Genomic DNA, 57,671 nt, shown 5'->3' on the forward strand with positions numbered 1-57,671 from the left:
TTGAAGAAACGTTTGGCTGCAGCCTTGTCACGCCGCTTCTGCAACAGGATCTCGAGTTCGGCACCATGCTCATCGACGGCCCGCCACAGCAGGTATGGCTCACCGCGCAGCGTCACGAACATCTCATCGAGATGCCAGGTGCTGCCCGGTTTGCGGCGCGCAGCCTTGACGCGATGCGCCAAGCCCACGCCGAACTTGTCGCACCATCGGCGGATCGTCTCGTAGCTCACCACCACGCCGCGTTCGAACAGCAATTCCTCGATATCGCGCAGGCTCAGTTGGAAGCGGAAATACCAACGCACCGCGCAGCTGATGACTGCGGCGGGAAAGCGGTGACCGTGATAGAGCGAGTTCGTCTTTTTCATCGCGACATCTTACGCGACCGCCACGGTAACGTGACAACGCCCCGATGGCGCATCGCGTCATGAAATGTCACGTCATTTCCATCTGCACTCCTGATGATAATGCAGGCCTCGACATCTCAATACCCATCAGTTTCCGCAACCATTCACCCAGTTTCGCGTGTTTGCGGATGTCGCTCACTAACCATCGGCTTACACAGGACTAAAACGCGCAACCAGTTGCTTGACGTAGGTCTCATCGACGCGCCAGCTCTTGCCCACAGGCCGTTTGCCTTTGCGGAATGCTTTTTCAAGCCCCGGCAGCAGCTTGATAACCCACCGGTGCACGCTCGAATGATCCACCTCGATACCCCGCTCGGCCATCATTTCCTCGAGGTTACGTAGGCTCAGTGAGTACGCCACGTACCACCGCACGCACAGCAGGATCACGTCCAACGGGTAGTGCAGCCGCTTCAGTACCTTGCCAATGCCAGTGGGCAGCGTCTTGCGCGGCGTTTTCGTCTTTGCCATGATGCTTATCATGCGTTGCGGTCGACGGATTTTACTTGACCGCGTTAATGCGACAAAACCCAGCGCTTCGTCCATCGTCACGTACCCAGTCTTACGCGGCGATCAAGGCAGCGGTCGTGCACTATACGGCTTCCCATGCGTTGACACTCGCGCCGGATCGGATTCGTGTCAACTCGGTTGCGCCAGGCTCGATCGAATTTCCCGGCGGCTCGTGGGAACAGCGCAAGAAATCCGATCCCAAGCTGTATGAGGGGATATTGCGTTCGGTTCCGTTCGGCAGGCTGGGGACGCCAGGTGAGGTCGCCAGCGCGGTGCTGTTTCTCGCCAGTTCGCACGCGGGCTGGATCACCGGCCAGACCTTGGTGGTCGATGACGGGCAGGTATTGACGTAACCGCAAATACGCAGACTGGGACGGCCACGGGTTCGCCGCGAAACGCAGCACTCCTGCTGCGAGCAGCACAAGCAGCGGAACCCGTGTTTGCAGTTCCATCGTGCAGCTCGATTGCAAAGCAGACAAGCACCGACTCCGAAACCATGCGCTGTGTTGCACCTGGTTGCGTGCTCAACTCTGCACGGTAAATCACCTGCTGCCTGCAGCAGTGGACTGCACCCGACTCTCATCTGCCAACCGCGACACTCCAAAGCAGACGTTAGCACAAGAACAGGTTCCACTTGGTACGCCGACTTATGACGAGCTCGCTTTCGCCGGTTGAGTAAATGCCAGTTTGCAGGTTGGCCACTTACAGGGCGTGGATCCCAGCAGAATCCAGGTGCATCAGCGTGCGTTCCAAGGCGGGACGTTACCTACGTAAGTATGAGTCGGGTCCCTGCGAAAAGAAGCTCGCAACCCTATAATCATCAGCCGTCCCACTGTTCACAGGCTACCTCATGATCAAGTTTTTACTACCAACCTGCGCCCAACCCCGCCAAGGTTGCATTGTTCCTGGAAGAGAGCGGACTACCGTATGAACTGGTGCCTGTCGACATCCGTAAGGGCGAGCAGCACGCCCCGGCCTTCACGGCGATCAACCCGAACGCGAAGACGCCCGCACTGGTCGATGGCGATGCGACCGTCTTCGACAGTAACGCCATTCTGCTCTACCTAGCCGAAAAGACGGGTCGGTTTCTACCGGTGAACACCCCCGAGGCGCGGTCGAAAATGTACTCGTGGCTAATGTTCGTAGCCACCGGCATTGGTCCTTACTCGGGCCAGGCGGTGCATTTCAAACACTATGCGCCGGAGCCTTTGGACTACGCGGTCAACCGCTACGACTTCGAGGCGTGGCGCCACTGGAGCATCATCGATGCGCAGTTGGCCCAGCATCGCTACATGCTCGGAGACGAATACACTCTGGTGGACATGGCCGTGTGGGGGTGGGCGCGGGCCGTGCCCTTCGTTCTGGGGGCGGATGCGTGGGAAAAGCTGCCGCATGTCAAGGGTGTGCTCGACGAAATCAACACTCGACCAGCGGCGCAGCGCGCCGAAGCGCTCAAGGCGCGTCATGCGTTTAAGGCCGAAATGGACGACGAGGCACGCAAGTCGATGTTTCCCCAGAACGCACGCATTGGCGCCTGAGCCTACTGGAACTCACGCGATCGTCGACAATGCGGCCACGCGCTGCGCGTTTTAGCGCCGGTAGCCTGGTGGCTGCCGACTTATTGCGACACCCATTAGCCGACCGAAGTCAAGGCACAAATTTACTCACCGCCCGATTGCAGTGGCGATGGTATTTTTTCACCACTGCAATCGGGCGGAATTCTTTCTGTAACCTGCCATGCTGTCTGCCGATCGTAGTCGCATCCGTTTTCTCCAAACTGGTTGCGAACCGGATTGCATCAGACACCCATCGAGATCAAGCATGCCGTGATGTAACTAACGGCTGCCCTGGCGGCCATTGCCGCCCCAGAGAAACGTTGGTGCCAGACGAGGTCCAATGGGTTTCGCAGAACCGTGGCTGTTGCTTGCGCAACGCCAGTCAATGGCGGCTCATCGCCTGGGCGACCCGGTCATCCGCAAACAGTCGGTGGGGCAAAGGGAAGACCCAATCAAAACCATGGCTTTCCACCAGTCGCAATACTGGGCTCGTTCCCCTTGCACCACCTTTTAGCCAAAGCAGCGGGTTACCTCAAATGACTTGTGCTCCCGAAGCATGTGATAGCAGGCGCGCGCCAGTTTGTGCGCCAGCGCCTTGATCGCCACAATCCCGTTTCGCGCGCGTTTCTTGCGCTCGTAAAAGCGCCTGGCTTCCGGGCACGAGCGCATCGCGAAGTTGGCCGCCTCGACAAACGCCCACGCCAGATATTTGTGGCCGTTCTTCGTATTGCCTTCGCCTTTCTTCCTGCTGTTGCTTTCACGCCGGCTGTCTACGCAGCGGCAGTACGAACTGAAATTGCCAACCTTGGTGAATCGGGAGATGGTCCCGGTTTCCAGCATGATCGTGGTTGCGAGAACCGGGCCAATGCCCGGCACCGTGTTCAGCAACGCGTAATCCGGGCACAGTTTCACCCGCTCCATGAGTCGCTTTTCGATGATCCCGATTTCCTCCTGCAAGGTTTGCATGACCGCGAGATTGGCTTGCATCGCGAGCGTCACGTCAGATGCAAAACCGAATCCATTCACCTGCATCTCATCCAGGCGCTTAACCCGCTCACCTTGCATCTGCCCACCAGTATGGCGTGAGAACAGATTCTCAATCGCGAGGATCTGGGCCGTACGACACTGCACCAGTTGGATCCGCTTGCGAGAGAGGTCACGCACCGGATGTTCTTCTGCTGGATAAATGTAGCCTTCAGGCAATAGTCCCAGACGCAGCAGTTGTGCGAGATGGGCGGCATCGGTGAAGTCACCACTGTATTTCAGTCCCTCGTACTGCCTGATTGCCGCGGGGTTGGCCAGATGCACCCGGTAGCCATCGTTCATCAACTGATCCACTAGCCAGTACAGTTATACGTTGCTTCGATGACCACGCCCACCAGATCTTCGCGGTGCGGCGCCAGCGCCGCCCGGATCTGCACCGGATCGTTCGGCAACCGTCGCTGGTAGACAACCCGGTCAGCGTCATCGCTGACGACGACCACACTGTTGTTCGAGTGCAGGTCGATTCCACTAAACTTGTCCATGCCGGCCTCCTGTGCGTCACGTCGGTGTTCGCACCCTGACTGTACGCCGGCCGTTCGATTCGAACGGAGGGAGGTCGGCTATATGATTATCAAAACCGGCATTATTCCAGGCTCAGATTCCAGCACTTCCGCTTATCGCCCTGTCCGAATTCCTGGCGCCACCTCTGTCAGGGGCGACTGCAAGTATCTGTACCGCGCGGTGAACAAGACCGGCAAGACCATCGCGAAACGGCTGCCACGCAGCGTCACTCCGAGAAGCTCATCAGCGGCGATGGTGAATGCGAAGCGGTGACCATCGACGGAAGCGGCGCGACGCCATTGCGCGCATCGGGCACCGCCGCATTTATCTCTCGGGCCGTCCTTTCACGAACGCGATGCTTCGCGCTCAAGTCACACAAAATACGAACAATCGTTTCTATAGGTGTTCCGGGACCAAAAATCGCCGCTACCCCGTGGTCGAATAGCTGCCGATGGTGGGCGTGCGCCACGATGCCACCGACTACGACGGGAATGCCAAGTCCCCTTGAGGCAAGTTCGGTGAGTAGTTGCGGCACGACCGTCAGGTGCGCCCCCGCCATCGTCGATATGCCCAGAATTTCGCATTCGCATTGCACCGTCCGCTCGACGATCTCCGAGACTGATTCAAACAATTGCCCTTCCCTCACGTCGAAACCGGCATCCGACAACCCGCCCGCTACGATCTTCATGCCGCGATCATGACCGTCCTGACCGATCTTCGCGATCAGAATGCGCGGGCGTTTGCGCAACTCCCCGGTCAGCGCCTGCACATCGCTACACGCGCGAGCCCACTGCGGATCATTGCGTCTCTCGTTGCCATAGTGCCCTGTGCTATTCGTGCGCGGTGGCATGTAACGCGGCCATACCGCTTCGAGCGCGCGCGTGCATTCGCCGACGGTCGCGCGCAAGCGAATACATTCGACCGTCGCCGCCAGCAGATTCCCTTGCCCGTTGCGTGCCGTCTGGGCGAGCCTCGCAAGACTTGCAGCCACGTCCCGATCATTCCTCTGGCCACGCACCGCCTGGATCCGAAGTGCTTGCAGCTGACGCACGTGCCGGTTATCGACCTCGAGACACTCGGGTGCGACGTCCGACGATTCATCGCGAAAGCAATTTTCTCCGACAATCCGCGTGCCGCCCGAATCGATCCGCGCCTGCGTTTTCGCCGCGCAAGCGCGGATCCGCTGCTGTACCCAGCCGGAATGAATCGCCGCGAGCACACCGCCGTGCGCGTCCATTTCGGCCATCGCGGCCTCCGTTTTCGCAACGATATCCGCAGTCAGCGACTCCATCATGTATGAGCCGGCCCACGGATCCACGACATCGCACAAGCCCATCTCGTGTTGCAGGATCAATTGGGTGTCGCGCGCCAGCCGCGACGACGCCGCCGACGGCAGCGCGAGCGCCTCGTCATACGCGTTGGTGTGCAAGGATTGCGTACCGCCGAATACCGCCGCCATCGCCTCGACCGCCGTGCGGACGATGTTGTTTTGCGGGCGATGCGCGCTGAGCGACCATCCCGAAGTCTGACAATGCATCCGCAGCGCTAGCGCTTTTGTCGAACGCGCGCCCAACCCGCTTGCAATGCGTGACCAGACGATGCGCGCCGCCCGCAGCTTCGCAACCTCCACGAAGAAATCCGTGCCGACACCGAAAAAGAAACTGAGTTGAGCACACACGTCGTCTGGTGTGCGACCGCGTCGGGATAGCGTCGTCACATATTCGCGCGCATTGGCGAATGTCAGCGCCAGTTCGAGAACGGGATCCGCACCGGCTTCCTGGAAGTGATAGCCGGACACCGATAACGCATTGAAACGCGGCATCCGTGCAGCGAGATAATCGGCGACGTCGGCAACGATCCGCATCGAAGGTTCGGGCGCATGAATCCACGTGTTGCGGACCATGTACTCCTTCAAGATGTCGTTCTGGATCGTACCGCTAAGTGCGTCGGCACTGACACCGCTCTCCTGCGCCGCGACGATGAACGCGGCAAGCACCGGAAGCACGGCGCCATTCATGGTCATCGACACCGACACGCGATCGAGCGGAATGCCTGCGAACAGCCGCGCCACGTCTTCGACGGTGTCGATTGCAACGCCCGCCATACCGACATCGGCAAGCGCCTCTGCATCGGTCGAATCGTAGCCGCGTTGAGTCGGCAGATCGAACGCAACCGACAGGCCTTGCGCGCCGTCCTGCAACGCTGCACGAAACGCCAGATTCGAATCCGCGGCGTCCGCATAGCCCGTGTATTGACGAATCGTCCACGGCTTGTGCGTGTACATCGACGGGTAAGGTCCGCGCACAAACGGCGCATTGCCGGGCAAGCTATCGAGGTGGTCTATACCCGAGAGATCGGCGGAGCTGTAAAGCTGCCTGAGCGGCACGGTACGTGGCTTCTCCTGTGGGCTCATCCTCTCCTCCAACGCTTCTTCGTCAAGACATCCGCAATCTTTTGACCGTCGCTCAGACGCTTCACTTCGCACCGGTGAGCCAGGTCATCGGAATCGACCGAACCTTCAACGAAAGTCACTTCAAGCGCATCGCCGACATTGATATTGCCGTGATAGAACACGTCGCGACTGACCGTAACGGGCGGTTTGGGAAAGCGATACCTCTGCCACTCGGCGCGATCGACAAACGAAGCGAAGCTAGCGAAATAGAGAAAGTCCGCACCATTGAAATCGTTATTGGGGCAAGGCAAAAACTCGACCGCCTCGGGAAGCTTCAAAGTGGTCATCCTCGCACTCGTCTCGCAACGGCCTCCACCTTTACGAAAGCGCTTGCCCGCCTCGGTCATCTCAAGCGCTTCTTCTGGCACAGACATGATGTCACCTGCCAGTTCCTTGAATGCCGCGCGTACCACGGAGCGGTTGTTGCCCGCTTCGGTGCGATTGACGAAGGTCGACATCATCGACAGCGTCGCCACGGTTTGCTGCGCATCGACGATCCGGTGCCGGCTGAAGTGACGCACGGGACCGACGCGACATAGTTCTGTGTCAATGCTGAAGTCATCGTTTTCGTCGATACCGTCAAGCGATTGCGCACGCAAGCTGAGCGCGGTAAACGCGGCATAGGATCGAACTCCATCGTCGGCGATGAACTCAGGCACCGCGCGGCCCGTGTCCAGTGCTAACGCTTCCCAATGAAGGTGTCCGCACTCCTTTAGCAGCCAGCTTTCCGACAAGCCGGTCAGGCTCAATTGCGGCATACCGGCGCGGTATCTTGCTGAGGACTGCTGCATCGGCTTATGCTGCGAGCGCTGCCGCGCTCGCTGAGCCGACTGCCACCCCGCGGGCAGCACAGATCGCATCAACAATATGTTGCGCATCGCGAGAGATGCCCGAGAAGCGCCCGGAACCCCACGTATGCAGCCACGGCAGGCCAACAAAATAAAGCCCAGGCAGGGCAGTGATGCCACGCGAATGCGCCGGATAGCCGCGTCCGTTGAACACGGGCGCGTCGAGCCACGCAAAGTCCGGCGTAAAGCCAATACACCAGATCACCGACGTGATGCCGCTCGCCGCGAGATCGAGCGTCGTGCGTTCGCTGCGCGGTCGCCATACAGGTTCGTAACGCGTGCCGGCGGGCGCGTCGATGCCATTCCTTTCGATGTAGCCGTCGATGCTCGCGTTGATGCGGTTATACGTATCGTCCGCGTCGTCGAGATTCGCGCCAAGGTTCGGTGTAAAGCGCAACTGCCCGTCGCGCAAATCTTCGAGACGGCCGTACAGTTCCATGCCCTCGGCGGCGAACTTCCGCAGATCGATATCACGTCCGCCGTCACGACCGGTTACGTAGTGATTGGTGTTGTCACGCACGCCTTCGCGTAATGGATGCTGCTCAACGGGCATATCGTAGTAACGCATATCCGCGAGCCAGTCCACCACATCGCGCCCGCGATAGAAACGCGCGCAGCGGGGCGCCTCACCCACCGCGAGCACCACTTTCTTTCCGGCGAGATGCAGGTCTTCCGCGATCTGCGCCCCCGATTGTCCCGAGCCGACGACCAGCACCGCTCCCTCCGGCAACGCCTGCGGGTTGCAGTATTCGGACGACTGAAGCTGCACGATGCCAGCGGGCAGACGCTCTGCCATGCGCGGCACGATCGGTGTGTGATAGCCGCCCGACGCGACCACCACATGATCCGCCGTGAACGCACCCGCCGACGTATTCACCGCATAGCGGCCATCGATTCCACGCGTCACGCGTTGCACGACCGTGTGTTCGAGCACGGGGGCATCGAGCTTCGCAACGAACCTGTCAAGGTACGCGATGATCTCGTCCTTCTTCATGAAGCCGTGCGGATCGTCGCCTTCATACGGATGCCCCGGCAACTCGCATTGCCAGTTCGGCGTGACGAGACAGAATGCATCCCAGCGCTGGTTGCGCCACGTATGCGTGACGGTGTTCTTTTCGAACACCAGATGATCGATACCGGCTTGCTTCAGGTAATAGCTAATCGACAATCCTGCCTGACCGCCGCCGATCACCAGCACGCTGTAATGGCCGCCTCCGGAGATTCGTTGCTGCGGGATTGCTGGGCTTGACATGACTTGCTCCTCCAGGAAAATGTCGATGATTGATTGAGCGGTTGAGCGAGCGGGACGCAACGTCAGCCGAGCGCGAGCACGGTCACCGTGGCATCCGGCTGCGCAGCGAAGCGCGCGGCGTGCGCTTCGATTTGTGCGAGCTGATCCATTGCGGAAGAACAGGCGAAGCCGAATTTCTCGCGTACCCGTTCCGAGCCGATATGGAGCGCTTCGCGCGAGCGCCGCACAAAATCGTCGACGGGGTAGCGCGTGCCCGGCGTGAAAAAGTCGCTGACGACGGTCGACGGCGAATAGCAGTTCGCTTCGGTGCCGTCGGGCCATTGAATGCGGAAGTGCATGACTGGCATCACAGGTCCTCAGTGGTGTTGCACGGCTGGTTCGCAAGCCAGTGCTGATAGATGTCGAGATGACGGCGCGCGCTCGTCAGCCAGCTGAACCGGCCAAGCAATGCGGGCACCGCATCGACGAAATCGGTTGCGTTATTTGGTCGATCCAGCGCATCGCGCAACGCGCACGCAATCGATGCGGCGTCGTCCGGATCGGCCCAATGGCACAGCGTGTCGTTGAGGTATTCGGTGAACGGCGCGATGCGTGAGACGACTACCGGCCTGCCCGATGCCAACGCTTCCAGCACAACGAGGCCGAACCCTTCGCGCAGCGACACCATCGCGACCGCGTCGGCGCAACGCAATAGCGCGGGAATGAGCGCATCGTCGATCGGCCCTGAGACGAGAACCGGTTCGCCCTCACCGACCGCGAGACCCAGCGACGCCGCCCGCGAAAAAAATTCACGCGCGTACGCGTTGTGATCGAGCAAACTCGCGCCGCCCGCGATCACGAGTTGCGCAATGGGGTGCGTCGCACGCACTTGTGCAAATGCATCGAGCAGCATCCTCGTGTTCTTGCGCGCTTCGATACCGCCGAGCGCGAGCACGACCGGCGCGCCGACGAGCCCGAGCTTCACGCGCAATGCGGGCCCTTCGCCAGGCATCGCTGCGGTCGCGCTAAAGCGCTGTACATCCACGCCGTTTGGCACCGTTAGAGCGTCGACGTGATAGACGTCGCGCATCTGACGGGTCCACGTGTCGCTCACGCAAAGCACGGTGTCCGCATCGCGCCACGCTCGCGTTTGCCACTGCGCGAGCTTCGGGTCCGTGAAGTGGTCGAGATGATGGACCGTGCGCACGAAGCCGCGAATCGCGCCTTCTTCCTTCAGTTCGGCCAGTGCGTTGCCGCTGATGCTGTCCTGCGCGTGCAGCACTTCAAATGCGTCTGCATCGTGCTCGCGATGCGATCGCATGAAGGCGCGTTTCAACGCTTGAATCCGCGCACCGACCATGTCGACGGTATTCGTTTCCGGTTCAGTCACCGGCGCGAGCACGACATTGCATGGAGATTCACGAAACATCACGTCGCCGTCGGCGGCCGGCGCGAAGATCGTCACGTGATGACCGTGCATATGGAGCGCCTGTGCGAGTTCAAGCGTATGCACAACGCCGCCGCGCGGATTGACCGAATGCGTGAACAGCGCGATACGCAACGACGCGCCGTTCATGATGCGAGATCTCTGGCCAGGGCCGGGACTGCGGTGCCGGCGCCGATGAATGCGCCATCGCGGAAGTCCCACAACAACGCGGACTCATCCCGCTGCTGGAGCACGACTTCGTGCGACACATCGACGATGCCGATTTGCATGCAAGCGAGCGAACGGGCGGCAAAGCGCGCGACCACCTGCTCGACATGCGCCTCGCGTACCGACAGCAGGAATCCGTAGCTCGGAAACGCGCTGAGCCAGCGCTCGAAATCGACGCCGTCCGGACGCGGAATCGCATCGAGGTCGATGCGCGCGCCGACCTTCGAGCATTCCAGCAACATCAGCGCCGTGCCGAGCGTACCCGCCATGCTGATGTCTTTGGCTGCATCGCACAGACCGTCTTCCGCGAGTGACGGCAGCAGTTCCAGGTCAGCGCGCAAGCGTTCGGCAGGCGAGCCGACCGACGCATTCCAGAAAGGATGCGGATCTTCGAAACGCCCACGCAGATCGACCGCCATCAACAGACGATCGCCGGGACGGGCATGAAAGCTCGACAACAAAGCCTGCGCACGGCCAACGATAGACACCGCGAGTTGCGACGTCGCGCTGCGCGTATTCGTATGTCCGCCAACCACCGGCACGCGATACACGACCGATGCCGCCGCCATGCCCGCCAGTACCTGATCGGCCGAATCAATGCCGTCGCTCCACAACGCGTCGACGACTGCGAGCGGACGGCCGCCCATCGCGTAGATATCGCTGACGTTGACCATCACGCTGCTGTAGCCCGCAAACCATGGCATCGTCGCAACGAAGTCCGTGACCATGCCTTCGATTGCAAAGAGCAGGTAGCCGTCGCCATCGCGAATCGCCGCGCAATCGTCGCCGACGCCCACCGCCTGCGCGAGGTCGTCGGTGCCGCGCGGCAGGCGGCTCGCCAGTGACGCGACCACGCCCGCGATATCCGTCTTGTGCTGAAAGCCACGGCTTGCGTGCAATCGTTCGACGAGGCGCTGCACATCAATCGCGTTCGCACCGCTCATGACGCTCTCCGATACGGCAACACGAAACCGCTCTCGGGCGTCGCGCACGGCGGATACGCGTCGAGTTGCGCCTGCATCAGATGATGCGAACGTCCGAACAACGTCTCTTCCTGGATCGTGTCCCAGCGCAACCGCTTGAACAGCGGCACGTTCTGGCTCTGCACGTGCGCAAAAAAACTCTCGCATCCGAGTGCATGCGCACTGCTCACTGCCAGCCGGATCAGTGAGGAGCCGATCTTGCCGTACGAGCGGAACGCCGCATGGACGGCCAACCGCGAACCGACCCACACGCCAGGCTCGCTCTCGTGAATGCGCACGGTGCCCACCACCTGTTCCGGCATGCCGGCGACACAACTCAGCGCGACGAGCAGATGCGCATGCGTGTCGATCTCGTCGCGATCGTCGGCGACAAAAATGCCCTGCTCGACGCAAAACACCGCACGGCGCAACTTGTACGCTTCGGCAGCTTCCCACGGGAGCGTCGTCCACTTGATGCGAAACTCGCTCGGCGTATAGGCGGCGTCGAGCGTCAAGGTATCGGTTGCGTCGCAGAACATGAATCACTCCTCGTACGAAGACAGCGACGAACACGCACCGCACTTGCCGCAACCGGCTTTGATATCCGCTGAGCGCATCCCAGCCTCGGCGAGCATCACGCCGATCGGCGCGAGCACCGAACGCATGAACTCTGGCGTCGGCGCCGGGTGATCTTCGAGCGGCGTACCGCTGATTGGCACGAAGGGCACGACAAACGGATATACGCCAAGGTTGATCAGTTCGCGCGCCATCGCGACGATCGCGTCGGCCGTATCGCCGAGACCCGCGAGTATGTACGTGCTGACCTGGCCGCGTCCGAACACGGCCACCGCCGCCTCGAACGCTTCCATATAACGCGACAGCGGCACGCTCGCCTTGCCGGGCATCACACGCTCGCGCACTTCGGGCGTGACCACTTCGAGATGCATCCCAAGCGTATCGATGCCGCTCGCTTTCATGCGTTCGAACCAGCGGTCGTCATCGGGTGGCTCGCACTGCGCCTGGATCGGCAGATCGACAGCCGCCTTGATCGCGAATGCACTGTCGCACAGAATTTGCGCGCCGCGATCGGAAGTCGCAGGCGTGCCGGTCGTCAGTACCATATGCTTGACGCCATCGAGCAGGACCGCGGCACGCGCGACTTCCCCGAGTTGCTCGGGCGTCTTGCGCGCAATCGTGCGACCCGCCGCGAGCGACTGCCCTATTGCGCAGAACTTGCATGTTTTGCGACGGCTTTCGTAACGGATGCAGGTTTGCAGCACCGTAGTCGCGAGCACATCCTTGCTATGCAGCGTGGCGATATGCGAATACGGCACACCGTCGAATGTCTGCAACGCGTAGAAGCGCGGTGGCTTCGGGAAGCTGATATTCGCAATCGGGATCGTGCCGCGCATCAGCGTGCTGGTGCCGCTGAGATCCGGTTGCGCCGCAACGAACGGCGAATTCCACGCGGTGCTGGTATGCACGGGCACCATGATCGTCACGCCGTCGACAGTGACCGCCTTGTGGTCCGACGGACCGGCGCCGCCGCGCCGGCTCGCAGCGCCCGCATGCGGATCGACGAGACGCAGTCCCGTCGACTGCAATTCAGTCATCAATTGCCGGCTCGCTGCCGACACATTCTCGCGTGCGCTCATGGAAGGCTCCTGTAGTGGCGTGGAAGGCGTCGTCGGCCGGGGCCATCGACGTGACGGGCAATGCGGGCGAATCATTGATCGCAAGACGCAGCAGTTCGGGCCGCGCATAGTGACCGACCGAATCCATCATGCGTTTGCGTTTTGTGATCAGCGACATGTCGAGATCGGCGATCACCATGCCCTCGCCTTCGCGCCACGGCTCGCAGAGATGCTGGCCTTCCGGCGACACGATGGCAGTCATGCAGCCGCCGCGCAGCGCCTTTTGCAGCTTGGGATCGCTCGTCACGGAGTCGATCTGTGCATCGGTCAGCCAGCCAGTCGAGTTGACGACGAAGCAGCCCGATTCCAGCGCGTGATGGCGGATCGTTACTTCAATCTGCTCGGCGAAAATCGGCCCGACCAGCGAGCCGGGGAATTGCGCGCAATGAATCTCTTCGTGCTGGGTCATCAGTGCATAACGGGCAAGCGGATTGTAGTGTTCCCAGCACGCAAGCGCGCCGACCCGTGCAATGGCCGTTTGCGCGACCTTGAGGTCGGCCGCGTCGCCCTGCCCCCAGATCATGCGTTCATGAAACGTGGGCGTGATCTTTCGGCGCTTCAGCACGAGCCGCCCATCCACGTCGAAGATCAGTTGCGTGTTGTACAGGCTGCCGTGATCGCGCTCGTTGACGCCGAGCACCACCACCATCCCGTGCATTCGCGCACGCTCCGCGACCGCATGCGTGACCGGCCCTGGCACGACGACCGCTTCGTCGTAGAGCCGCATATGATCCGCACCCGACGCAACCGGTGGCCGCACGAAAGAAAAGTACGGGTAGTACGGCACGAACGTCTCGGGAAAGACGATCAGCTGCACGCCTGTGCCGGCAGCTTCGTCGATCGCCGCGCAGACCTTGTCGAGCGTGCCGGCAGCACGTTCGAGGTCCGGCGCGATCTGAACGGCAGCGGCGCGAATGACGCGTTTATCGGACATGATGATGGGCTTCCCTGACTCGGTCAGACGGTCCAGGTGTGGATGACCAGCGCGTTCTCCTTGCGATGGAGTAGCTGGATGTCGAGCACGTCGAGCGGACTGATTGGACGGATGCCTTCGATCAGCGACGCTTCGCCGTGGCCGTACAGCGCCTGCAGCGCGAAGCGGCATGCATAGACCTTGCCGCCTTCCTCCATGAACTTGATCAACTGCTTGTTGAAGTTCAGGTGACCCGGAAACGCTTCGTCGCCGAGCGTCGGGAAACCGCGTTGCAAACCCAGCGTGACGCCCGGGCCATACAGCAGCACCGACGTATCGAAGCCTTTGCGCTTGAGGCGCGTGGCCTGAAGCAGATTCACAAAGCCGATCGAACCTTCGAACGCGACCGTATGGAAGGTCACAAGCGCTTTCTCGCCCGGCTCGGCCTTGACGTCCTCGAAGACTTTCTCCTCGTAGTCGACCAGATAATCGCCGTTCTTATGAAGGGGTTGATTGACTGCTGGCATGGCACTCTCCGGTTTATCGCGTCAGTTGAAAATGATTTCCGATCAATGGGTGTATCGGCGATGGCATTAACGCAACGGCTATGCCAATCAGCGGCCCGAAAAATGCAATCATCTTCCGATCAATCAAACGGAAATTATCAGAGACGCCCCAAAAAAAATTTCGGACAGCGGTCTGGCAGGCGCTTCAGTCAACCACGAGAGTTTGGTAACGCGTTGATCGGGCACGCTATCCGAGCATTTTTCGCATCTTGATAGTGCATGCATCGCCGAAAGAGTGCACTGCCACGATCAATGCGATCAAAGGAATATTTGGATGCGATCTTGATTACCTTTTGCAGATACAGCGTGGTACTGTGAATCAAGGAATTTACATGGGCACGTCATCGTGAATACATTGATGCATCACTGGCTCAAACGGCTCGAAGAAAGCCGCAAACCGGCCTATCTGGTAATACCGGATCTGATCGAAGAAGACGTCGAGAGTGGTCGGTTGCGCCCGCGCGACCGTTTGCCCGGTTTGCGCGATCTCGCGGGCGCACTGCGACTGAACTACACGACCGTCGCGCGTGCGTATGCGGAGGCGCGCAAGCGCGGCCTGCTCGACGCTCGCGCGGGCAGCGGCACATTCGTGCGAGGTCGCACGCCGACCTTGCCGCTCACGGCGGGCAGCAGCGTCGAGATGTCCATGAACATGCCGCCCGAACCGCCCGAGCTTGCCGCGCGGCTGCGCGAGTCCACCGCGAAGTTGATGCTGAGCGCGGACCCGTATCGTCTGTTGCGGTACCAGGACTTCGGCGGCACGGCGGCGGATCGCGCAGCGGGTCGCAACTGGCTTCGGCAACGCGTGCCGGATTGTAAGGATGACCGAACGTTGGTGTGCCCCGGCATTCATAGCGTGCTGGTCGCGCTGGTGTCGCAACTGGCGCGCCCCGGTGAGACCATCTGTCTCGACTCGCTCGCGTATCCCGGCATCAAGGCGATTGCATCGCAACTCGGCGTACGTTTGCAGGCTTTGCCGCGGGACTACGAAGGGCCGTTGCCGCATGCGCTCGAAGCGCTCTGCAAAGCGGAAACGCCGCGCGCGTTCTACTGCAATCCGACGCTGCAAAATCCAAGCACACTGACGCTTTCCGTGCAGCGTCGTGAAGCGCTCGCGGACGTCGCGTTGCGCTATAGCGTGCCGATCATCGAAGACGACGCGTACGCGATGCTGCCGCAAGACGCGCCGATGTCGCTCGCTTCGCTTGCGCCCGAGCTGACGTACTACGTGACGGGGATGTCCAAGAGTTTTGGTGCGGGTTTGCGCGTGGCGTATCTGTGCGCCCCGACCCTGCGGCAGACGCAGCGGATTGCAGGTGCGTTACGGGCGACGACCGTGATGCCGAACCCCTACACGATGCTGCTCGCGACACAATGGATCAACGACGGCACCGCAACCGACATGCTGCGCGCGATCCGCGCCGAAGCCCATGCGCGGCAGGAGATTGCAGCGCAAGTGCTCGCGGACTGGCAGTACGAAGCGCACCCGGACGGCTTCCATTTGTGGCTGCCGATTCCGACGCAATGCAACTGGAGCGCGTCCGAACTGGCATTGCAGCTGCGCAATCAGGGCATTGCGGCAGTCGCGGGCGCGGCGTTTTCGACGGACGGCAATCCGCCGAATGCGATCCGCCTCTGCATTGGTGGGCCGCAGAACCGCGACGATTGCCGCGACGGGCTGCAACGGGTCGCCGATACACTAGAAGACCCGCATCATCTGCATATGCCGATGATGTGATCCGAACGCTGACGGCGTTCGTCGAACAAGTTGCGCTGAATGCGCCCGTCTCTCGCCATAGTTGTTAAAGTTTGAAAGCGCATTCTCGAAGACTCATATCCGACCCCTGATCTCACCGAAGCGCAACGCTTGATCGCGCAAATGGGTCGGACGGCAATTGAAAGGGTCGTGTCGCGATAAGATTGGCAAGGCAAGAAGACAAGGAGTCCTTACGCCACCAACGAATAGAACTGATCGGCGGCGGTTCGGGGGACGCCGCTGTCCTTCATCTGGCCTTTCCTGATCATATGCATCGTCTCAATGCCTGACAGGATGATGCGGGCACACCGGAAAGGTATTGTCACGTTTTTGATGTGCGGCCGAACGAAACCGCGGCGCGAGGATGACGAACTCACGCGGCGAGACGTCCGAGCATCGAGACGCGCGTCACCCTTTCCCAAGCCTCGAAGGCTTGGGTGCGTACCTCTCGCTTCTGTTGCGCATTCGTGTGATATCGGCAGTGCATGAACAGGTTGCCCACCTGATCATGGACCGAAGCGAATCTTTGCAGTTGACGCACTGACTTGAAGCGGCGCATCACTTTCTCGCGTACCCGCGTTGGCTGGTGCGAGTTCTCCGCCCGGTTGTTCAATCCTTTGTGCTGGCGGTGTTCGACGTTCAGCCCCAGATCCCTGTTCGCTGCGGCGTAGCTCTTGAGCTTGTCAGTGATCAGTACACGCGGAGCGCGCCCGCGTTTCTTGAGCAGTTGCGCATGAGCCGCTTGGCCGCACACCTGTCGCGCCGGCTTTGCACCAGCACATCGAGCACCGCGCCGTGCTGGTCCACCGCACGCCACAACCAGTGCTTCTTGCCGTTGATGCTGACCACCACTTCGTCGAGGTGCCACTTATCCCCGCGGGCCAACGCGGTAGAGCGAATACGCCGGGCAATGCCCAGGCCAAACTTCACCGACCAGCGCCGCACCGTCTCGTAGGTCAGATCGACGCCGCGCGCGGCCAGCAGTTCTTCGACCATGCGCAGGCTTAATGGCAAACGGTAGTACAACCACACCGCGTAGCCGATCACGTCAGGCGGGAATCGGTAGCCGGCATAAGAAATGGTGTCGGTGGCAGGTGCGTCGTGCTGCAGGGCGGCTCGTTTCATATCCGAGATTGTCGCCGGTTCTCCGTCAACCTACCAACAACGTGACAGTACCCAGGTGAACGCTGTGACCGGGGCCTTGCGCGCGGTGTACACGGAAAGCGGAGGAAGCGGTTTGAATGTCACTCTCGAGCGTCCAACAGGTGACGCTTTAGTTTGGGGTTGCAACGAGCATGTAGCCAAGGCCCCACACTGTGCGGATATGTCGCGGCGAGGTTGCCTCTGTCTCAATCACCTGTCGTAAGCGAAGAACTTGCACGTCAACGCTGCGGGTGCTGGCCTCATATTGCGACCCGCGCGCGCGCTCTATCAGATTTGCGCGGCTCACTGGACGGTTTGGCGTCTCCGCAAGCGCACACAGAAGACGCATTTCAGCTGCGCCGAGTTGGACGACGCCTGCTTCGTCCGACATCAATTCTCCACGCCGAACGTCCAGCCTGAAGGCGCCGAACCGCAAGCATTTCGACTCGCCTGCAAGCAGCATCTCGCCCCGCACGTTTTGCAGGCGCACCTGAAACTGCTGCCGACGTAACATCGCCCGAACCCGCGCTACCAGCTCGCTCGGCAGAAACGGTTTCGCGAGATAGTCGTCGGCGCCAATCTCCAAACCTACGACCTTGTCCACGGGATCGCCACGCGCTGTTAGCATGAGGATGGGGATTGTCTCTCTCCGAGCACGCAACCGACGGCAGATGGACAGGCCGTCTTCGCCTGGCATCATGATATCGAGAATCAACAGGTCGAACGGGTAGCGCTCGATCAAGACGTCCAACTCAACGCCTGTCTTCACCGCGCGCACCGAGAAACCTTGTGCCGTCAGAAAGCGTTGCAGCATATTGCGGATTTCAACATCATCGTCAAGCACGATGATGCGACCGGTTGGCAGATCATCTGACATATGATTAAGCAGACACCTCTAATAAAGCCTGCCTTTTAGTTCCTGTTTCGGATGCTACGCGGCGAACCGCTTAGCTTTGCTACAGCGTCACGTACCACGGTAGGCGGCGACAATCTCGTCGAAGTGAGCTGCGCCAGGCGACCTGCCAGCCTGCGGTTGCGCCTGCGCTGCTTACCACTCCGCTCGACGTCGGCCGCGATACGGTGCACCTCAGACAGTGCCAATGATGCCTCCTTTAGTAAGAAAACGGACTTGCAACCCGCTCACGCCTAACGCCTTCGCATGCCTCTGCATGCCACAGGAAGTTCCGTATGGTTCGACGAACGGAATATACAAGGATCTCCGTACTGGATGTGTTGGAAAGGTATGTCAAAAGATGTCATCGATTGTGCTGGCCACAACACCGACTGGCGAAAGCCCACGACCGCCCGGCGCCACCGTACGTACCAGGCATGCCATCCTGACTGCTCATATTACTGCTGTCGTTCGTGGTCAGCTGGAAAGCGCGTGCACCCGTGCGTTTGCGGACAGAAAACAGGCCCCGTCGATGACATTCCTTGACATGATTTGCTAACACCTGGCGTTATGAAATTCGCCTACATTGCTTCGATCGATCGTCTGCTGCAGCTTCTGCGATGCGCTCGCATTGCGGCTAGTCGCGGCCCCGTTCAATACTCCTTTGTGAGCGTTATCCTCTTCCTATGCCAGCTCAGATTCTTCTAATCGACGACGACGCCGAATTGTGTGACGCGACTCGCCGCTACCTGGTAAGGTGGGGTTTCGACGTGTCAGTGCTACATGACGCGCGTTCGCTCGAATACCGGCTCAAACACGAACGCCCGGACCTGATAGTGCTCGATCTTATGATGCCGGGCGTCGACGGTTTGACGGCACTGCGCAGGTTGCGCGCATCAGGCGACGACATTCCCGTCTTGATGCTCACCGCCCGCGCCAACGAAGAGGACCGCATCGCTGGCCTTGAATTGGGCGCCGATGACTATCTCGGGAAACCGTTTAACCCGCGTGAGCTGGTAGCACGGATTCAGTCGGTGCTGCGGCGCCTGGCCGCCGTTCCCGATGCGGCCATTCCCCAACGAAGGCAGCCTTACTCATTCGGCGCGCTCACGCTGGACTTTCAGTCGCGCACGCTGAATAGGGGCGAGGCGTCTCTTACGCTATCTTCCAGTGAGTTCGCGCTGCTGCAGATTTTCGTTAATTCTCCCATGTGCACACTCAGCCGCGAGCGTCTTCTGAAGTCACTTCATGGCCCGGAGTCCGAGACCCCCGATCGCAACATCGACGTTCAGGTCTGGCGTCTGCGTCGCATCGTGGAAACTGACCCGTCCACACCACGATTCATCCAGACCGTTCGCGGCTGCGGATACGTCTTCGTGCCGGACCTCGAAGAGCATGCTGCCGGCACATCGGCCCACCATTCGCACAACTGAGGTCTCTGGTTGCCCTCCTGCTGCTGTTGCGCCTTTCGCGGAATATGCGCTGATTGCTTTTCGGGCGCGACCAGTCGCAAAACTGCTTTACGGTAGCAGTGGCCACGTGGCGAGCATCGCGAACGCCATGGCAAGGGTAGTCGAAGATACGTTGAGCGCCGGCTCACTGACTCACTCAGATATACACGTTTTTGAGCGGCCGCTATCCGTGAGCTGGGCGCAGTTGCTTATCGCCCGTACGGCGAGCTTCGGACAGGATGCAAGGCGGCCGCTATGCATCCCGCCCGCCCACGGGGCGGACATGCATAGACTCAGGTCAATAGTACCCGGGAGCGACGATCAGTGGCGGTCGAGGGACCATAACCAGTGGCCGGGGCATTATTGGACGACCCACCGGAACGACTACACAGCCGCCAAGCACCGCGGCACTCATGCAAAAACCGGCAGCAAGCATAAAACGACGAAGAACACGCGCATTAAGCATTATTTCAACTCCTTTCAATTGAGACTCAGCGACTGGCATTAGGGATGCGTTCAGGCGTTCCCGCTGGGCGCGACGAGCACGCGGGGATTGATTTCGGTGCGCCAGGCGCGCAGAACTTCCAGCTATCGGCTTGCGCATGGCGGGTTGCTAGCGTCGGGGTTGCCGGAGCGCGCAGCAGCCCCATCATTCGACCTGATGAGGCGACCCGATTGGGCACATTTCAATACACGGTTAAACCGGTCGGGGGGTATTGAAGCTTGCCTTGCAAGCGCTTACTGCTGATGCTGCGCGGCGAACTGCTCGATCTGCTCAAGCGTCACGTACCCTTGATGCGTAGTATCGATCTCATCGAAATGGGCTGCGACGCGCGGCATACCTGCCTCCGCCTGTTCTTTCGTGAGCTTGCCGTCATGAGTGGCGTTCGCGGCAGTGAAGCGCGCTTCCAGCATCTGCTGCATGCTGCTCTGCGCGAACGCAGACGACACAGCGAACATTGCAGCCAGAATAATGAATAAACGTTTCATCAAAAACTCCTTTAAGAAAATGATTGACGTGCAGGGAATAGCCAGGGGACAAAGCTCGACCCAAGGTTTCCAGGCGGGAGATTCCAGGTCAAGCCATGCCACGACCATATGAGAGAAATCAGTACGGCGCGTAGTAGTAAGGTGGGGGGGCGCCATAGATTACGGCGCGGGGCGGCACGGGGCGTACGGGCACGACGATCGCTGCCGCACGAGGTGTTTCGATCGTATCGCCCTTTGCCGTGATGCATTGGGCGTACGCGTTGTCGTACTGCTGCTGCAACGACGCTTCGGTCTGATTGTGCTGCGCCGAGCCCGTCATGCTGCCGAGCAGCAGTCCGGCACCCGCACCGATTGCGGCGCCGGCACCGGCGTTGCCCGCCCCGGCGCCGATCAGAGCCCCGGCCGCAGCGCCTCCAGCTGTGCCGACGGCAGTAGCAGCAAGTCCGGAGGTTGCCGCCTGATGCGAGGCCGCCGCCGGATTCACGACCTGCGTCGCGTACGTGCGGCAGCTATAGTCGTCCTGCTGGAACTGGTTGAGGGTCTTACCGTTCGCTGGGACCGCCATGACGGTAGGCGCACTCGGCGGCGTAACCGCACACCCCGCCATGCCCAACTCAGCAGCGAGGCAGACAAGCAGTGGCGCGATACGAGTCGATGTCAGATTCTGGTTCATTGATGATCCTCTCACGATGATGCAGCGCGAAGTAAGCGCTCAGAAGTGGTAAGCAGCGCCCACCGATCCAAATACAGCCGCGCGTCGTTCAACGATCGGACTGTTCGCAGCATCGCCGAGCAGGGAACCGACGCCGAAGGCGCTTTGCAGTGACCACTGCTGGTTCAGCCGATGATCCCAGTCGACCTTGAGGTCGACTCGCGAAAAGCCAGCTGAGGGGTGATACGGCGAGAGGCCGGCCGTACTGGACGCAGCCTGCTCGCTGTCGATACCGAACCACGTCTGCTGCGAAGGTCCGTTGGACCACACGGCGTCGGCGGACACCGACACCCGGTCAACGGGCTTCTGGACCAGCGCATAGGACGTGCTCAGCGTGACGCGATTGCCATAGCCGGCATGCGCGGACTGAAGGAAGCGGAGACCGGCGCTCGCTGGACCATAATGCCAGCGCGCGAACGCACCGAAGTCGAAGGACGTTGGGATATCTCCGGTGCCGTTGAGCACCGCCGCATCGTCCTGGTTGCGGCCCGGCTGAACACCGATCAGCAGGCCCACCGCAACACTGGGCCACAACGGGTAGGCAATGCCGCCCGTGAACCCCTGCACGAAGATTGCCCCCTTCCATAACGACAGCGTGGGCAACGGCAGTGCGCGATAGGACTTGCTGCCTTCATAGTCGGGCAATGCGGTCACGTTGATGCCCACGCTATTGCCCGGCGACGACTGCGCCAACGCCGGTGAGTAAGGCAGGCACGCGCTGGCGATGACAGCGAGCGCGCCCAGCCACCGTCGTGCGCGGCCTCGCTTGGAAACCGCGGCGACAGAGCGATAGTCATGCATGTTCAAGCACATCCGCCGATGGTTGTCGGGCGAACCGCAACGCCCACGCTGATATCAATCGCCAGGGAACCCGCAGGCGCCGTGCCGACAGCCATAGAAATTGCCGCACTGGCAGCAGACACGAGAACGATTTGAAATTTCACTGCACACTCTCCATGTGATGGATCCGCCCCACTGGCGAACCCCGCATGACACAGCCGCCAATGTAGAGAACCTGTGCGCTACATGTTGTTAGAAATGTGTTGCATGTCATGTCGTGTCAAGTCACGTCGCGGAAAAGCGATACCGCACGAGTGGGACGTAACAGGGCCTTTGCACGCAGTTCGAGACGCGGACTTTGAAAAATGGTCGCGGGCGCGACCGGACGCTGGAGCGCGCAGATCGGCAGACGACGTTACAACGGCGCGCCCGCCATCATGGCATCGGGGCATGGCTCTTCGACGACGTCCAGCCGCCGCCGAGGTTCTTCACCAGCCCAACGTCGCTTTTCGCCAGTGCCCCCTGCGTGTCGTTCAGGTTCTGTCTGGCCGTCAGTAGCGTCACTTGCTGAGTCAAATCGGACTGCTCGCTCGCGGTTCCGGCCGTCAGTTGCGCGGCGACGCTCTCCAGCAACTGCCGGTTGCGCTGGTAAATGTCGGCAAACGCGTGCTCCTGCTGGCGCAGATGGTTCAATGACGACAGGCTGTCTTCCACGTTCTGGAACGCCGTGAGCACGGCTTCGCGGTAAGATGCGACATCTTCGTCATAGGTCGCCTCCGCCTTGTGCACGGCGGCCACGCGGGCACCACCGTCAAACAGCGTGGCGGCAAGTGAGGGGCCGAGCGACCACATCCGGGTCGGCAATGAGAACAGCGTCGCGAAGGTGTTGTGTTGCACGAGACCCTGTGCCGATAGATCGAGGTCGGGAAAGAATGCGGCCTTCTCTACCCCGATGAGGGCGTTCGCAGCAGCAGCGGTGCGTTCCGCGCTGACCACGTCAGGCCGTCTTTCCAGCAACGCAGACGGCAGCACGGATGGCACCTCGGGCTCGCGAAACACATAGTCGAGGCGCGGTGCAATCGACAACGAAGCCGGCGGCACACCCGTGAGCGCCGCGATTGCGTGCTCGTCCTGCTCGCGCGAGGTCTGTGAAATTTGCAGGTTCGCGACAACCGCCTCCTGCGTGTCCTGCGCATACAGCAGATCGACTTGCGACGCAGTCCCCTGTGCCAGCGCTGCGCGCGTGATCGCGAGAATGCGCCCGTTGACCGCCTCCTGCTGCCGCAACAGGTCGATGTCGATATCAAGCTGGCGGATGTCGAAATAGTCGGTCGCCAGCGTCGCGGCAATCGACAAGCGCTCGCCGGCAAGCGTCGCATCCGCGCTCTGCGCGTTTGCCTTGCCCGACTCGATCTGCCGGCGCACGCCGCCCCACAGATCGACTTCCCAACTCGCCTCGGCCTTCGCGTATTGGTTCGTTGTGCTTGAGCTGTGCGAGGCCGACGCGTCGACACCGAGCGTCGGAAACAGGCTCGCCCGGTCTGCAGCGACGGTGGCCTGCGCGAGCCGATAGGCGGCCGCCGCGCCTGCAATCGACTGATTCGACTGCAGCGCTGCGTCGACGAGCCGGGACAGCTCGGGATCGTCGTAGGCGTCCCACCACCGGCTTGAGAGTGATGCCTGCGGATTGGGCGTCGCAAGTCGCCACTGTGTGCCCACTTCCTTGAACTGCGTTGGAATCGCTACGGCCGGCCGGTGATAGTCCGGGCCGACCGCGCAGCCCGAAAGCCAAAGCGTGGCACCGAGCGCGCAGACGCAGCAGCGCATGCCGACCGACACGGCCGACAGGAATCCGATGGGCGATTTCATGCGTGTTTCCTTCGGCGCCGCAACCGCTGCGACGCCCGATCGAGCCAGAGATAGATGACAGGGGTGGTATAGAGCGTGATGACCTGGCTGAACACCAGGCCGCCGATGATCGAGATGCCAAGCGGCTTGCGGAATTCGGACCCATAGCCCGAGCCCAGCACGAGCGGCAGCGCGCCGAAAATTGCGGCGACCGTCGTCATCATGATCGGACGGAAACGGATCAGGCCCGCGCGCACGATCGCCTCCTCCGGCGGCAGTGCATGCTGACGCCCTTCGGCAATCGCGAAGTCGATCATCATGATCGCGTTCTTCTTCACGATGCCGATCAGCATCAGCACGCCGATCAACGCGATGATCGACAGCTCCGTATGAGTGAGCAGCAGCGCGATCAAAGCGCCGACGCCCGCAGAAGGCAGCGTCGAGAGAATCGTCAAAGGATGAACCAGGTTCTCGTACAGCATGCCGAGCACGACGTACACCGACAACAGTGCGGCGAGGATCAGCAGCGGCTCGCTCGCCATCGACTCACGAAACGCTGCTGCCGTGCCGGCGAACGCGCCGGAGATACTCGCCGGCATTCTGAGCGCAGCGACGGCCTGACTGATCTGCTGCGTCACGGGTCCGATCGATGCACCGGGGCGCAGGTTGAACGATACGGTAATGGCGGGGAACGTAGCCTGGTGATTGATCGAAATGGCGCTGGGGTCGGTCGAGAACCGGGCCATCGCGGCGAGCGGCACCAGCGCAGAACCGTTCGCCTGGGCCGCGGCCGACGGCGTGGCAGCGCTTGCCCCGGTTGCCCCTCCGGCGGCGGTCGTTGACGCGCCGCTCGTGGCGAGCGCCGGGCTCGCCGGAACATAGATGTCCTTCAGTACCGATGTACTTGTCCAGTACTCGGGTGCCACCTCCATCACGACGTGATATTGATTGGCGCTCCCGTAGATGGCCGAGACCTGCCGTTCGCCGAACGCGTCATAAAGCGCCTCGTCGATATCTTTGAAGCTCACGCCCATTCGCGCGGCGGAGTCGCGGTCGACGTCGATGCCGACCTGCATGCTCTTGTCCTGCTGGTCGGTGTTGATGTCGGCCAGCGCCGGCATCTTGTGCATCTGCGCGACTAACTTCGGCACCCATTGATCGAGTGTCGCCTGGTCGTCCGCGGTAAGGGTGTACTGGTACTGCGCGGCGCTCTGTCGGCCACCGGCCGCGAGGTCCTGCAACGACTGCAGATAGAGCTGTGTCCCCGGCGTATCGGCAAGCCGTCGGCGCACCTGAGCGATCACCTGATCAGCCGTCGCGCGACGCTCACCCAGGGGCTTGAGCGTGACGAACAGCAGTGCGTTGTTGAGCGCGTTCGCTCCCCCCACGAAGCCACCCACGAACGCGACGTTCGGATTCTCCTGCACCGCCTTGTTGACCATCTGGAACTGATGCTGCATCTCGTGCCAGGAGATGCTTTGCGACGCCTGCAGCGTGCCAAGCAGCAGCCCCGTGTCTTCCTCCGGGAAGAAGCCTTTCGGAACCACGGTGAACAGCCAGAGGTTCAGCACGAACACCAGCACCGTCACGCCACCCATCAATAGCGGATGCCGGATGACCCAGCGCAACGACGTGCCGTACAGGCGGGAAAATCCGCTCTCGTGATGGTCGTCGCCCTTCCCGGCTTGCTGTCCTCCGCGCAGGAAAATGCTCGTCAGCATCGGCGTGACCGTGAGCGAAATCAGCATCGACATCACGATCGCGACGGAAAGCGACACCGAGAATTCACGCAGCAGCCGGCCCATCAGGCCACCCATGAACAGCAGCGGGACGAATACCGCGATCAGCGAAACGCTGATCGAAAACACCGTGAAGCCCACCTCCTGCGCCCCCGCGAGCGCCGCCTCAACAGGGTTCTTGCCGCGCTCCAGGTGCCGCATGATGTTTTCGACGACGACGATTGCGTCGTCGACCACGAAGCCGGTCGAAATGGTCAAGGCCATCAGCGAGAGGTTGTTCAAGCTATAGCCAAGGAAATACATGACCCCGAATGTACCCAGCAGCGACAGTGGTACGACGATCGCCGGAATGAGCGTCGCGCGCCAGCTGCGGAAGAACGCGAACGTGACGGCCGTCACGAGCACGATCGATACAAGCAGGGTGATCTCGACGTCGAGCAGCGAGCCGCGAATCGTCTTCGTGCGGTCCACCGAAATCGCCAGCTTGATGGTCGACAGGATCGCCGCCTCGAGCGCTGGCAGTTCGGCCTTCACGTTGTCGACGGCGTCGATCACGTTCGCGCCCGGTTGCTTATAGAGGACCAGCAACACGGCCGGCTTGCCGTTCGACAGGCCGTAGTTCTCCAACTTCTCGACATCCTGACGTACATAGCCGAGGTCCGACACACGCACGATGTTGCCGTTGTTCTGCCTGACGATCAGCCGTCCGTAGTCGGCGGGCGAATACAGCATGTCGTTCGCGCCGATCGAATAGTTCTGTCCGCTCGCCGACATCGATCCCTTGGGCAAATCGACATTCGCATTCCCGATCGTGCTGCGGATCTGCTCCAGACTGATGCCGTAGTGGCTCACCCGCTCTGGATTCAGTTCAACCCGCACCGCCGGCAGCGCAGCACCGCCCACCACCACGTTGCCGACGCCGGTTGTCTGCATCAGCTTCTGTTGCAGCACCGTCGACGCCGCGTCGTAAAGCTGCGCTGGCGTGGCCGTGTCGGAGGTCAGACTGATCACGAGGATGGGCGAATCCGCGGGATTGACCTTGCGATACGTCGGGCTGCCGTCCATGTTCGGCGACAGGTTGGTTTTCGCCGCGTTGATCGCCGCCTGCACGTCGCGTGCCGCGCCGTCGATATTCCGGCTCAGGTCGAACTGCAACGTGATCTGCGTTTGCCCGCGCGAGCTGACCGACGTCATCTGGGCCAGGCCCGCAATATGGCCGAACTGCCGCTCGAGCGGCGTCGTGACCGAGGTGGCCACGGTCGTCGGATCGGCGCCGGGCAGTTGCCCCTGCACCAGGATCGTAGGAAAGTCGATTTCAGGCAGTGGCGCGACCGGCAGCAGCCTGAATGCCAGGATACCGAACAGCGCAAGGGCGACCGCCAGCAACGTCGTCGCGATGGGCCGCCTGACGAATGGGCCAGACAGGTTCATTGCACATACTCCGTTGCGATCGGCTCGTCCGCGGCAAAGCGTCTTTCCAGACGATGCATTGCCAGATAGATCACCGGCGTCGAGAACAAGGTCAGCAACTGGCTGACGCACAGGCCGCCGATAATCGCGATGCCGAGTGGATGCCTCAACTCGGAGCCCATGCCGGAGCCGAACGCGAGCGGCAGTGCGCCGAACAGCGACGCCATCGTCGTCATCAGGATGGGACGGAAGCGCTGTTCAGCCGCACGCCGGATCGCATCGTGTGCGGACAGGCCGTGGTTCCGCTGCCCTTCCAGCGCGAAGTCGATCATCATGATCGCGTTCTTCATCACGATGCCGATCAGCAGCACGATACCGATCAGGCCCATGATGTCGAACTGCGTCCCGGCCATCAGCAGCGCCAGCAGCGCGCCAAGCGCCGCCGATGGGAGCGTGGACAGGATCGTGACGGGATGAATGAAGCTCTCGTACAGGATGCCGAGCATCAGATACACCACGATCACGGCAGCGGCGACAAGATACCCTTCGCTCGCCAGCGACGACTGAAAGGTCGCGGCCGAGCCTTCCAGCGACACCTGGACGGACTGCGGCAACCCTATCTGTTCCTTGACCCGCTCAAGACGGGCGATCGCAGTGCCGAGGCTGTATCCGGGAGCGAGATTGAATGACACGTCCGCATAGGGGAACTGGCCCTTGCGATCAATCCTCAGCGGCGCGGGCATTACCTTCATCGTCGCCATCGACGCGAGCGGCGCGAGGCTGCCCGACGACGTATCGACATAGAGTCCTGAAAGCAGATGCGCAAGGTCGTCGGCGTTGTTTCTCGCGACCAGTACGACGTGATACTGGTTCAGCTGCGTGTAGATCGTCGACACCTGGCGCTGACCAAACGCGTCGTACAGCACGTCGTCGATCGCCTGCGGCGTGATGCCAAGGCGCGACGCGGTATCGCGGTCGAACGTGAGTTGCACCTGATTGCCTGACTGCATCGCCTCACTCTGCACGTCGGCAAACGCCGGATCGCGGCGCAACGCGCCAACCAACTCGCCAATCCAGCGAGTAAGCAGCGCCGGATCGGTCGACTGTACGCCGAGACGGTAGCTCGTCGTTGAGACGGTGTCGTCGAGCGTCAGATCCTGCACCGGATGCAGAAACAGGCGCACGCCCGCGAGGTCCGCGGTGTCATCGGTCAGGCGGCGGATCACCTCGTCGATGCGCGCTCGCTCGCCCTTGTCTTTCAGATTGATCAACAGCGTGCCCTGATTGATCGTCGGTCTCGTCTGGTCGATGCCGACAAACGACGAGAGACTTGCGACTGCCGGATCGCGTGCGATCAGGTCGACGACCTGCTGCTGTTGGCCGATCATGCGCTGGAACGAAATGGTCGGTGCGGCCTGCACGACACCTTCGATCAGACCTGTGTCCTGCTCGGGAAAGAAGCCCTTCGGCATCAGCATCAGCACGACGAACGTCAGCGTGGCCGTCAACACCACCGATGCGATCGTCAGGCGCCGATGTGACAACACCCAGTCGAGACCGCGTATGTACCTGCTGTTGAGCCGGTCGAAGAAATCGACCCGATGCGAGTGTGGCCGCGCTTTTAACATGCGCGAGCACATCATCGGCGTAAGCGTCAGCGACACCAACGCCGACAGGACGATCGCAACCGACAGCGTCAGCGCGAACTCACGGAACAGGCGCCCGACCACGTCACCCATGAACAGCAACGGGATCATGACCGCAATCAGCGACACGGACAACGAGACGATCGTAAAGCCGATCTCCTTCGCACCCTTGATCGCGGCCCTCAGGGGCGTTTCCCCGGCCTCGATGTAGCGCGTAATGTTCTCGATCATTACGATCGCGTCGTCGACGACAAAGCCTGTCGCGACGGTCAGCGACATCAACGTGAGGTTATTCAGCGAAAAGCCGAGCCCGTACGCGAGCGCGAGTGTGCCGGCCAGCGAAAGCGGCACGGTGACTGCGGGAATCACGGTAGCGGGCACATTGCGCAGGAATACGAATATCACCATCACGACGAGCGCCACGGCGATTGCCAACTCCGTTTCGACGTCGGCAACCGACGCGCGGATCGTCTTTGTGCGATCCGTCAGCACGGCGACCTTCACCGATGCGGGCAAGCTCGCCCGCAGTTGCGGCAACAGCTTCTGCACGCTATCGACCACATCGATCACGTTGGCGCCCGGCTGCCGCTGGATGTTCAGCACGATAGACGGCGTGCTGTTGGTCCACGCCGCCTGTTGCAAATTCTCGGCGCTGTCGATCGATTTGGCGATCTGCGCCAGCCGAACCGGTGCGCCTTGCCGGTACGCGATGATCAGGTCGCGATAGTCCGCCGCCGATTGCAGCTGGTCGTTCGCGCCGATCGAGTACGACTGGTACTTTCCGTCGAGACTGCCCTTCGCCAGGTCAACGTTGGCACTGCCGAGCGCGGTACGCACGTCGTCGATGGACATGCCGAGTGCGTTGAGCGCGCCGGTATCGGTCTGCACCCGCACGGCCGGCCGCTGACCGCCGCTGATCGTGACCAGGCCCACGCCTGAAATCTGCGAGATCTTCTGCGCAAACCGAGTATCGGCCAGGTCCTCGATCTTCGTCAGCGGCAGCACGCCGGATGTCAGCGACAGCGTGAGCACCGGGGCGTCGGCAGGGTTGACCTTGCTGTAGACAGGCGGATACGGCAGATTAGCCGGCAGAAAGCTCGAGGACGCATTGATCGCGGCCTGCACTTCCTGCTCGGCGACGTCGAGCGAAAACGACAGATCGAACTGCAACGTGATCACCGACGTGCCGTTCGAGCTTGTCGAGTTCATCGCCTTCAGCCCCGACATCTGGCCGAGCTGTCTTTCGAGCGGCGAGGTGATCGACGAACTGACCACATCCGGGCTTGCGCCGGGATACTGCGTGTAGACCTGGATCGTCGGATAGTCGATTTCCGGTAGCGCCGAAACAGGCAGCAGGATGTATCCCAGCACGCCGGCCAGAAACATCGCGATCATCAACAGCGCGGTCGCAATGGGCCGCTCGATAAAGATTCGTGAAACATTCATCGTCAGCTCCGCTCAGTGCGCCACGACTTTCACGAGCGAGCCGGTATCAAGCCTGTCTGCACCGTCGGTCGCGACCCGTTCTCCTGCCTTCACACCGCCATCGAGAATCGCCGTGTCGTCGCCTTTTACCGGCCCGGTCTTCACGTTGCGCAATACCACTGCGCCTGCGCCGCCGATCACGAAAACGAAATTGCCGTTCGCGCCATGCTGGATTGCCGTAGTCGGCACGACCGGAATCCGGCGCAGCGTGTCGACCTGCATCCGGACATTCACGAATTCGTTTGGGAACAGCGCGCTGCCGGAATCGGGGAAGACGGCCTTGACGTTGATCGTGCCGGCGCTCGTATTGACGAGGTTGTCGACCGCAAGCAGCGAGCCCTTCGCGAGCAACGATTTGCCGTCACGGTCGTAGGCCAGCACCTGAACCTCCCCGTGCAACATCGCCCGTCGGATCTGTCCCAGGTCGTCTTCCGGCACCGAGTAGATCACGGTCGCCGGCTGCATCTGCGTGATGACCGCGATACCGGTCGTGCTGGTGCTGCTCACGTAGTTGCCCGGGTCGACCAGGCGCAAACCCACCACGCCGTCCACCGGAGACGTGATGGTGCAATAGCCGACCTGAACCTGCAGATTGTTCACGTTGCCCGTGTCCGCCAGCACGGTGCCTTCGTCCTCCTGGACGCTAGCAACTTGCGTATCGAGCGTCTGCTGCGTAATCGAACCCGCTTTGATCAGCTGCTGATAACGTTGCAGGTCCAGTTTCGCGTTTGCGAGTACAGCCTGGTCATGGCGCAGCGTACCCCGTGCCTGCAGCAACTGCGCGTCGAGCGCCCGCGAATCGACGCGTGCAATCACCTGCCCTTTCCTGACCGTCTGCCCCTCGCTGAAATCGACGGAACGCAGTATCCCGTTGACCTGCGTGACGACCGTGACGGTACGTGTCGGTGTCACGGTGCCGAGCGAATCGATGTAGACAGGAACATCGGTAACCGAAGCCGCAACCGCGCTCACGGGGATCGGATCTGATGCGACAGCCGTCTGACGGAGACCGTGAGCCTGGTGGAACCACCCAATAGCCACGACTCCGGCTATGAATATACTTAGTATCGCAAAGTATCTTGTAAGGTTTTTCATCACACAACCTGAAAAAATGGCCATCTCATCAAATGCTCACGCTGCCCTGCCGGACCTTTGGGCGGGGCTCGAGGATCACATTAAATCGTAGTCTTTACGACACGACGACGGTGCAGTCATCGCGCTGACAAGCCCGTTAAGGAATGGGAATTTGCACCACGACCTTGAGTCCGGACGGTGCATTCTGGAAGAGATCGAGCGTGCCGCCATGCTGCTGTGCGATGTGCTCCGCTATCGCGAGACCGAGGCCGCTTCCGCCCTTTCGATCCGCCTCAGAGCCGCGCCTGAATGGTTGCTTTATCAACGACAGAAGCGCTTGAGGCACACCCGGTCCCCGATCCTCAACCGCAATCGAGAGAGTTCGCGCGTCGATGGCAGTCCTGACTGCAAGCCCGACCTGACCGTGCACGACCGCGTTCTGCATCAGGTTCATCAGAAGGCGCTGCATGCCAACCGGTCGGAACGCAACAGGTGGCAATTCCGCGAGCGACAATTCGAAGGTGCGACCGAGACCTGCATAGTCGGCAGCGAGCTGTTCGATCAGCGCGTTCAGATCGCCGTGCGTCGCCGGTTCGCTATCCCACCCACGGGCGAAATCGATAAACTGCTGGACGATCGTGTCGATCTCCTCGACAAAGCGTTCCGCGCTGGCGGCCGGGGCCTCGAATGACTCCGGTGCGAAGATGGCCATGCGCAGCTTGGTCAGCGGCGTGCGGATATCGTGCGATATGCCCGCAAGCATTTCGGCGCGCGTCGCTTCGAGATCTTCGAGCGTCGACGCCATCCGGTTGAACGCCTCTTCCACTGTTGCCAGCTCGCGCGGGCCGCTCACGGGAACCGCTTCGGGCCAGACGCCACGCTCGATGGTGCCGGCAGCGCGCGCCAGCCGGCGCAGCGCCTGTTCGACCGGCCGGTGGATCAGATAGGCCCCAAGAGCAGGAAGGATAGCCGCACTTAACAACAGGCCGATCAGCGCCCAAGGCAGCGTACTGCTCATGGCCGACGTTCCACGCAGCGCCACCCAGTACCGCTCGTCCTGCACATGTAGACGCACCCAGATCCGGTGCCCGTCGCGCTCCCAGCGAAGCTGTTCGTCCGGGGCAAGTTCCGATGCCAGTCGACCGAAGAAGCGGTGCGCCATGTAGTCGGGAGGCAACCCGTCGTGAGCCTGTGGCGGCGGCAGTTCACCCTGGGGCGCTCGATTCATTTCGAGCAGTTGCCGGTTTCGCTCGTCCTCCGGCAGGACTGACAACAGCCGGTCCAGGATCCGGATCTGCGATGCCACGAGCGCTGCCCCATCGTCAACTCTCGGCTTCTGGATAAAGTTCAGATAGACGCCAAAGACCAGGATCTGACTTGTCAGCATCAGTACAATCAGCAGCAATACGTTGCGCGCGAAAAGGGAACCCCGCCATACCGACTTGCCGCTTCCTTTCATCTCGCTCTCTCGACGACCTGCTACGCAGGTTATACATAAAACAGTCAGGTGCCTTTGGAATTCGATTGACCGGTCCCGGGACCGCGGCCGGTCCTCTGCATCGTTGCCTGGGAAAGACACTTATCCACTTGCGCGGTCATGCCCTACAGCGCGCCCAAAAAGTTGGCGGACGAATTGCCATAGCGTCGCGCGAGCCGCGCCAAGGCCATCAGTGCCGCATACTGCACTGTGCACTGTGATGCCAGGTTACTGAACGATCGTGAAGGTGTCACGGCGGGGGATAATCGTTTCGGTGCACGTCCATTCAGGCTGATGTACCCTCCGAGCGCAAGTGCACTCAGGACGACCAGCAGCACAAAGTCGGCAACCCACAGACCCCGACGAGCAGCCCTGGCGCCGAAGTGATGTGCAACATTGCTTTGCGGCTTTGGCGGACGGGGGTGATGTATCGCACGAGACAGGTACGGCGCAGACATTTCACAACCAGTGACCGGCCACCCAGACCCCACCTACCCAGTGACCAGGCATCCAGACGCGACGCGGCCCCCTAACTACAATCACAGGACGACGTGGCATGACGACGACCGCCATGGGAGGTCGGGGCGCTGGCACAACCGTCACAACCGGCGCGACTGCCGGTGGCACGGCTGCAGCATAACCATTTTGCACGACCACGGTCGGCGGCGCATAGACAGGTACCGCAGGAACGACCGCGACGGGAGCCGGCACGCCGACACCGACGACCACGCCGGCGAATGCCGAAGCAGTCATGGATGTGAGCAGAGCCCCGCCCGCCAGCATGGCAAACCATCGAGTTTTCATGAGCATCTTCCTTTACAGAGAGGACACGAGGTGTATCGCGCGCCGAGAAGAGAATGTACAGAGATCGCGACCTCAAATCTGTTGGAAAGGTGTGTCAAAAAATGTCACTTTGGCACCGGCGCGGAAATGATCGCCTTATTTGCACCAAATCCCTTGCCAGCAACTTACGCCAAAGACACTGCGACGCTCAAAAAACTGCCCGAACAACAGGCCATCGCCGAGCTGATAGAAACCAGACGGCGGCCTCCTGATCTGGCCACGCATCAGCCAGACTGAGCAGGACTCCCTGGATGCAACCTGTCGCAGGTTATACAGATTTCTTAGAGCACGTGTTCCGTCCGTCAGGGAGCATCCCGAACCCCGAAACCCATCGCAACGCATAGGCGACGAAGCCATCGTGGGAGTGCGTACGACTGTCGCGTTCTAACCGGCTCGCACATCGTGCTAAGCCAAATACGGATGACATCGTTTGACATGCTTTGCTAACACCTGGTGTCGTCCAATTCGTTTAGATTTCCCCATCGAATCGCCACATCCCGACGCTTACTCGCACCGCCCTTATCCAAACTTGGTCTCTTTCCCCGGGATTGCCTATGCCGCCCCGGTCGATTCGGGCGACGAATGTACAGGAAGCGTGTCGAGAAAAAGCGAAGTCGACTTGCGCTTGAGCCGCGGGCTTCCCGTCGCCAACCAGCTTCCCGTATATAAGGGGATCATTATGTACGAGCCTCTATTGATTGAACCACTGCAGGAAGGCGGACTGGACGCGCTCCGCGTCGTCATCGGAAACAGCGCGGCTCTGCTTGGCGCCAACGAGATAGAAGAGCTGATCAGGTATCTCGGTCACCTCCGCGCTCAAATGCTACCAGCGCCGCCGCCAGCACCGGTGGAATCCGTGACTTACACGCTCGAAGTCGACCCGTCCTGGCATGTCGATAAGAGCCCTTTATTGGAAGGTTCCACCGTTCTGATGCTTCGGCACGCTGGCTTTGGCTGGATCGCATTTTCACTGCCTCCGCAGAGCATCGCGAAACTGCAAGCCGCGCTGACTGTGCGGCCGCCTTTTGCGATGAGCCCGGTGGCAAATTAAACTGAGTTAAGGTCGAAAGTGGTGTTCGAGGTGAGGCACGGATTTGAAGGCGGTGGCGGTTTAGCTGAGAATGGGGTTCTGGTAATCATCTAGCCGGCCTCCCTCCGTTCGACGCGAACGGCTGGCGCAAAGTCGGGGTGCGAACACCAACGTGACGCACAGGAGCTCGCCGCGCGCTTTAAGGCATGACATCGCTACACTGACCTCACCCAAGATCCGTCCGCATTTTGGGTACGAGCGATTCCTCTCGGCTACCTTGTCGTCAGTCTTTTAACTTCACAGCGCCCTTCAACAGAAGAACAGCAGTTTCCGTCGCAACATGGCAAAGATAGGTTGCCTGACATCCGGCACGACGATCTCTGAACCACGTGCAGCTGGTGAGATCAGGCAGCCCGGCGGAGACCGATAAGCGGTTACTGGATGCAGACTTGACAGAGGTCAACCGTTCTCCGGTAAACATTCCGGTTAAGCCAAGGGACAAACGTATATTCGTCGTATGCGTTTGCGCCGATGTAGATCCAGTGGTGCAAGAAGTTGTCCATGTCAGTCACCTTGGCTTGAAGTCTGGCGAAAAGTGTTGTCTGCGCTTGTAATGCGCGGCGACATCACGGGTAATGGGGACGCGTCCTTCCCGGTGTGGCGGCCGCGGCGATGGCTTCTCTCTGCGGAGACAAAGGTGCAGGTGAGAAAGAGCGCTTTGGTTGCGCAGTCGATGAAAGACACCGCCGGTTGGAGCAGCGAGTCGTTGAACTGGAGGGCAATGGTCGGTGCGACCGCCAGTATGCTCATCGCGCAGAGAAAGCAGAAAAAGGGACGTGCGATTCGTGCTTCGAGCACGACCGCGAGCCCGGACACAATCACGATCAACCGTGTGCCTATGATCATGGCGAGCGCGGTGCCGCTGTCTGTCATTGCGAAGTCCAAAGCTGTCTCGATCAGTGTCCACCAGCAGACGACGAGCGCTGCAATAATGACCGCGGGCCCTGGCGGCGCGCGGCAGCCGCTCGCGTTCGGGTCCGTATGCGGAACAAAGCGATGACCCGTATGTTTGCTGATCATGGTTCAACCTTCGCACGGGCAGGTTGAGACGAGAATGCGTCTTTGCAACCAATTTACGAATTACTTGCTGTAGACGCGTGAACAGGTTGCAACGCATTGGTTCCGATAGTCGCGACAGAGGACCTGTCATAACTTCGAAGTAGTCACGCTCCAAGCCGCACCGCCTATGGTTGCCAAGATAGGACGAAGATCGGTATCGAATCCATTCTGCGAGCGTTTGGACTTCTGCCAACCGTTGTTTGCCGCAGATATACGCCGGTATCGCCCTGGCTACCGTCGGGCTGGAGGAGAGGTGCCGCAGGTGCAGGTTTCTTTCCCGGTCGCTACCGAAGCAAGGTAGTCGACCCTGAACAATTCGTTTTGTCGGCAGCTCAAGTTACACTGTTGAGATAGTGGCAACGGTACGGTTGAGCAAAGCGATGAGAACGAGGGCGTAAAAAAGCCTCAGTTTCCTGAGGATCATTCGCAGGTTGTGACCTGCGCCGCACAGCACCGCGTGCATCGCATCGCCCAAGGCGCCTTTTAGCCAGTTCTGATCGAGTTTTCCATCGGCCTTCATGTGGCCGATGGCTGGTTCGATGGCGCTTCGCCGCCTGATCATCGCACGTAGTCCGCGTGTGATGCCGCGCCGCAAACCCGGGTGGTAGATCTTCACGCCGTCGATGGCAACGCCCTTGTAACCACGATCCACGACTGCCACCTCGGGCTTCGCGTCGCTCAGGATCGCGGTCTGTTCCAGCGCTTCAGCCAGCGTATGCCCGTCGTACGGATTGCCCGGCATCGAGCGCATGCCGACCACCAGCCCTTCCTTGTGTGTCGTCGTGATCGACACTTTCACGCCGAACTCGTAAGGGGTGCGTGCCTTGCCCTTGGCCAGACATTCGACTTCGGGCGCGTGCAGCGCATACAGCTTGTTCTTGTCCTTTGGTTTTTGCGACAGGATGCGCTTCGTGCGCGCAATCAGTTCCAGCAGCGCCTCATGGCCGCTGTCGCCCACCTGAGCGGCTTGCCGTTCCACGTCGCGCATGACGCGGCCGACCCGGGAGCGCAGCGTACGCAGTGCCTTTCTCATCCGTTTGAACTGCTTCGCGTGCGCGTAGCGGCCAATCTGCAACGCCAGCCGTGGTGCCTCGCGGTTGTAGTTCTGCCTGAGCTTCGGTCCGTGCCGCGCCGCTGCCTTCGCCAGATGCTCACGGCATCGCTCCAGCAACCGGGAATCGGTCGGATGCGCGATCGCTTTCTGCATGACCGTGGTGTCAACGATCACGCGCTTCACGCTCGAAGCCTTGATCACGCCGGCACGTTTGGCTGCCTCAATCGTTTCCGCCAGCAGTTCCTCAATCGCCCAGTCGTGCGCGCCAGCGCGTCAGGCTCGACGGATCAATCGGGGGCTCGGTCTGCAAAATTGGTCTCGCCAGTGAACACCCGCCAGTACCGGTTCTCTACCCGTTGCCAGACCACCTCTTCGTCGGACAGGTCGAACGCGTGCTGCAAATACAGCAGCCCGGCAATCAGGTGCGGCGACGTTGCCGGTCGCCCCTTGTGCGACACGAAGCTCTCGCTCATCGACACAGCCAACCGATCCCAGTTGATCAGATCGGCCAGTCGCACTAGCGGTGCTTCAGGTTGATCTGCTCGCGCAGCGGTTGCCGGAAAAAATCTCGCTCAGTTACAGGCGTCTTCGGACCCATCCGCACCTCGCCAGAATTGCAGGATTCACGCATCAATATGCCAGGTCCCTGCAATTCCGACAACACCATTTCGGACTCAAATCCTCACCGAACAAGGCTCTCCGGGTTGTTCAAGACGAACAAGGTAGCGTCATGCGGCCCGAGGGCATTTCCACGATACGACTGCTTGTTGATCAGCAACGGTGGCGTTTTGGGATTGAGAACAATGCGGGCCGCCCGGCATAGTGCGGCGACAACCTCGAACGGACAGAAGCGGCGTTTTGAGGATTGCGCACGCCAAGCCGCAATGTCGTGCCGAGCTTCGGGCTATTCATTCCGGAAGGGATAGCGCAACATACGCCGGTATAATGGACAGGTCGATGCTCGATGGTCTAGTTTGGACAGGCTAAGCTTAGACAGCCAACTCATGCCCCCAAGAAATCCATCCAGCCAACCACTGCCGACTCCCGTCATTGGGACGGTCTGGATCATCGACGACGATGAATCGTCGCGACTCGCAATCGAAAGCCTTGTGCAGTCGATTGGCTATTCGACGCAGGTTTTTTCGCTGGCGGCCGACTACCTGGCGGCTCGCACCTCTCATCTGCGCACCGAGAATGGAGTTCTGATTTCCGACATCCGCATGCCCGGGATGTCAGGCCTGGAGTTGCTCGACCGTCTTGTCGTGCTGGGCGCGGCGCCGCCGACAATCTTCGTGAGCGCGTTCCCCAGCGACGGGTTGCGTTTGCAGGTGCAGGCGAGCCCGGCTGTCGCGCTCCTCGACAAACCGGTGGACGCGGTAGCCTTGAAGAGGGAACTCGCAAATATCCGGATCTGAATAGCGAGCGCAAGGCCGGAGCCGTGTCGAACTCCTCTGTCACGGTCTCGAGATAGCGCTCAGGGGCGCGGACGTCCCTGCTGGGGTCCAATGTCGAGTGCGGCCGCCTTGAACACAAGGTCCGCGAGGGAGTGCGCGCCCATCTTCCTCATCACCTGACCGCGATGGATCTTGACGGTGATTTCGCTTACGTTGAGCTGGACGGCAATGTGCTTGTTCAGCATTCCGCTTACGACTAGCGCCAGGATGTCGCACTCGCGCGGCGTGAGCGACTTATAGGCCGCGCGAAGAACATTCAGGCTGAGTTCCTTCTCGAGGCGCTGTGCGTCTTTGGATATTGCCTCGGAGATCGCGTCGAGCATATCCTGGTCGCGGAAAGGCTTCGGGAAAAAATGGAACGCGCCAGCTTTCATTGCACGCACCGACATTTCCATGTCCCCGTGACCGGTCATAAAAAGCACCGGCATATGTAATCCCTCGCGCGTCATTGCCTGCTGGAAGGCCAGCCCGCTTTCACCTTTCAGCCTGACATCGAGGATGAGACAGCTAGGGCTAGGACTCCCGGGTTTGCGAAAATCCAGGAATTCGCGGACGGAACCGAACGTCTCGACGCAATAGCCCACTGATTCCAGCAAGTCTCGCAACGCCAGACGCATGGACTCTTCGTCGTCCACAACGAAAACTGTGGAGCCGGGGATTCCGCTCGTGGACGACGGCGCATGCCTATCGTTAGCCATAACAAGCTCCTCGAAGAGCGCCCGAAGGCTCAGACATTTCGCTTGCCGGATGGGGACGCGTCGCGGCCGATCCAAGCAATGAGACGCTGAGAAGTATGACACGGCGTAGCCCAAGGTATGACGTCAATGTCCAAACGCAGCTTTGCAGCCGCTCGCGGGGATCCGTATGCTGGAATCGACGTCTGGAAGGGTCGCACGAATGGTTGAGCATAAAAACCGGACTGGCTTGCAACATATGGAGAGGAATATGTCGTTGCATCCCAAGAGTGCTTCAGCACCATATCTCTATGCCACGGACAGGCGCGGCCCGGCGCGGTCAGCACGGCCCGGCCGGCGTGCGCAACGGCGCGCAGCAGACGATGCAGAACATTCTTCGCGCCTGGCCGATGCATGCTTGGCATCACGAACGCAGCGGCCAGCCGCAGTTACGGCCTGACGAGACGCAGACTGTGAATAATGGATAACTCGCCAGCATGCCCGTCGCGGGAAGAGATCGGCGCGCGCTGCCCTTCGCCGCCTTCAGAGTCCAGAAGCAATGCTAACCCGATCGCTTTCGCAAGGAGTTTCGACGTGCTGGCAAACGCAAACGTGATGGATCCGGGGCGCAGACCATCTGTCTGCTGGACACGCCTTCGCGCCTGTTGGCCGCTGTGGAAGGGGCCGAGCGGCGCCGTCAGAAGGCACACTGTGCCGATGGATGCTTGACCGCCGCAGTGACGCTGATCGACCGGCCGACGTCGTCGACGGCCACGATTGCCTGGCGCGATGCGACGCGCGGCCGTTTCGGCGACCAGGCCTGGCGCGTGGCGCGCGCATGCCGGGCTTCCACGCGATGAGCGGGCAAGCGATCAATCCCGGCGACGCCGTCTACAAGCCGACCTCACGCCCAACGCCCATCAATGCGGAAGCGATGATCCCGGCCTGCGTGGTGCTCGACGCGGCGACTCTCTGAACGGCGCACATCGTTTTCAGCCGCAGCGAACGGTGCCTGCTGCAATTTGGGCGGCGCGGCGTGGAGAGCGCGTCCGCAGCTTTGCGTGCGATAATTCGGCCGTCGAAGTGTTTGGGGGAAACCCTTATCCGCGTCAGGGTCAAGCTAGATGCGCCGGAGCAGCACCAGAAGATTCACATCGTTCGACTGGCACGGTCAACCGGAATACCGCTCCGCGAGGCTGGTTTTGCTCAGCGTCGATGCGTCCGCCGTGGGCCTCCGCAATCGACCTGCAGATTGCAAGCCCCATGCCCATTCCCTCCGCTTTCGTCGTATAAAACGACTCGAACACGTGTGGGAGGTCTGCTTCGTTCATTCCGACGCCCGTGTCGCGGACCTCTATGAAGGCATAGCCGTGCGCGTCAACTCCGGTCGTAACCGTCAGTATGCGGTGGTTGTCGACGACGCCATGCATTGCCTCGATGGCATTCACGACCATGTTGATCAGCACCTGCTGCACCTGAACGCGGTCGCCGCTGATTGAGAGCGAGCCTTGCTTGAGTTCGCGCACTAACTGAATGCCGTTGCGTGTGACGTCGGAGCGGGTCAGTGCAATCACTTCGTCCACCGCCTCGTTCATGTCCCAGCGTTCAGCACGCGTCGGCGCCTTCTTAACAAGCGAACGCACGCGAGCGATAACCTCGACCGCGTGGTTACCATCATGGACGATGCGGGCGATCGCCTGAGCAGCTTTCCGCGTCGCCGGCGGCTCGTGATCGAGCCAATTCAGCGCAGCCGTCGCGCTCGTCATCATCGCCGCGATCGGCTGCTTCATCTCGTGCGCGATCGACGCCGTCATCTCGCCCAGGACCAGCACCCGATTCATTCGAACCAGGTCGGACCGCGCCTGCTCCAGCGCGTCCTCGAGCCGTACGCGCTCGGTGATGTCGTTGTTGGTCTCGAGGACCATGGAAGCGCGCCCGGCCGCATCCCGCTGCAAAGTGAGACGGCAACTCACGATGCACGGGGCGCCGTCGGCGCGAAGCCTGGCGAACTGACCTTCCCAGCTATCGTGCTGATGAAGCCGGTCAACGATCTGCTCAAGCGGTACGACGAATTGCGTGTTTAGCAATGTGTGCACGACCTTGCCTATGGCCGCTGCCCGGTCGAAGCCGTACAGTGCTTCGGCGCCACGGTTCCAGTACAGGACCTTCCCGCTCATGTCCCACGTAAAGAAAGCATCGCGCGTCAGTTCGAGCAGGCTGGCCTGATATCGGTGCCGCTGTTCTGTGCGAAGCCGACGCATGGTGAGAACAGTCACCAGTGCAATCGTGAGATTGCTGATCACCTCATTTACAATGCCCTCCAGGATGGAGCCGGCAGGGCGGGTGAGCCCCCAACTGATCACCGCGAGCGCGATGCAGCCTATGCCCACCAGCATGACTGTGCGCGTCGATCCGAATCTCGCCGACAGCAGCACAACAAGCACATACAACGTGGCAACTGCGATGTCGAGGACCGTGATGGTATCGGCGAAGAAGATCAGCAACGCCAGTATCAACATTGCGATCATCGGCCATCCATTAGGGAAACGACGGACATTCATTTTCGTCTGGTCTCAGATGGACGCGAAACACCGACGGACGTAAATGCCGCGTTGGTTCAGCGCTCAATCGACGGTTCAGGAAGGCGCACGAACGAATCTGTCTTGTCGCGACAGTATAGATCGCGCGACATGTGACCGGATAGGTCACGGTCGCCCGCTCCCCGGGGTCTGCGCTGATCGCTGTGCGCCGCAAAACTACGGTCGCCGACAGCGCGGAGAACGTTGCGTATGCCAGTAATGGCAGCTTGTAACGAGGCGCCTAATTAATCAGTCAGCAGTCTCGACAAGGGCTTCGACTGTATGTAGTGCGCACCATCGCTCATCCCGCGCAAGCCCGACGAGCCTGTCAAGACAGACCGGCGCGCCGCCATCAAGCTGGTGCGTTCCCGCGAGCCGGCGATCTGTCCGCCCGTGCATGTGCAAACGGTGGAAGACGAAGCGTTTCGCGATCTGGCCCGCGGTTGATCATCGTCATGGGAGGGCCTTAAACAGGCACGATGCCGACTGCAGTCGTTTCTGCTCCAGCATGGCGCGAACTACATTGGACGTGCGGACTTTATATGGGCTCGCTTGGCTCACGGTCGCTCGTACAGCGGTAGCTAACCACCGCCTGCCACGGTGACTTGACCCACCACCATACCACGCCGTTCTCATTCTCGACTCCACAGTCAGGGTTGCGCAAGGTAACGTTGCACTGGCAAACAGGTAAGACCTGGACTCAAACAACTGTGTGCACAAGTTCAAACGCTCGAAGAATGGATTTGGCGAGCGTCACATCAGGCGCAAAACCGAGCGCATTTACCTGCTCGTCGCTCAGATGCTTGATCACTTCTCCGGTCATCCGCTGACCTGTCTGTCGGGAAAGCAGGTTTTCGATTGAGAGTATCTGTGCGGTCCGGCAGCGCACCAATTGCATTCGTTTGCGCGAGAGGTCCCGTACTGGCCGCTCTTCTGCTGGATAAATGTAGCCTTCTGGCAATAGCCCCAGACGCAGCAGTTGCGCCAGATGGGCTGCATCGGTGAAGTCACCGCTGTATTTCAGGCCCTCGTACTGCCTGATTGCCGCTGGGTTCGCGAGATGGACCTGATAGCCATCCTCCATTAACTCATCCACCAGCCAGTACCGGTTGAACGTCGCTTCGATGACCACCCCGACCAGTTCGGGCCGGTACGGTGCCAGAGCGGCCCGAATCTGGAGCGCATCGTTCGGTAACCGCCTCTGGTAGACAACCCGGTCCGTTTCATCGCTGACCACGACCACACTGTTGTTCGAGTGCAGGTCGATTCCACTAAACTTGTTCATGCCGGCCTCCTGTGCGTCACGTCGGTGTTCGCACCTCCGACTCTACGCCAGCCGTTCGAGTCGAACGGAGGGGGCCGGCTATATGATTATCAGCACCCTTCGCAGGGCCCAAGCCGCGACGGCGACGGCCCGTCGAGGCACGTCAACCCGCTGTGCCACAGGTGTAACGCGGTACTGAGCCGAGCGGTCAACGACCGATTCTTCACCGGCCCTCAAACGGTATGCAGGCGCGAGCGGCAGGACTGGAGCTGGTCCACACACAACCGACGTGCCGTATCCACAAAGACGTCCACCTGGCAGGGCTTTCGGAGGAAAACAGACCAGCTGATTTCGCCTGCCGCAGGTTGTTCGATAGAACTATGAATAACAATCGGCAGACCTGCCAGCCGGCGTTGACCTCTTATCTCGCGGCACAGCTCACCCCCGTGCATCCGTGGCATCGTCCAGTCCGTGATAACGAGGGTGGGTAAATGATGTTCGAGGCGTTCAAGCGCCCGCTTACCGTTCTCCGCGCAAAGCACGTGGAAGCCTTCGAGCTCAAGTATCAGTTGCCAGGCGGACCTGATATCCGGCTCATCATCGACCAACAATATTGAAAACATGCGTCGGCTCTCTGTTGGCCATTGAGGTGTGGAACGACTGCGCGAACTCCAGTGGGGAACAGCGCAGCGCGGTTGAGTCGCCTGCTTCGTTGCTCGCCGGATTTGGCCAGGGACGTCAAGCCACTTCGCCTTCGACTTCCGAACGTACCAATTCCGAAGTCCGACACAAGAATTGACCGCCGCGACACTGTAAAGCGGCGCTAATCGGCCGGGCGCTCCATTCGGACCCTGTGCTCGTCGTAACAGGCGCGAAGCGTCTCAGGGTCCGGCATCCGCATCGTCAGCAATGCGCAATCGGGGTCATCACTGCCGTAACCAGAATCGTCCGTGACAGTCACCACCATATCGCGGAAAGAGTCATAGCAAATATATGGATACGTGTCCACGACCCACCTGAAGGCATCGACGAAGTCGTCAAACGCTCGAAGCCCGCGGTAGTCGTCATATACGCCCTCGAATCCATGAATCCCCAGCCCGTTCCACGCGCCTCCCAAGATGCAAATGCAGGTAAGCGTGCTAGATGCATATTCTCCGGCTTTCATTGACATCCCCCAGCTTCGAGAATCACAAGGCGGGCGGCGGTGGCCCATACACAGTCGCGGGAACCCCGATATCTGGTCCGACATCGACGCGGGCCATAGCTGCCCCAGGAAGGGTAGGTGCGAATGGCGCCAAGCCCTATTGCATATGCCAGGTGTTGGGACATCATTTCGTCGCCTCATACTCGAATCGATGCGCACACTTGCCGACTCCTCGCATAGCCCACACTGTTCAATCCAATCCAGGGCAACGGACGGTTTAAGCGCGCGGTCGACAATCTGAGGGGTTTGAGCGGCAAACGCGAGCGCATTGAGGTCGGGTGCGAGGAGGTGAACTTTACGAGAACCAAAACGAACCGAAGCAATAACCAGGTATGCGATTGCAGCCGCTGCACTCATATATTGGCAATGCGGTCGTGCGAGTACCGAGCACAGGTTACCCACCCTATTCTCGGAAAAATGGATGCCATCGGTGCGCTCGACATCGAGCGATGAGAGGCCGTGACGTGGGCGAGGTTGACTATGAAGGCGGCTAGCAAGTACATGGACTGCTCCGAGGTAGGTTGCGATGAGATAAATGTCGATGAATCAACGTCGATTGCGCGCTAGCGCTGCGGCAATGACTAGCGGACGGACTCTGCGACGGGAAGGCAACGCTTATGCATCCGATTGCGGCGCGAACGTCGGAGTGACGAAACGGTGGTTCTTTGCCAACGCCGCAATAGTTTGCCGGTCATCATCGTCGAGTTTCACCGCCAGCGTGTAAGCTTGGATTTCTGGCTTTCGAGGCGTTGAGCCTTGGAAATAACGGCCAGCCCGTTCTGTTCCAGAAGCCACGCGAGTGCAACCTGGCCAGCGGTCACGCCATGCTTGAGCTCGATTCCTTGTAATACAGGGTCGCTCGCGGCCCTGCGTTGTCCAAATGGGGCATAGGCGACGATTGGAATGCCTTTCTCGCGCAGGTAGCCCAGCATTTTCGACTGGTCGAGGAACGGTGGTATTCAATCTGGTGGCGGGCGATGGGTGCGCCGATTTCCTCGACAGCTTTTCGCAGCATCGTCACGTTGAGATTGCACACACCGATTGAGCGAACTGTGCCCTTCTGCAGAAAGCCTTGCATTGTCTCCATGACGGCGCCGAGGTCCATGTCACGCGACGGCCAATGCACCATATACAGGTTAACGAAGTCGACACCGAGCTTGCCGAGGCTGGCGTCCAGTGCGCGGTGGAGCGACTCCGGCTCGAGGTTCTCGTGCCATACCTTGGTCGTCAGATGTAGCTGCTTGCGTGCGAGATCCGAGGCGGCAATCGCGGCGCCTACGGCTTCCTCGTTCTGATACATCTTGGCAGTGTCGATGTGTCTATATCCAAGCTCGAGCGCACTCTCGACTACCGGCGGGCAGCCATCACGTGGCATGCGGAATGTGCCAAATCCGACGCGTGGAAGTTCAATTCTCTCTGTCTTCAAAGCTTCCATTGATGCTCCCCCAAGCTGATTCAAGTCCAGCATCTGCGCTGCCTTAGTCATGCTTGCTGTGAGCCGGCTCGCCTGGCGGAATGGAAAGCGCCATAACGGCGGGTTGCAATCGCCTCAGCGTCGGACTGTGAAGCGGCCTGTACGAAGGCAACTGACCAGCGGCCGCAAACATCGCGATAACGTATCGAATAGATGAACATGGCGATTTCCTGTGCCCCCGTGCCGGTACATAGTCGAATTGAAGATGTTGTTCTCCTGCGGCTGAGCAGATGTGCTAACCCTGCGTCGGGAGCGCGCAGCGGGAACGGGTTCGACATGAAATAACGGTACGCGCGGTGGGTTGGAAAATCCATTCTTCCAACGTATCGCGTTGATAGTGCTTGGCATCGAGAACTTATACCCGCGTATATCTCGTAAAATCGCCGGTAGCATACGGTTCGCCGAGTAACGATCCGTGTCTTGTCGCCTATTCCAGAACGGAGAACGCCAGCACCGTGGTCCCAAGGACGCCAATTGAATGCGTCGTGGGGACCGCATCAGCGTCGCGGAGCTTGTTCGTGATGAGAATCCATACGGCCGTCACCACGAATGACGCGACCACCGCCCAATTTATGATCTTCGGTCTAATCTCGCTTGCGAGCCATGCACCGAGCAGACCTGAACAAGCATGCCTCCGCCTGGCCGATGCCGAGCGGTCCCTGCAAAGCAGGGCCACAAGCGGCGCTATTGGGAGCAAACGCATCGCGACCGACAGAATCGAATGGACTTGGCAAGCTTGATGAGTGTTCTCGCAGGCTTGCGAACCACAATCGCTCCACGACGCGAGCGAACGTCAAGTCTCCGCGTCGGGTTGTGCGTCCGGCTCGGCCTGCCGGAACGCTTCAGTGTCATCGCATTTGTAGCAAGGCGGTTGATGGTCGGATACTCTCACGGCGTTCTTATGGTCAACGAGTTTTATGAGAACGTTAGTCGAGCCAGGATGGAAGACCGCGAGCTTGCGCCGGGTGAGAAGGATGAGAATGTTGTACTGGAATTTAAGCCGAAACCTTCACACGATATGCTGGTAGCTCGCTTGTGGTCGCGCTGGTCCGCGCCTGGCGAACCGCATTTGCTTGTCTCAATCCGGATGCATCGGATTTGGCGGCGCTGCGATACTTGATGACAGGGACAGAGGCCGTACTATGAGCATCGTTTGGCGGCGTAGCAATGCAATGAGCCAGGTTCAGTACGCAGGCACCGCATGGATATTTTCTACTATTGGCAGAACGCTACGCTCATATCCACGAGGCTTTCCTCTCGCCCTCCGGGAACGAGTGTCCCTGCGGAATCACACTGGAGGCGGGCGCCGCGCAGCTGTTTGCGGAGCCACAGGCGCAATTTCCCTCTCTGTCATTCCCCGGTATATGCGTCTTGGAGGGTGTTGTTGTCCCAATCAATGTAGCCGGGAGAGACCTCGGTGCGATATGGGTCATGTCCCACCGGGACGATTGCAGATTTGACTTTGAAGACGCCCGGCTGCTATCGAATCTTGCCGTCTTCGCGGGCTCTTCGCTGAAGATAGTTGACGCGCGCGACTTCAGCGAGGAGAGCGAGCGCAGGCAAAACGAGTTCATCGCCATGCTTGGCCACGAACTGCGAAATCCGATGGCGCCGATAGACAGTGCAATTGGCGCAGCAAGACGCCTCTGGCCGATAATCAGCGAGCGGCCGGTGTGCTAGATATTGCACAGAGGCAGATGCGATATCTAGCACGCTCGTGGACGGCCTTCTGGATGCCGCCCGCCTACAGCACGGAAAGCTTGCTATCAAGCTCAGCGACACATCGCTCAACGACATTACGTTCGATGCGCTGTCGGCAATCAGGCATCACATTGAGGCGCGCAAGCACAAGTTAACGATTACCGGCCTCGACGACCACGTCCCCGTTCGCGCTGACCATGTCCGGCTAAGTCAGGTCCTCGGCAATCTGCTTTCGAACGTCGCAAAGTACACAGCCGTAGGCGGCGACAATCCGGCTGAACGTAAGCGTCGAGGCTGGCGGCTCACATGACGGCCTGGCTGGCTCAGTGCTTGTGGAGCTTCAGGACAATGGCATTGGCCTTGAATCCGTTGCTCGGGAACGAATATTCGATTTATTTGCGCAAGGTGCTAGCGAGTCAGCGCGGGCGGAGGGTGGCCTCGGAATTGAACTAGCCGTCGCGAAACGCATGGTGGAGCTTCACGGCGGAGAAATCTCGCTGTACAGCAACGGTCCCGGCTGTGGAACGACGGTACGCCTCAGGTTGCCGATACTGAGGTCCATCGCCGACACGCATATCACTCACCAGGCGAAGGCAAGTTTCAAGACAAAACGGGCGCGACTGCTGGTCGTCGACGACAATCGCGACGCCCTGGAGGCACTAGGGGTTCTGTTAGAAGTGGAAGGTTATGAAGTCGCTACGTCGGATAACGGAGCCGACGCAATCAGGCTGATGTCAGAGCACCACCTCACCGTCGCGCTCATTGATGTCGGGATGCCGGTGATGGACGGCTTTGAGGTCGCCCGCCGTCCGGCTGGACCCTGGCTTCAACGACGTCATGCTGGTGGCGCCGACCGGCTACGCAGCCGAATCGGACAAGTCCCGGGCCCTTGCTGCCGGTTCCGACTACCACCCGTCGAAGCCACTTTCTCTGGACAAACTCGAGCACATACTGTCAGGCAAGTCAGATGGCGGACTGGGCGATATCGGGCAGCACTCCACGGGCGCGTTGCGCCACCATCTGCAGCGGTCATCGCAGGAATCCCCAACGGCAAAGCAAAGCGCTCTCTAACTCGCGTCCTCGGAATACCCGTTCGCGGACTCGCTATCGGACAACCGGCGCGGTGATTCACGCTGCAGCTTAGCCATCCCGCGAGACCCGTCGTTGATGACCTGATGACGCCGGTGCTCAGTCATCGTCTTTCTATCGAACGCGTGTACCGATGTGGACAAATCCACATCAGTTTGCGGCGGCTGTCGAGCAGGGTGTGCACATCGCCTAGAGCCCGGATGCGCAAACGCTTCACCAGCAGGACCGGCAGCCGTGCCTTGAGCCGCGTTCTGCAAGCATCCAACCAGGCGCGTCTCCCTGTCGATTCCGGTAGCCTTCAATTTGCGTTGTACGTTCCATCTCGATGACCCTGACCGCATCAATCACAGCGGCGCAAGCGCGCCAGGGGTTCATGAGATGGACACGCCAAGCGCGTGGCCGATGCCGAAGGTGAATCCCGCCGCCAGAAGACCAATGATGACCTGTCTGAACGACGAAAACAGTGCGCTACGCCCGTTAAAAAGCGATGTGAAGATGCCGATGGAGGCCAAAGCTAAAGCGCTCAGGACGATGCACTGAACGATTGCACTGAAGCCGTGGGACCACAGGAACGGCATTGTCGGAAAGATGGCGCCGACGGAGAAAAGGCAGAAAGACACACCCGCCGCCGACCACGGGTTGCCGCCCAGCTCCGCCGGGTCCAGTCCGAGTTCCTCACGCGTCAGGGTATCGAGCGCCTTGTCCTTGTCCCGCATCATTTGCGATGCCACGCGCTTCGCTTCGGCCGCATCGAGGCCTTTGGCGCGGTAAATGAGCGCGAGCTCGTGCTCTTCAGCTTCGGGTGACGTCTCCAGTTCGTCAGCCTCCTTCGCAATCTGCGTGCTAGCCAGTTCGCGTGCGTTGGTCACCGACAGCCATTCACCAAGCGCCATCGAACATGCCCCGGCTACCAATCCCGCCAGCCCTGTCAGCAGGATGGCCTTATTTCCGGTTCCCGCACCCGCCACGCCCATAATCAGGCAGAAATTGGAAACCAGTCCGTCATTCGCCCCCAGCACTGCGGCGCGCAGGTCATTGCCTGACGATACTCCCTTGTGCCACGACTCTGCCGCAGCGATGCGCGCGCCTTGCGAGATTTCGGGGTCGCCCGCGCCACCGGCGAGTGCCTGGACGACCGCCGCATGGTGGTGCTCGTCGGCCGACATGCGCCCCGCATCCGGTTGACCCCGGTACTTGTTGCGGTCGGCGTGCTCGGCGGCGGCCAGTGTCGGCAAGACAAAACCCGGACCGAAAATCCGCACTAGCGTCTTCATCAGGCGTGTTTTCACAGCGGGGGCTGCTCCGCGATGCCGGATGCCATTGGCGTTCAGTTTGTCGGCCCAAACCTGCGCATGCTCGCGTTCTGATTTGGCCAGGTCGCTATAGATTTCCTTACGCGTGTCATCACGCTCAACCTTTGCAAGCGTTTCATACAACGCAGCGCTATGGAGTTCGTCGGACAGATTCGCCCGATATCGTTGCACTTCGTGTTTCGATGCCATCGTGATGTCCTTGCCCTTCGTCTGTCCCGTCGCGCAGCGTAACCCTTTTTTGCACGGCAGTCCGGGAAGTCCCTAATCCTCACGTTAAGCGAGAACGCCAACGGTTCTCATGCCGATTCGGCTCCCCGCGGTGTTGCGCCGATTGAAGGGAATCGGCACGCGCGACGGCGATTAGGAAGCCGCGTCATCGAAACTTAACGCATGGCAGGGACAATCGCGTCGCTGAGAGACAGCGCGAACTTTCCTTCCACAAACGACAATGCAAATCCAGCCGAATTTTGCAGCTACGAGACTCACCTCGCATCGAGGGTGTCGTCTGCGTGCAAGTACCAGGCCGACCCGCAATGGCTTGCATTCGGCAGACCTCGTTATTGAACAACCTGGGCGTCCGCCCCAGATCTTCGACTCACTGAATTTCTTTTACGACGACGAGCAGGCGATAAGCTACGCAACGGTCTGGGGACTAATCTGGGTCGATTCGAGGCCGTAGGCATTGTGGGGTCGACAGCGCCGAGCGACGGCGGGCCTCGGACGGCGCATTACCTGCGCTACAGCCGAAGAGGCACAAACGAATGCCCCAGGAGACTGGCGGCGCCTCACAGGGGCATTCTCGCCCGACGCCTCAGATGCAAGAGCCGGCCGATGGCTCTGACGGCTTCCGGCGTTCCTAGGAACCGGCATGTACATGTGACTGACCAGTTCGTCAGAAAACGATATTGGTACGCACGCCCACCACTGCTACGTTTCCGACACGTTGCGACGGGTCATCCGGACTCGGAATGGCGCCCGCCGGACAGAATGCGTACTGGAAGTCCGCCTGCTTCTGCCACCACGGCGTGGCCTGGTACCTATAGGTTGCCTCGATGACGGTCTCCGCACTGCGCGACGGATACCCCGGCGAAGTAAGCGAAGCCGTGTCGCCCGCGAGGTTCTGCGCATGTGAGCCAATCTTCGCGTAGCCGAGCGCCAGCCCAGCGACGTCATTGTCACGCCCCTTGAATGGCGTCTTAAGTGTCACACCGACGTTCACCCCGAGGTCGACCAGATTACGGTCACCCGGCGCGCACATGATTCTGGCGAACACACCCACGGATCGCGGGCTGTCAGCGCCCGTACGCCAGACCATCTGGTCGGCCACCGCGTAGAAGCTGTAGTCGCCCCGGTGACTGCGTGGATCGCCGGTAGTGGCCGGACTCGCGAGCGACAGGCCGGTGTTATCGAACTGCTGGTCGGCAAATTTCCCGGTGTTGTACCAGCAGCCCAGCTTGTAGCTGCCTGGCAGACCTCTGGGTCTCGGGTCCGACGGGTTAGCCGGCGGCTGGTTGACAGCGTACTGCACCTGCCGATGAACAGCGCACTCTCGCGCAAGTTGAAATTCGTGCCGTCGGCATTCAGTTGCTGCGGGTCGCCCGCGCCTAAGCCCGCCGGATTGTCATCAAATACGTCGGCCAGCACAGTCCACGAATCCGGGGGGGTGGCACGCACGCGTACGCCGAGTGACGACAGCGGATAGGCGGGGCCGCCCGCCGGCATGTCGGTGCTCTGCTGCCAAACTTCACATCCTCTTTCCCCGCGAGGAGGGACCGCTGGTACCACAGTTCCCAAAGTGTCGTCGTGGCATTGGCCTCGATGCCGCTTGCGGTTTGCAGGGTCTACAGATTCCGCTGGGTCAGATTGGTGCCGTGAATCTGCAGGCCCGACACGTTGAAGATGCCGCCCGGCAGGCCGAAGGCTTTATCCGTATCGACGACCAGGCCAAACTAGGTCAGGCCGTCGTAAGCGCCGCCGCGCTTCGTTCCGCCTGACAGGTTGTTCAGGTATTCACTCGTTTCCGACAGGTTGAAGGTGACCCGGTGGTTTCCGAGCCACGGCCGCAGACCGCCCATGTCGCTGAACAGGCTCGAACGGTCCCAGAAGCCGGTCGGCGCTGGCGGTGTCAGCTCTGAATCGCCGCGTTATCCGTTCCGTCAGGGGGGGCAGGCTGCGCCGCAGGGCTTCAGCCTGCGCAGGAGCTTCGGCCGGCGCGGCCTCCGCGCTCGCCCGGGCGAAAGCGGACGGCGCGACGCCGAGCGACAGCAGAAAGGTCAGGCTGACCGGCGCACCGGAGAGCAGCAGGTTGGTCTGGAGGTTTTTTCTTCGTGACGAATCAAGGCAGGGTTATCTGGCAGAAAAATCCGCCCGTTGATGGACATGACATGCGCAATGTAGCGGGACCTCGCTCGCGGTCCGCCTCAGGAAAACCACCAGCTAAGCCACATCGCGCGGCCCAGTTCGTTGCCGACCGACGACGTGGAGAGCATGGCAACCAGCGCGACGGCGGCGACCGTCAGCGCCAGAATGGCGTAGCCGGTCGGCGTCAGTGGGCTGCCCGCATAAGCCATCCGGAGCGCTGCGTGAGCGGCCATCCTGCCCGCCCGGCGCGTCTCGTTGACGGCGCACACGCGAGCGCCGGCGAGGCTGCGGCGTGCATGGACCTGTACGGCAGTCGCGCGCTCCGCGGATGGCACGACGACAAAATGTGCCGGGACCACACACGCGGCAAACGGGCCGACCCAGTTCAGGCGGCTGCGCGCCGACAGCAGCCGGGAAGCGAGTGGCACGAGGCGCAGCACATGCAGTGCGCTGTCGAAAGGCGTGACAAATGATTTGACGAACATAAGCCCACTCCGGTCCAGCCTGACAAAGCCGGGCGACGTGTGAAGACGTGACTGCATCTCGCAAGCGCACTTGCGACGGGCGGCCAGACAAAGGGAGCGTGCTGCTGACAGACCGGCAGAAAGCCAGTCAGTGACGAAGCGCTAACCCGACCAGAGCGAGTTAGCGGCGAAGGACCATTCCTGCGGCGGCTATCTCGCGGTTGCTTCGCCGGCACAAGCCGGCATCGGACTTCCACTACTGGAGCATGCGTCCACGAGGGACTCCTAGTATCAAGACGGGCGGATTGTATTGGGGCTGCACACAGAATCGCAAGTAAAAATTCTCTAAATATGTTGCACTCCGAATCTTCACGCAGCATCAGTGGCCGACGATTCTGCTTCACATTCGCATTGCGATAGTGTCCTTTCAAACTTCTTCAATCCCTGTCATTTTGAAAGACTTCATGCGGTACGGACCAACCATCGGTCGCCGTCTGTCGAACTCAAGACGAATATTGGCTCTGCTTAGCGAATCATGTTGACTTCGGATTACGGGAGTGCCTAAAATTCGCCCGTCTTCACAAATGGGGCGAATGCCTTGGACACCTGCAGTAGTCGACCTTCGAAAAGTTTCGCTGCCTGACCGGCAGGACGTCCGCGCTCTCTTCTCCCAGCCGCCGTCCTGCCAGCAGGCAGACGGTGCGCGCCGCAGTCCTTTTCTCAGTGCACCTTGATTGGCGCAATGTAGACGCCGCGCTTGTGTGCGTTCGCGTGGCAGCGATGCGAGCGTCAACTCGCGGCCGCGTCCGTTCGCGCCTTTCCGGTTCATCGGCGCGAACAGACGCGTGGATAGACACGCCCGTAACCGACGTGCATTGCATATGCCATATGCGCCGCATACGCCAATAAAGGAGCCGCCATGCCGGACAGTGACAGTTACCCCGTACCCCACTCACCCTTACCTTTACCTGGGGAAAGCGAGTAGACGCCTGTCGCCGCACGTATGGCACGCCCGGCCTCCCTGTCTGCTGGCTTTCCGCAAAACGCGTTAAGCCAAACGCTCGGAGAAATACCATGAACTTCGGCCTCCTCGTCTCACAACTGCCGCACGTCAACGAAGCACGGGTTCACTACGACGCCATGCTCGCGCTGCACGAGCGCAAACGACACACGTTCGCCGCCTTCTGGCAGCGCCTCAAGAATCTCGTTTCGTAATTTACCGCCCGACTTTCCGCCATACGCCAGCGACGTCGTGACGTCTCGACGCACGTCCTCGCGTATGCCGGAGATGCGCATTTTCCTTTTGACCCTGCCTCGGTTTCACGTACCGCAGAAATTTTGTTAATTTCCTGTTTGTACGGAGGGTTGAATGTCAGAGAAGCTAGTGCCAAAACGGCAATACACGGACGAGTTCAAGGTCGAGGCCATTAGGCTGGCGGAATCAGTTGGACAGCATGAAGCCGCCCGTAGGCTTGGCGTGCCTGGTCCACCTTGGGCAACTGGAGCCGACGTAGCCGCAGTTCCAAGGACATTGGCGAAGTCGACGGCCGCGAAGTGAAGAACACACGATCGACCCGCCCCGTCAACGAACTGGAGGCGGAGAACAGCCGACTCCGAAAAGAGCTCGCTAGTGCAAAACTTGATATCGAGATACTTCGAAAAGCGTAGAGCGAAGCAAAGTCGTCACCGAAAGCAAAGTAAAGTCGTCAACACGGATTTCGGTTAGTAACTGACAGTCTTTCAGTGCGATTGGCTGAAAGTGTCGCGGCAGCCTCCTCTTCAGTGCTACGCGCCAGCTAGTCGCCGCAATCATCACGTCAAAGGTTGAATCTGCCGGCCATACGATTGTAGAAATGCCGAGCGATGGCAATACGATGTTCCTTGCGCATCGCCGATGTTTTCGCGAAAGCTGGAGGGGGCCGGCTCGAATAAGGGCCACCGCATTGCGCACAGCGATACGGCGAGCCGGCAAGGCTTGCGTTGAGCAGGTAGGGTGTCTCCTGCCCACAATGCTGGCATCGTGTCTCGAGCTTGTGCCCGTGAGCGGGACAGCGACCCTCACTCGACATCTGATATGTCACGCTGTGATGACCCAAGGATGTGCACTGCCTGCAGTGCCTGAAAACCGCGTAATATCGTCCACGCTGGCCGGCGTCGAGCAGTGACGCGTGTAAGACCTTGCCGGGTAGTGGCAGCATGCGCTTTAGACGCCTCATATCGACGGCATCCCGCAGCGGCTCAACGCCTTCGTACGGGTCGATGTCAGCAGCCATCAGCCGGACGAGCGCATCTCCTGGCAGTCCGTTTCCACGTGCGAGCTTCCACAGGATCGAGACGATTGATTCGCCAGGCAGAAGCCACCTGACATCGAATATGTAGCCGAGTGCTGGAGTCAGTCGTCGCTCATCGAGGCTGAGGATCGGAAAACGCGGTGTAATGAGCAAGGGTTCGCTCCTACGCGTGAACAAGCCCACGACCGGTTGCATGGCGCGACTGGACATAGCCGGAACGTCGCACGGCATGGGCCCATAACGATGGATCAGGGAAATATCCCGGAGCGTCGCGGAGTTCGCTGTCCTTGAGTACGACTTCGACAGCCCTTGCGAAAGATTCCATCGGGATCTCGATGCGCCCAGGGAGCGTCGCCTTGTGATGTGCGGCCTCGAAGGCGGCCCACAGCACGAGCGCATCGCTCACAAGTCGATAACCCCATCGAACGCCTGCGGCACATAGAATCTCGTGAAACTCCATTGTGTGCCCTCGGGATAAGCGGTCTGATCATAGCCGTTCAGACATGGGGCGACATCTTCGGCATTGCGAATGCCATGGAAGGAGAGTTCCTCGACCATCAGACGCGCGACGATCTGGGTCTTGCAAGCGATCTGCAGGGCGCTCTTTTGCGCCAGCAACTCCTGCTGACCCACGAGAAACGTGAACAGCTTGATCTGCTGGCGGTCCAGTGCATCGTGTACATCTCGCAACCACTCGTATTCGTTCTCGTTGTAGCGTTGAGCTTCATCGCAGAAAAGTAGCACTGTGCTGCTGCCGGCGCGCGCTGCGGCTTCCCTGATCCGCAGCGAGAGGCGCATGCGCTTTGCGCGGTACCCGCGCCGTCAGCCAGTGCGATGCCCTCATAGATCTCGCATGAGCGACCCCTGGAAGCGCCAGACGCCTACCGGTGTCCTGACGAATGCGACGAATAGCGGAGGAAGGTAGAGCTAAATCCGGCTTCATCTGTCCTGACGTACCTTTCGTGAAATAACCTGTCTGCTTGGCTCTTCAATCAGGATTCCTACACGCGGATCCGCTCGACCTGCATTGGCCATCTGAGCCTCGGACACGATCCCGCTCAGTGCAGACACCTCAGCGGCCAGACTCTCGCACAGCGCGACTTCGCCGACGACGCCGCGCGCCGCGTGCTCTGCCAGGACGCCACGTGCGCCGTCCGCCTCGGCAAGCGCTGCACGCATTGCGGATATCTTGAGCGCTAGACGAACGCAGGCGTTGCTTTTCACCGCATCGAAAAAGTTGCGCTGCTCTGCGAGGTCTGCATCGGGTGACACGATTTGAGAAAGCTTGCTCATCGGAAGTCTTCGATTCGGGTTGAGAAGGCCCAATGTTCGCACCGATCGAACGTGCACGGCTGAGCGTTTTCCAACTTCAGTAATCAAAATTGCAAAGCGGAGTGGTTGCCTCGACGGACTGAACGTGGCACGCGCGCTCCGTGTCTGAAAATTCCGGTCAAACTCTTCGTTTTAAATCGTACCGAGTTCCTGTATGCCTCAACCAGCAAGCGTTTGGCGGGCAATGTCGAAGTCGAAAATGCGCAAATAATCATGCGACTTGAGTGACATGCAAGTGCGCCCGGATTGCTGCCGACCGAATGGCAACACGCCCCACCATCCGTTCGGTATTGCAGATTGGCTAAAGGGTGCAGAAATTGCACCCGTCGCAAAGGACGCAACGGCGGCATAAAGGGCCGGACTGACGACAGAAAAGGGTGCAACAGCCATTGCGCCCGCAAATAACCATCAAAAATCGTTAAAGAATCGTAAGCGTGCCATCGAGAGGTTGGCGGATCGTGGTGCAATCATGCTTCCACCGTTGGGGGAAACGTCTTTCCTCGGGGCCGATGGTCGTTGGCAGACGGTTGCCGACGACCGCATCGGCAAGCGTGACAGCTACGTGATCGGCGCGCAACTCTCGCCGGATTCACCGCGCGTCTGGTTGATCGCCGGCAGGAACTTGAGACGTAGGCCGCCAAGCCCGCGCTCGACTTGAACGACCGGATGGCGTTGCGTGCGGCGCTATTTCAGGGTTGCGCTAGAAAGGCGGCAAGCTCAATCGTCCGGCTGGCGCCGAACCGACAACCACGTGCCCGCCGGACAACGGAGCCAATAGCCGTTCCACACGCGGCCGCGCCACCGCCAACGCAGTCCCGATCCCGCCCACCAGCCCCACCCCGTACAAGGCTAGGAAGCCCGTATAGGACATCGCCGGGGCGATAAGGCGCGCCACGCCTACAAAAGACGCATAGAGCCACGACACCGAACTGATGGCCCCCAACAAGACGCATATCGTCGCCGCCCGACGTGGGCGACGCTGCGGTGTGGTCAGCATCGGAAACGCGACTCGATGCAGCAGCAACCCGTTCGCCGTCAGCAGGCATACCACTGTCAGCTTTGCAGCCAGCTTCGGCTTGGAGACCAGCACAGCCACGTGTAAGCCAGTGCCAAGCAGGATCATAGCGACGCCCGTTATCCAGAGCAGGCCGAGCAACCCTGCAATGGTACGTCCGGTGGTTTCCAGTCTGACGGCATCAATGCGCCGAGTTGTGAGCAGCGCCACGTCTTCCCGCAACACGCACACGATGGCGAAGGCGAAGGCGAGGGTGTGGCTATACAACAAGAGCTGGCGAGCGGTGATGATAAGCATGTTCATGACGGGGTAAGCATGTTCATGACGGGCCTCACTTCCTTTTGAGGGTTTCGCCGACCGACTCCTGGCAGGCGGTGCGTGATCGTCTTTTGGGGGTCGCGGCCTTCCATTTTCCGACCAGAGCCCACTGTGCCGACGGTTGCATTTAACGGCTTGCCGACTCGACCGTTCAAGGCGTCAATCCGGCTGGTAAGCGTGGCGGCTACTGCTCGACAAAGGATCGCAAATCTGGCCAGCTCGATTTCTCATATGCGGCTGTCGATTCATCGTCCGTGCGAGCCGATGGACTGCCATGGCGCAGTGCCAGGCCGTACAGTTCGTTAAGCTGCTTGTCTGTCGGGGTATTCGAGCGCGATTGAGCCATACGTACGGGTG

The 57,671-nt window shown here is 60.4% G+C and carries 43 protein-coding genes and 11 pseudogenes; 15 read left to right on the forward strand and 39 right to left on the reverse strand.

Annotation, left to right across the window (positions count from 1 at the left end):
* Both JMY24_RS34990 and JMY24_RS34995 read right to left on the reverse strand, forming a co-directional pair.
* On the reverse strand, window positions 1–365 hold a 365-nt coding region (locus tag JMY24_RS34990), incomplete at its 3' end, for an IS6 family transposase (RefSeq protein ID WP_201703811.1).
* A gap of 219 nt (window positions 366–584) precedes the next feature.
* Window positions 585–884 (reverse strand): annotated as a pseudogene (locus JMY24_RS34995) (IS6 family transposase); the annotation flags it as partial.
* 23 nt (window positions 885–907) lie between these two features.
* On the opposite strand from JMY24_RS34995, the gene JMY24_RS35000 reads away from it, so the two are divergent.
* Complete coding sequence (locus JMY24_RS35000; protein WP_236597679.1) at window positions 908–1,264, forward strand: SDR family NAD(P)-dependent oxidoreductase; 357 nt, start codon at window positions 908–910, stop codon at window positions 1,262–1,264.
* Between the two features lie 507 nt (window positions 1,265–1,771).
* Window positions 1,772–2,449, forward strand: a pseudogene (locus JMY24_RS35005) (glutathione S-transferase family protein); the annotation flags it as partial.
* A 528-nt stretch (window positions 2,450–2,977) separates the two neighbouring features.
* On the opposite strand, the pseudogene JMY24_RS35010 reads toward JMY24_RS35005, so the two are convergent.
* The 11 genes and pseudogenes from JMY24_RS35010 to JMY24_RS35060 form a co-directional block, all read right to left on the reverse strand.
* Window positions 2,978–3,993: pseudogene (locus JMY24_RS35010) on the reverse strand (IS110 family RNA-guided transposase).
* A gap of 245 nt (window positions 3,994–4,238) precedes the next feature.
* Complete coding sequence (gene scpA / locus JMY24_RS35015) at window positions 4,239–6,425, reverse strand: methylmalonyl-CoA mutase (RefSeq protein ID WP_128595490.1); 2,187 nt, start codon at window positions 6,423–6,425, stop codon at window positions 4,239–4,241.
* Window positions 6,422–7,255: a Pnap_2097 family protein gene (locus tag JMY24_RS35020; RefSeq protein WP_128595496.1), complete on the reverse strand. Its 834-nt coding sequence runs from the start codon at window positions 7,253–7,255 to the stop codon at window positions 6,422–6,424. Before JMY24_RS35020 ends, scpA begins: the two co-directional genes overlap by 4 nt.
* Before the next feature lie 4 nt (window positions 7,256–7,259).
* Window positions 7,260–8,564, reverse strand: a complete 1,305-nt coding sequence (locus tag JMY24_RS35025) for an MSMEG_0569 family flavin-dependent oxidoreductase (protein WP_128595491.1) — start codon at window positions 8,562–8,564, stop codon at window positions 7,260–7,262.
* A 62-nt stretch (window positions 8,565–8,626) separates the two neighbouring features.
* Window positions 8,627–8,911: an MSMEG_0570 family nitrogen starvation response protein gene (locus JMY24_RS35030; RefSeq protein WP_018420677.1), complete on the reverse strand. Its 285-nt coding sequence runs from the start codon at window positions 8,909–8,911 to the stop codon at window positions 8,627–8,629.
* Window positions 8,911–10,119, reverse strand: a complete 1,209-nt coding sequence (locus JMY24_RS35035) for an MSMEG_0565 family glycosyltransferase (protein ID WP_201703813.1) — start codon at window positions 10,117–10,119, stop codon at window positions 8,911–8,913. Before JMY24_RS35035 ends, JMY24_RS35030 begins: the two co-directional genes overlap by 1 nt.
* Window positions 10,116–11,141, reverse strand: coding sequence for a sll0787 family AIR synthase-like protein (locus tag JMY24_RS35040; RefSeq protein ID WP_413231297.1), 1,026 nt, complete (start codon window positions 11,139–11,141; stop codon window positions 10,116–10,118). Before JMY24_RS35040 ends, JMY24_RS35035 begins: the two co-directional genes overlap by 4 nt.
* Complete coding sequence (locus tag JMY24_RS35045) at window positions 11,138–11,698, reverse strand: MSMEG_0567/Sll0786 family nitrogen starvation N-acetyltransferase (protein WP_201703815.1); 561 nt, start codon at window positions 11,696–11,698, stop codon at window positions 11,138–11,140. The genes JMY24_RS35040 and JMY24_RS35045 overlap by 4 nt, the downstream gene beginning before the upstream one ends.
* A gap of 3 nt (window positions 11,699–11,701) precedes the next feature.
* Window positions 11,702–12,772, reverse strand: a complete 1,071-nt coding sequence (locus JMY24_RS35050) for an MSMEG_0568 family radical SAM protein (protein ID WP_128595498.1) — start codon at window positions 12,770–12,772, stop codon at window positions 11,702–11,704.
* Window positions 12,765–13,787, reverse strand: a complete 1,023-nt coding sequence (locus JMY24_RS35055; RefSeq protein ID WP_128595493.1) for a Nit6803 family nitrilase — start codon at window positions 13,785–13,787, stop codon at window positions 12,765–12,767. Before JMY24_RS35055 ends, JMY24_RS35050 begins: the two co-directional genes overlap by 8 nt.
* Before the next feature lie 23 nt (window positions 13,788–13,810).
* Window positions 13,811–14,293: an MSMEG_0572/Sll0783 family nitrogen starvation response protein gene (locus JMY24_RS35060; RefSeq protein WP_128595494.1), complete on the reverse strand. Its 483-nt coding sequence runs from the start codon at window positions 14,291–14,293 to the stop codon at window positions 13,811–13,813.
* A gap of 385 nt (window positions 14,294–14,678) precedes the next feature.
* Between JMY24_RS35060 and JMY24_RS35065 the strand changes: the two genes are divergently transcribed.
* Window positions 14,679–16,070: an aminotransferase-like domain-containing protein gene (locus tag JMY24_RS35065; RefSeq protein WP_201703817.1), complete on the forward strand. Its 1,392-nt coding sequence runs from the start codon at window positions 14,679–14,681 to the stop codon at window positions 16,068–16,070.
* Window positions 16,071–16,279: 209 nt separating this feature from the next.
* Here the strand turns inward: JMY24_RS35065 and JMY24_RS35070 are convergent.
* From JMY24_RS35070 to JMY24_RS35080, 3 genes and pseudogenes are all read right to left on the reverse strand, one after another.
* Window positions 16,280–16,402: pseudogene (locus JMY24_RS35070) on the reverse strand (IS6 family transposase); the annotation flags it as partial.
* 59 nt (window positions 16,403–16,461) lie between these two features.
* Window positions 16,462–17,114: pseudogene (locus JMY24_RS35075) on the reverse strand (IS6 family transposase).
* Between the two features lie 247 nt (window positions 17,115–17,361).
* A complete protein-coding gene (locus tag JMY24_RS35080; protein WP_128595499.1) occupies window positions 17,362–18,108 on the reverse strand; it encodes a response regulator in 747 nt (248 codons plus the stop codon).
* Window positions 18,109–18,809: 701 nt separating this feature from the next.
* Between JMY24_RS35080 and JMY24_RS35085 the strand changes: the two genes are divergently transcribed.
* Window positions 18,810–19,556 carry a response regulator gene (locus tag JMY24_RS35085; protein ID WP_128595500.1) on the forward strand — a complete coding sequence of 249 codons (747 nt, stop codon included), beginning with the start codon at window positions 18,810–18,812 and terminating at the stop codon, window positions 19,554–19,556.
* A gap of 756 nt (window positions 19,557–20,312) precedes the next feature.
* Here the strand turns inward: JMY24_RS35085 and JMY24_RS35090 are convergent.
* The 9 genes from JMY24_RS35090 to JMY24_RS35130 all read right to left on the reverse strand — a co-directional run bounded on the left by JMY24_RS35090 (window position 20,313) and on the right by JMY24_RS35130 (window position 32,717).
* A complete protein-coding gene (locus JMY24_RS35090) occupies window positions 20,313–20,564 on the reverse strand; it encodes an EF-hand domain-containing protein (RefSeq protein WP_128595501.1) in 252 nt (83 codons plus the stop codon).
* Window positions 20,565–20,682: 118 nt separating this feature from the next.
* Entirely contained in the window at window positions 20,683–21,237 is a 555-nt protein-coding gene (locus JMY24_RS35095) for a glycine zipper domain-containing protein (RefSeq protein ID WP_236597682.1), read from the reverse strand.
* A 39-nt stretch (window positions 21,238–21,276) separates the two neighbouring features.
* A complete protein-coding gene (locus tag JMY24_RS35100; protein WP_128598710.1) occupies window positions 21,277–22,077 on the reverse strand; it encodes a MipA/OmpV family protein in 801 nt (266 codons plus the stop codon).
* A 2-nt stretch (window positions 22,078–22,079) separates the two neighbouring features.
* On the reverse strand, window positions 22,080–22,220 hold the full coding sequence (locus tag JMY24_RS35105; protein ID WP_164853899.1) for a hypothetical protein: 141 nt from the start codon (window positions 22,218–22,220) through the stop codon (window positions 22,080–22,082).
* Between the two features lie 271 nt (window positions 22,221–22,491).
* Window positions 22,492–23,925 carry an efflux transporter outer membrane subunit gene (locus JMY24_RS35110; RefSeq protein ID WP_128598711.1) on the reverse strand — a complete coding sequence of 478 codons (1,434 nt, stop codon included), beginning with the start codon at window positions 23,923–23,925 and terminating at the stop codon, window positions 22,492–22,494.
* On the reverse strand, window positions 23,922–27,074 hold the full coding sequence (locus tag JMY24_RS35115; RefSeq protein WP_201703819.1) for an efflux RND transporter permease subunit: 3,153 nt from the start codon (window positions 27,072–27,074) through the stop codon (window positions 23,922–23,924). The genes JMY24_RS35110 and JMY24_RS35115 overlap by 4 nt, the downstream gene beginning before the upstream one ends.
* Window positions 27,071–30,145 (reverse strand): efflux RND transporter permease subunit, encoded by a 3,075-nt coding sequence (locus JMY24_RS35120; RefSeq protein WP_201703821.1) that lies wholly within the window; start codon window positions 30,143–30,145, stop codon window positions 27,071–27,073. The genes JMY24_RS35115 and JMY24_RS35120 overlap by 4 nt, the downstream gene beginning before the upstream one ends.
* 12 nt (window positions 30,146–30,157) lie before the next feature.
* Window positions 30,158–31,225, reverse strand: a complete 1,068-nt coding sequence (locus JMY24_RS35125; protein ID WP_236597683.1) for an efflux RND transporter periplasmic adaptor subunit — start codon at window positions 31,223–31,225, stop codon at window positions 30,158–30,160.
* 190 nt (window positions 31,226–31,415) lie between these two features.
* On the reverse strand, window positions 31,416–32,717 hold the full coding sequence (locus JMY24_RS35130; protein ID WP_128596586.1) for an ATP-binding protein: 1,302 nt from the start codon (window positions 32,715–32,717) through the stop codon (window positions 31,416–31,418).
* Window positions 32,718–33,665: 948 nt separating this feature from the next.
* Here JMY24_RS35130 and JMY24_RS35135 point away from each other — a divergent pair.
* Window positions 33,666–33,815: a hypothetical protein gene (locus tag JMY24_RS35135; protein WP_201703823.1), complete on the forward strand. Its 150-nt coding sequence runs from the start codon at window positions 33,666–33,668 to the stop codon at window positions 33,813–33,815.
* Between the two features lie 193 nt (window positions 33,816–34,008).
* The gene (locus JMY24_RS35140) at window positions 34,009–34,629 is read left to right on the forward strand and encodes a hypothetical protein (RefSeq protein WP_164853682.1); all 621 of its coding nucleotides are present in this window, start codon (window positions 34,009–34,011) and stop codon (window positions 34,627–34,629) included.
* 543 nt (window positions 34,630–35,172) lie between these two features.
* Here JMY24_RS35140 and JMY24_RS35145 read toward each other — a convergent pair.
* Together JMY24_RS35145 and JMY24_RS35150 are read right to left on the reverse strand one after the other, a co-directional pair.
* Complete coding sequence (locus JMY24_RS35145) at window positions 35,173–35,688, reverse strand: hypothetical protein (protein WP_128596589.1); 516 nt, start codon at window positions 35,686–35,688, stop codon at window positions 35,173–35,175.
* Window positions 35,689–36,064: 376 nt separating this feature from the next.
* Window positions 36,065–37,379, reverse strand: a pseudogene (locus JMY24_RS35150) (IS5 family transposase).
* A 406-nt stretch (window positions 37,380–37,785) separates the two neighbouring features.
* Here JMY24_RS35150 and JMY24_RS35155 point away from each other — a divergent pair.
* Window positions 37,786–38,196, forward strand: a complete 411-nt coding sequence (locus tag JMY24_RS35155; RefSeq protein WP_201703825.1) for a response regulator transcription factor — start codon at window positions 37,786–37,788, stop codon at window positions 38,194–38,196.
* 59 nt (window positions 38,197–38,255) lie between these two features.
* On the opposite strand, the gene JMY24_RS35160 is transcribed toward JMY24_RS35155, so the two are convergent.
* Window positions 38,256–38,933 (reverse strand): response regulator transcription factor, encoded by a 678-nt coding sequence (locus tag JMY24_RS35160; protein ID WP_201703835.1) that lies wholly within the window; start codon window positions 38,931–38,933, stop codon window positions 38,256–38,258.
* Window positions 38,934–39,747: 814 nt separating this feature from the next.
* Here JMY24_RS35160 and JMY24_RS39765 point away from each other — a divergent pair.
* Complete coding sequence (locus JMY24_RS39765; RefSeq protein ID WP_413231298.1) at window positions 39,748–39,885, forward strand: DUF3331 domain-containing protein; 138 nt, start codon at window positions 39,748–39,750, stop codon at window positions 39,883–39,885.
* 139 nt (window positions 39,886–40,024) lie between these two features.
* Here JMY24_RS39765 and JMY24_RS35170 read toward each other — a convergent pair whose 3' ends face one another.
* Window positions 40,025–41,437 carry a sensor histidine kinase gene (locus JMY24_RS35170; RefSeq protein ID WP_201703827.1) on the reverse strand — a complete coding sequence of 471 codons (1,413 nt, stop codon included), beginning with the start codon at window positions 41,435–41,437 and terminating at the stop codon, window positions 40,025–40,027.
* A 321-nt stretch (window positions 41,438–41,758) separates the two neighbouring features.
* Between JMY24_RS35170 and JMY24_RS38835 the strand changes: the two are divergent.
* Window positions 41,759–42,028, forward strand: a pseudogene (locus JMY24_RS38835) (IS110 family transposase); the annotation flags it as partial.
* A 160-nt stretch (window positions 42,029–42,188) separates the two neighbouring features.
* Here JMY24_RS38835 and JMY24_RS35175 read toward each other — a convergent pair.
* From JMY24_RS35175 to JMY24_RS35185, 3 genes are all read right to left on the reverse strand, one after another.
* Window positions 42,189–42,773: an IS110 family transposase gene (locus JMY24_RS35175; protein ID WP_236597684.1), complete on the reverse strand. Its 585-nt coding sequence runs from the start codon at window positions 42,771–42,773 to the stop codon at window positions 42,189–42,191.
* A 212-nt stretch (window positions 42,774–42,985) separates the two neighbouring features.
* On the reverse strand, window positions 42,986–43,375 hold the full coding sequence (locus JMY24_RS35180) for a response regulator (RefSeq protein ID WP_128596593.1): 390 nt from the start codon (window positions 43,373–43,375) through the stop codon (window positions 42,986–42,988).
* A 1,398-nt stretch (window positions 43,376–44,773) separates the two neighbouring features.
* Entirely contained in the window at window positions 44,774–45,424 is a 651-nt protein-coding gene (locus JMY24_RS35185; protein WP_236597685.1) for an aldo/keto reductase, read from the reverse strand.
* Between the two features lie 1,224 nt (window positions 45,425–46,648).
* On the opposite strand from JMY24_RS35185, the gene JMY24_RS38845 reads away from it, so the two are divergent.
* Genes JMY24_RS38845 through JMY24_RS38855 form a run of 3 tightly spaced genes read left to right on the forward strand, consistent with a single transcriptional unit; the run spans window position 46,649 to window position 48,258 of the window.
* Window positions 46,649–47,110 carry a hypothetical protein gene (locus JMY24_RS38845; protein ID WP_236597686.1) on the forward strand — a complete coding sequence of 154 codons (462 nt, stop codon included), beginning with the start codon at window positions 46,649–46,651 and terminating at the stop codon, window positions 47,108–47,110.
* 37 nt (window positions 47,111–47,147) lie between these two features.
* Window positions 47,148–47,441: a sensor histidine kinase gene (locus JMY24_RS38850; RefSeq protein ID WP_236597687.1), complete on the forward strand. Its 294-nt coding sequence runs from the start codon at window positions 47,148–47,150 to the stop codon at window positions 47,439–47,441.
* Between the two features lie 22 nt (window positions 47,442–47,463).
* Window positions 47,464–48,258 carry a hybrid sensor histidine kinase/response regulator gene (locus JMY24_RS38855; protein ID WP_236597688.1) on the forward strand — a complete coding sequence of 265 codons (795 nt, stop codon included), beginning with the start codon at window positions 47,464–47,466 and terminating at the stop codon, window positions 48,256–48,258.
* A gap of 333 nt (window positions 48,259–48,591) precedes the next feature.
* Here JMY24_RS38855 and JMY24_RS35195 read toward each other — a convergent pair whose 3' ends face one another.
* The 3 genes and pseudogenes from JMY24_RS35195 to JMY24_RS35205 form a co-directional block, all read right to left on the reverse strand.
* Window positions 48,592–49,722: a VIT1/CCC1 transporter family protein gene (locus JMY24_RS35195; RefSeq protein ID WP_116120451.1), complete on the reverse strand. Its 1,131-nt coding sequence runs from the start codon at window positions 49,720–49,722 to the stop codon at window positions 48,592–48,594.
* A gap of 703 nt (window positions 49,723–50,425) precedes the next feature.
* Window positions 50,426–51,837 (reverse strand): annotated as a pseudogene (locus JMY24_RS35200) (carbohydrate porin).
* A 116-nt stretch (window positions 51,838–51,953) separates the two neighbouring features.
* The gene (locus JMY24_RS35205; RefSeq protein WP_201703829.1) at window positions 51,954–52,379 is read right to left on the reverse strand and encodes a hypothetical protein; all 426 of its coding nucleotides are present in this window, start codon (window positions 52,377–52,379) and stop codon (window positions 51,954–51,956) included.
* A 1,053-nt stretch (window positions 52,380–53,432) separates the two neighbouring features.
* Between JMY24_RS35205 and JMY24_RS35210 the strand changes: the two genes are divergently transcribed.
* Together JMY24_RS35210 and JMY24_RS38860 are read left to right on the forward strand one after the other, a co-directional pair.
* Window positions 53,433–53,573 carry a hypothetical protein gene (locus JMY24_RS35210; RefSeq protein ID WP_164853881.1) on the forward strand — a complete coding sequence of 47 codons (141 nt, stop codon included), beginning with the start codon at window positions 53,433–53,435 and terminating at the stop codon, window positions 53,571–53,573.
* A 154-nt stretch (window positions 53,574–53,727) separates the two neighbouring features.
* Window positions 53,728–54,020 (forward strand): annotated as a pseudogene (locus JMY24_RS38860) (transposase); the annotation flags it as partial.
* A gap of 155 nt (window positions 54,021–54,175) precedes the next feature.
* Here the strand turns inward: JMY24_RS38860 and JMY24_RS35215 are convergent.
* The 4 genes and pseudogenes from JMY24_RS35215 to JMY24_RS35230 all read right to left on the reverse strand — a co-directional run bounded on the left by JMY24_RS35215 (window position 54,176) and on the right by JMY24_RS35230 (window position 57,299).
* Window positions 54,176–54,802, reverse strand: coding sequence for a hypothetical protein (locus tag JMY24_RS35215; protein ID WP_236597689.1), 627 nt, complete (start codon window positions 54,800–54,802; stop codon window positions 54,176–54,178).
* A 10-nt stretch (window positions 54,803–54,812) separates the two neighbouring features.
* A pseudogene (locus tag JMY24_RS38865) lies at window positions 54,813–55,456 on the reverse strand (P-loop NTPase family protein); the annotation flags it as partial.
* 132 nt (window positions 55,457–55,588) lie between these two features.
* Window positions 55,589–55,942, reverse strand: coding sequence for a hypothetical protein (locus tag JMY24_RS35225; protein WP_128598600.1), 354 nt, complete (start codon window positions 55,940–55,942; stop codon window positions 55,589–55,591).
* Window positions 55,943–56,681: 739 nt separating this feature from the next.
* Entirely contained in the window at window positions 56,682–57,299 is a 618-nt protein-coding gene (locus JMY24_RS35230; RefSeq protein WP_128598601.1) for a hypothetical protein, read from the reverse strand.
* 212 nt (window positions 57,300–57,511) lie between these two features.
* Here JMY24_RS35230 and JMY24_RS39770 point away from each other — a divergent pair.
* Window positions 57,512–57,604: pseudogene (locus JMY24_RS39770) on the forward strand (IS5/IS1182 family transposase); the annotation flags it as partial.
* Between the last annotated feature and the right edge of the window lie 67 nt (window positions 57,605–57,671).

This window comes from Paraburkholderia kirstenboschensis, assembly GCF_904848585.1.
Lineage (GTDB): Bacteria > Pseudomonadota > Gammaproteobacteria > Burkholderiales > Burkholderiaceae > Paraburkholderia > Paraburkholderia kirstenboschensis.

Excerpts from the sequence above, each read along its gene's own strand:
- JMY24_RS39765 (WP_413231298.1), top strand. The coding sequence starts at position 39,748 with ATGCCGGGCTTCCACGCGATGAGCGGGCAAGCGATCAATCCCGGCGAC.
- scpA (WP_128595490.1), bottom strand. The coding sequence starts at position 6,425 with ATGAGCCCACAGGAGAAGCCACGTACCGTGCCGCTCAGGCAGCTTTAC.
- JMY24_RS35050 (WP_128595498.1), bottom strand. The coding sequence starts at position 12,772 with ATGACTGAATTGCAGTCGACGGGACTGCGTCTCGTCGATCCGCATGCG.
- JMY24_RS35120 (WP_201703821.1), bottom strand. The coding sequence starts at position 30,145 with ATGAATGTTTCACGAATCTTTATCGAGCGGCCCATTGCGACCGCGCTG.
- JMY24_RS35180 (WP_128596593.1), bottom strand. The coding sequence starts at position 43,375 with ATGTTTTCAATATTGTTGGTCGATGATGAGCCGGATATCAGGTCCGCC.
- JMY24_RS35040 (WP_413231297.1), bottom strand. The coding sequence starts at position 11,141 with ATGAGCGGTGCGAACGCGATTGATGTGCAGCGCCTCGTCGAACGATTG.
- JMY24_RS35035 (WP_201703813.1), bottom strand. The coding sequence starts at position 10,119 with ATGAACGGCGCGTCGTTGCGTATCGCGCTGTTCACGCATTCGGTCAAT.
- JMY24_RS35085 (WP_128595500.1), top strand. The coding sequence starts at position 18,810 with ATGCCAGCTCAGATTCTTCTAATCGACGACGACGCCGAATTGTGTGAC.
- JMY24_RS35230 (WP_128598601.1), bottom strand. The coding sequence starts at position 57,299 with ATGAACATGCTTATCATCACCGCTCGCCAGCTCTTGTTGTATAGCCAC.
- JMY24_RS35160 (WP_201703835.1), bottom strand. The coding sequence starts at position 38,933 with ATGGCTAACGATAGGCATGCGCCGTCGTCCACGAGCGGAATCCCCGGC.
- JMY24_RS35060 (WP_128595494.1), bottom strand. The coding sequence starts at position 14,293 with ATGCCAGCAGTCAATCAACCCCTTCATAAGAACGGCGATTATCTGGTC.
- JMY24_RS35115 (WP_201703819.1), bottom strand. The coding sequence starts at position 27,074 with ATGAACCTGTCTGGCCCATTCGTCAGGCGGCCCATCGCGACGACGTTG.
- JMY24_RS35185 (WP_236597685.1), bottom strand. The coding sequence starts at position 45,424 with ATGCTGGACTTGAATCAGCTTGGGGGAGCATCAATGGAAGCTTTGAAG.
- JMY24_RS35045 (WP_201703815.1), bottom strand. The coding sequence starts at position 11,698 with ATGTTCTGCGACGCAACCGATACCTTGACGCTCGACGCCGCCTATACG.
- JMY24_RS35055 (WP_128595493.1), bottom strand. The coding sequence starts at position 13,787 with ATGTCCGATAAACGCGTCATTCGCGCCGCTGCCGTTCAGATCGCGCCG.
- JMY24_RS35095 (WP_236597682.1), bottom strand. The coding sequence starts at position 21,237 with ATGAACCAGAATCTGACATCGACTCGTATCGCGCCACTGCTTGTCTGC.
- JMY24_RS35025 (WP_128595491.1), bottom strand. The coding sequence starts at position 8,564 with ATGTCAAGCCCAGCAATCCCGCAGCAACGAATCTCCGGAGGCGGCCAT.
- JMY24_RS35205 (WP_201703829.1), bottom strand. The coding sequence starts at position 52,379 with ATGTTCGTCAAATCATTTGTCACGCCTTTCGACAGCGCACTGCATGTG.
- JMY24_RS35155 (WP_201703825.1), top strand. The coding sequence starts at position 37,786 with ATGCCCCCAAGAAATCCATCCAGCCAACCACTGCCGACTCCCGTCATT.
- JMY24_RS35225 (WP_128598600.1), bottom strand. The coding sequence starts at position 55,942 with ATGAGCAAGCTTTCTCAAATCGTGTCACCCGATGCAGACCTCGCAGAG.
- JMY24_RS35080 (WP_128595499.1), bottom strand. The coding sequence starts at position 18,108 with ATGTCAGATGATCTGCCAACCGGTCGCATCATCGTGCTTGACGATGAT.
- JMY24_RS35110 (WP_128598711.1), bottom strand. The coding sequence starts at position 23,925 with ATGAAATCGCCCATCGGATTCCTGTCGGCCGTGTCGGTCGGCATGCGC.
- JMY24_RS35130 (WP_128596586.1), bottom strand. The coding sequence starts at position 32,717 with ATGAAAGGAAGCGGCAAGTCGGTATGGCGGGGTTCCCTTTTCGCGCGC.
- JMY24_RS35100 (WP_128598710.1), bottom strand. The coding sequence starts at position 22,077 with ATGCATGACTATCGCTCTGTCGCCGCGGTTTCCAAGCGAGGCCGCGCA.
- JMY24_RS35020 (WP_128595496.1), bottom strand. The coding sequence starts at position 7,255 with ATGCAGCAGTCCTCAGCAAGATACCGCGCCGGTATGCCGCAATTGAGC.
- JMY24_RS35030 (WP_018420677.1), bottom strand. The coding sequence starts at position 8,911 with ATGCCAGTCATGCACTTCCGCATTCAATGGCCCGACGGCACCGAAGCG.
- JMY24_RS35090 (WP_128595501.1), bottom strand. The coding sequence starts at position 20,564 with ATGAAACGTTTATTCATTATTCTGGCTGCAATGTTCGCTGTGTCGTCT.
- JMY24_RS35145 (WP_128596589.1), bottom strand. The coding sequence starts at position 35,688 with ATGATCAGCAAACATACGGGTCATCGCTTTGTTCCGCATACGGACCCG.
- JMY24_RS35175 (WP_236597684.1), bottom strand. The coding sequence starts at position 42,773 with ATGAACAAGTTTAGTGGAATCGACCTGCACTCGAACAACAGTGTGGTC.
- JMY24_RS35195 (WP_116120451.1), bottom strand. The coding sequence starts at position 49,722 with ATGGCATCGAAACACGAAGTGCAACGATATCGGGCGAATCTGTCCGAC.
- JMY24_RS35210 (WP_164853881.1), top strand. The coding sequence starts at position 53,433 with ATGAACTTCGGCCTCCTCGTCTCACAACTGCCGCACGTCAACGAAGCA.
- JMY24_RS35170 (WP_201703827.1), bottom strand. The coding sequence starts at position 41,437 with ATGATCGCAATGTTGATACTGGCGTTGCTGATCTTCTTCGCCGATACC.
- JMY24_RS35135 (WP_201703823.1), top strand. The coding sequence starts at position 33,666 with ATGATCGCCTTATTTGCACCAAATCCCTTGCCAGCAACTTACGCCAAA.